Annotated in this window: 58 protein-coding genes and 1 pseudogene (2 of these 59 only partly in view); 26 read left to right on the top strand and 33 right to left on the bottom strand. The window is 46.1% G+C overall.

Features of this window, described 5'->3' with window-relative positions; genetic code table 11:
- Positions 1-96, bottom strand: the beginning of a protein-coding gene (locus GXP65_RS08100) for an alpha/beta fold hydrolase (protein WP_162092501.1). 1200 nt of this gene lie to the left of the window's left edge; 96 of the gene's 1296 nt are visible here — the first part of the coding sequence; the start codon lies at positions 94-96; its stop codon lies off the left edge, out of view.
- 256 nt (positions 97-352) lie between these two features.
- Between GXP65_RS08100 and GXP65_RS08095 the strand changes: the two genes are divergently transcribed.
- Complete coding sequence (locus tag GXP65_RS08095; RefSeq protein WP_045374230.1) at positions 353-1519, top strand: D-alanyl-D-alanine carboxypeptidase family protein; 1167 nt, start codon at positions 353-355, stop codon at positions 1517-1519.
- Positions 1520-1634: 115 nt separating this feature from the next.
- Entirely contained in the window at positions 1635-1925 is a 291-nt protein-coding gene (locus tag GXP65_RS08090; protein WP_162092500.1) for a putative quinol monooxygenase, read from the top strand.
- Here the strand turns inward: GXP65_RS08090 and GXP65_RS08085 are convergent.
- Positions 1922-2851 (bottom strand): LysR family transcriptional regulator, encoded by a 930-nt coding sequence (locus tag GXP65_RS08085; protein ID WP_010646831.1) that lies wholly within the window; start codon positions 2849-2851, stop codon positions 1922-1924. The two genes, GXP65_RS08090 and GXP65_RS08085, sit on opposite strands and share 4 nt — an antisense overlap.
- Before the next feature lie 133 nt (positions 2852-2984).
- Between GXP65_RS08085 and GXP65_RS08080 the strand changes: the two genes are divergently transcribed.
- Positions 2985-3203, top strand: a complete 219-nt coding sequence (locus tag GXP65_RS08080; RefSeq protein ID WP_162092499.1) for a VF530 family protein — start codon at positions 2985-2987, stop codon at positions 3201-3203.
- A 338-nt stretch (positions 3204-3541) separates the two neighbouring features.
- Here the strand turns inward: GXP65_RS08080 and GXP65_RS08075 are convergent, their stop codons facing one another.
- Positions 3542-3994: a thioesterase family protein gene (locus tag GXP65_RS08075; protein ID WP_162092498.1), complete on the bottom strand. Its 453-nt coding sequence runs from the start codon at positions 3992-3994 to the stop codon at positions 3542-3544.
- 209 nt (positions 3995-4203) lie between these two features.
- On the opposite strand from GXP65_RS08075, the gene GXP65_RS08070 reads away from it, so the two are divergent.
- From GXP65_RS08070 to GXP65_RS08060, 3 genes are all read left to right on the top strand, one after another.
- A complete protein-coding gene (locus GXP65_RS08070) occupies positions 4204-4968 on the top strand; it encodes a ferredoxin--NADP reductase (RefSeq protein ID WP_005429330.1) in 765 nt (254 codons plus the stop codon).
- 121 nt (positions 4969-5089) lie between these two features.
- Positions 5090-5533: an RDD family protein gene (locus GXP65_RS08065; RefSeq protein ID WP_162092497.1), complete on the top strand. Its 444-nt coding sequence runs from the start codon at positions 5090-5092 to the stop codon at positions 5531-5533.
- Between the two features lie 126 nt (positions 5534-5659).
- Complete coding sequence (locus tag GXP65_RS08060; RefSeq protein ID WP_050913932.1) at positions 5660-6496, top strand: DUF481 domain-containing protein; 837 nt, start codon at positions 5660-5662, stop codon at positions 6494-6496.
- Between the two features lie 64 nt (positions 6497-6560).
- Here the strand turns inward: GXP65_RS08060 and GXP65_RS08055 are convergent, their stop codons facing one another.
- The 8 genes from GXP65_RS08055 to GXP65_RS08020 all read right to left on the bottom strand — a co-directional run bounded on the left by GXP65_RS08055 (position 6561) and on the right by GXP65_RS08020 (position 15504).
- Positions 6561-7229: a DUF2057 domain-containing protein gene (locus tag GXP65_RS08055; RefSeq protein ID WP_005429336.1), complete on the bottom strand. Its 669-nt coding sequence runs from the start codon at positions 7227-7229 to the stop codon at positions 6561-6563.
- A gap of 202 nt (positions 7230-7431) precedes the next feature.
- Complete coding sequence (locus GXP65_RS08050) at positions 7432-8577, bottom strand: AI-2E family transporter (RefSeq protein ID WP_005429338.1); 1146 nt, start codon at positions 8575-8577, stop codon at positions 7432-7434.
- Positions 8570-9256: a potassium channel family protein gene (locus tag GXP65_RS08045; protein WP_005429340.1), complete on the bottom strand. Its 687-nt coding sequence runs from the start codon at positions 9254-9256 to the stop codon at positions 8570-8572. The genes GXP65_RS08050 and GXP65_RS08045 overlap by 8 nt, the downstream gene beginning before the upstream one ends.
- A 19-nt stretch (positions 9257-9275) precedes the next feature.
- Positions 9276-10163 carry an HlyD family secretion protein gene (locus GXP65_RS08040; protein WP_045383752.1) on the bottom strand — a complete coding sequence of 296 codons (888 nt, stop codon included), beginning with the start codon at positions 10161-10163 and terminating at the stop codon, positions 9276-9278.
- A 12-nt stretch (positions 10164-10175) separates the two neighbouring features.
- Positions 10176-10379, bottom strand: coding sequence for a DUF1656 domain-containing protein (locus tag GXP65_RS08035; RefSeq protein WP_005429344.1), 204 nt, complete (start codon positions 10377-10379; stop codon positions 10176-10178).
- Positions 10379-12049 (bottom strand): TolC family protein, encoded by a 1671-nt coding sequence (locus GXP65_RS08030; protein WP_162092496.1) that lies wholly within the window; start codon positions 12047-12049, stop codon positions 10379-10381. Before GXP65_RS08030 ends, GXP65_RS08035 begins: the two co-directional genes overlap by 1 nt.
- A gap of 10 nt (positions 12050-12059) precedes the next feature.
- Positions 12060-14243, bottom strand: coding sequence for an FUSC family protein (locus tag GXP65_RS08025; RefSeq protein ID WP_162092495.1), 2184 nt, complete (start codon positions 14241-14243; stop codon positions 12060-12062).
- Positions 14244-14652: 409 nt separating this feature from the next.
- Positions 14653-15504: a DMT family transporter gene (locus GXP65_RS08020; RefSeq protein WP_162092494.1), complete on the bottom strand. Its 852-nt coding sequence runs from the start codon at positions 15502-15504 to the stop codon at positions 14653-14655.
- A gap of 202 nt (positions 15505-15706) precedes the next feature.
- Between GXP65_RS08020 and GXP65_RS08015 the strand changes: the two genes are divergently transcribed.
- Both GXP65_RS08015 and GXP65_RS08010 read left to right on the top strand, forming a co-directional pair.
- Positions 15707-16585 (top strand): 6-carboxytetrahydropterin synthase, encoded by an 879-nt coding sequence (locus GXP65_RS08015; RefSeq protein WP_045374257.1) that lies wholly within the window; start codon positions 15707-15709, stop codon positions 16583-16585.
- 61 nt (positions 16586-16646) lie between these two features.
- Positions 16647-17534, top strand: coding sequence for an aspartoacylase (locus GXP65_RS08010; protein WP_162092493.1), 888 nt, complete (start codon positions 16647-16649; stop codon positions 17532-17534).
- A 77-nt stretch (positions 17535-17611) separates the two neighbouring features.
- Here the strand turns inward: GXP65_RS08010 and yidZ are convergent, their stop codons facing one another.
- A complete protein-coding gene (gene yidZ / locus GXP65_RS08005) occupies positions 17612-18571 on the bottom strand; it encodes an HTH-type transcriptional regulator YidZ (protein ID WP_162092492.1) in 960 nt (319 codons plus the stop codon).
- Positions 18546-19736, bottom strand: coding sequence for an MFS transporter (locus GXP65_RS08000; protein ID WP_162092491.1), 1191 nt, complete (start codon positions 19734-19736; stop codon positions 18546-18548). Before GXP65_RS08000 ends, yidZ begins: the two co-directional genes overlap by 26 nt.
- Positions 19737-19868: 132 nt before the next feature.
- Here GXP65_RS08000 and GXP65_RS07995 point away from each other — a divergent pair, with 132 nt between their 5' ends.
- Positions 19869-20339, top strand: coding sequence for a GNAT family N-acetyltransferase (locus tag GXP65_RS07995; protein WP_162092490.1), 471 nt, complete (start codon positions 19869-19871; stop codon positions 20337-20339).
- A 91-nt stretch (positions 20340-20430) separates the two neighbouring features.
- Positions 20431-20889 (top strand): GNAT family N-acetyltransferase, encoded by a 459-nt coding sequence (locus GXP65_RS07990; protein WP_162092489.1) that lies wholly within the window; start codon positions 20431-20433, stop codon positions 20887-20889.
- Positions 20890-20924: 35 nt separating this feature from the next.
- Here the strand turns inward: GXP65_RS07990 and GXP65_RS07985 are convergent, their stop codons facing one another.
- The gene (locus GXP65_RS07985; protein ID WP_005429368.1) at positions 20925-21437 is read right to left on the bottom strand and encodes a DUF2799 domain-containing protein; all 513 of its coding nucleotides are present in this window, start codon (positions 21435-21437) and stop codon (positions 20925-20927) included.
- Between the two features lie 253 nt (positions 21438-21690).
- Between GXP65_RS07985 and GXP65_RS07980 the strand changes: the two genes are divergently transcribed.
- The 4 genes from GXP65_RS07980 (at position 21691) to GXP65_RS07965 (ending at position 25674) form a co-directional block, all read left to right on the top strand.
- Positions 21691-22401, top strand: coding sequence for a response regulator (locus tag GXP65_RS07980; RefSeq protein WP_038891416.1), 711 nt, complete (start codon positions 21691-21693; stop codon positions 22399-22401).
- The gene (gene creC, locus GXP65_RS07975) at positions 22401-23843 is read left to right on the top strand and encodes a two-component system sensor histidine kinase CreC (protein ID WP_162092538.1); all 1443 of its coding nucleotides are present in this window, start codon (positions 22401-22403) and stop codon (positions 23841-23843) included. Before GXP65_RS07980 ends, creC begins: the two co-directional genes overlap by 1 nt.
- Before the next feature lie 75 nt (positions 23844-23918).
- Positions 23919-25259: a cell envelope integrity protein CreD gene (gene creD / locus GXP65_RS07970; protein WP_114092008.1), complete on the top strand. Its 1341-nt coding sequence runs from the start codon at positions 23919-23921 to the stop codon at positions 25257-25259.
- Positions 25246-25674 (top strand): DUF2809 domain-containing protein, encoded by a 429-nt coding sequence (locus GXP65_RS07965; RefSeq protein ID WP_162092488.1) that lies wholly within the window; start codon positions 25246-25248, stop codon positions 25672-25674. The genes creD and GXP65_RS07965 overlap by 14 nt, the downstream gene beginning before the upstream one ends.
- Before the next feature lie 245 nt (positions 25675-25919).
- Here GXP65_RS07965 and GXP65_RS07960 read toward each other — a convergent pair whose 3' ends face one another.
- The gene (locus GXP65_RS07960) at positions 25920-26594 is read right to left on the bottom strand and encodes a fructose-6-phosphate aldolase (protein ID WP_122021000.1); all 675 of its coding nucleotides are present in this window, start codon (positions 26592-26594) and stop codon (positions 25920-25922) included.
- A 254-nt stretch (positions 26595-26848) separates the two neighbouring features.
- On the opposite strand from GXP65_RS07960, the gene GXP65_RS07955 reads away from it, so the two are divergent.
- The 3 genes from GXP65_RS07955 (at position 26849) to GXP65_RS07945 (ending at position 31088) form a co-directional block, all read left to right on the top strand.
- Entirely contained in the window at positions 26849-27790 is a 942-nt protein-coding gene (locus GXP65_RS07955; RefSeq protein WP_162092487.1) for a glycyl-radical enzyme activating protein, read from the top strand.
- Between the two features lie 2 nt (positions 27791-27792).
- On the top strand, positions 27793-30231 hold the full coding sequence (locus GXP65_RS07950; protein ID WP_162092486.1) for a formate C-acetyltransferase/glycerol dehydratase family glycyl radical enzyme: 2439 nt from the start codon (positions 27793-27795) through the stop codon (positions 30229-30231).
- 278 nt (positions 30232-30509) lie between these two features.
- Positions 30510-31088 carry a hypothetical protein gene (locus GXP65_RS07945; RefSeq protein WP_223976372.1) on the top strand — a complete coding sequence of 193 codons (579 nt, stop codon included), beginning with the start codon at positions 30510-30512 and terminating at the stop codon, positions 31086-31088.
- 105 nt (positions 31089-31193) lie between these two features.
- Here the strand turns inward: GXP65_RS07945 and GXP65_RS07940 are convergent, their stop codons facing one another.
- From GXP65_RS07940 to GXP65_RS07930, 3 genes are all read right to left on the bottom strand, one after another.
- The gene (locus GXP65_RS07940) at positions 31194-32834 is read right to left on the bottom strand and encodes a BBE domain-containing protein (protein WP_162092485.1); all 1641 of its coding nucleotides are present in this window, start codon (positions 32832-32834) and stop codon (positions 31194-31196) included.
- A 192-nt stretch (positions 32835-33026) separates the two neighbouring features.
- The gene (locus GXP65_RS07935) at positions 33027-35630 is read right to left on the bottom strand and encodes an ATP-binding protein (protein WP_162092484.1); all 2604 of its coding nucleotides are present in this window, start codon (positions 35628-35630) and stop codon (positions 33027-33029) included.
- Positions 35631-35640: 10 nt separating this feature from the next.
- Positions 35641-36480 (bottom strand): phosphate/phosphite/phosphonate ABC transporter substrate-binding protein, encoded by an 840-nt coding sequence (locus GXP65_RS07930; protein ID WP_240334980.1) that lies wholly within the window; start codon positions 36478-36480, stop codon positions 35641-35643.
- 251 nt (positions 36481-36731) lie between these two features.
- On the opposite strand from GXP65_RS07930, the gene GXP65_RS07925 reads away from it, so the two are divergent.
- Complete coding sequence (locus GXP65_RS07925; protein ID WP_038891793.1) at positions 36732-37061, top strand: hypothetical protein; 330 nt, start codon at positions 36732-36734, stop codon at positions 37059-37061.
- 13 nt (positions 37062-37074) lie between these two features.
- On the top strand, positions 37075-37569 hold the full coding sequence (locus tag GXP65_RS07920; RefSeq protein ID WP_162092536.1) for a GNAT family N-acetyltransferase: 495 nt from the start codon (positions 37075-37077) through the stop codon (positions 37567-37569).
- 74 nt (positions 37570-37643) lie between these two features.
- Here GXP65_RS07920 and cydX read toward each other — a convergent pair whose 3' ends face one another.
- From cydX to GXP65_RS07875, 9 genes are all read right to left on the bottom strand, one after another.
- Positions 37644-37751, bottom strand: a complete 108-nt coding sequence (cydX, locus tag GXP65_RS07915) for a cytochrome bd-I oxidase subunit CydX (RefSeq protein WP_162092483.1) — start codon at positions 37749-37751, stop codon at positions 37644-37646.
- Positions 37752-37761: 10 nt separating this feature from the next.
- A complete protein-coding gene (gene cydB / locus GXP65_RS07910) occupies positions 37762-38769 on the bottom strand; it encodes a cytochrome d ubiquinol oxidase subunit II (RefSeq protein ID WP_162092482.1) in 1008 nt (335 codons plus the stop codon).
- Between the two features lie 9 nt (positions 38770-38778).
- Complete coding sequence (locus GXP65_RS07905) at positions 38779-40374, bottom strand: cytochrome ubiquinol oxidase subunit I (protein WP_162092481.1); 1596 nt, start codon at positions 40372-40374, stop codon at positions 38779-38781.
- Between the two features lie 88 nt (positions 40375-40462).
- Complete coding sequence (locus GXP65_RS07900; protein WP_162092480.1) at positions 40463-41062, bottom strand: DoxX family protein; 600 nt, start codon at positions 41060-41062, stop codon at positions 40463-40465.
- A gap of 11 nt (positions 41063-41073) precedes the next feature.
- Positions 41074-41790, bottom strand: coding sequence for a putative DNA-binding domain-containing protein (locus GXP65_RS07895; RefSeq protein ID WP_162092479.1), 717 nt, complete (start codon positions 41788-41790; stop codon positions 41074-41076).
- Entirely contained in the window at positions 41783-42649 is an 867-nt protein-coding gene (locus GXP65_RS07890) for a DUF692 domain-containing protein (RefSeq protein ID WP_162092478.1), read from the bottom strand. The genes GXP65_RS07895 and GXP65_RS07890 overlap by 8 nt, the downstream gene beginning before the upstream one ends.
- A complete protein-coding gene (locus GXP65_RS07885; protein WP_045416000.1) occupies positions 42637-42951 on the bottom strand; it encodes a hypothetical protein in 315 nt (104 codons plus the stop codon). The genes GXP65_RS07890 and GXP65_RS07885 overlap by 13 nt, the downstream gene beginning before the upstream one ends.
- Positions 42941-43897 carry an MBL fold metallo-hydrolase gene (locus tag GXP65_RS07880; RefSeq protein ID WP_005429413.1) on the bottom strand — a complete coding sequence of 319 codons (957 nt, stop codon included), beginning with the start codon at positions 43895-43897 and terminating at the stop codon, positions 42941-42943. Before GXP65_RS07880 ends, GXP65_RS07885 begins: the two co-directional genes overlap by 11 nt.
- A 265-nt stretch (positions 43898-44162) precedes the next feature.
- Positions 44163-44837 carry a hypothetical protein gene (locus GXP65_RS07875; RefSeq protein ID WP_162092477.1) on the bottom strand — a complete coding sequence of 225 codons (675 nt, stop codon included), beginning with the start codon at positions 44835-44837 and terminating at the stop codon, positions 44163-44165.
- A gap of 168 nt (positions 44838-45005) precedes the next feature.
- Here GXP65_RS07875 and GXP65_RS07870 point away from each other — a divergent pair, with 168 nt between their 5' ends.
- The 6 genes from GXP65_RS07870 (at position 45006) to GXP65_RS07845 (ending at position 51022) form a co-directional block, all read left to right on the top strand.
- Entirely contained in the window at positions 45006-45806 is an 801-nt protein-coding gene (locus GXP65_RS07870; protein ID WP_162092476.1) for a PhzF family phenazine biosynthesis isomerase, read from the top strand.
- Positions 45807-45810: 4 nt separating this feature from the next.
- Positions 45811-46230 carry a VOC family protein gene (locus GXP65_RS07865; RefSeq protein WP_162092475.1) on the top strand — a complete coding sequence of 140 codons (420 nt, stop codon included), beginning with the start codon at positions 45811-45813 and terminating at the stop codon, positions 46228-46230.
- Between the two features lie 233 nt (positions 46231-46463).
- Positions 46464-48137: an LruC domain-containing protein gene (locus GXP65_RS07860; protein ID WP_162092474.1), complete on the top strand. Its 1674-nt coding sequence runs from the start codon at positions 46464-46466 to the stop codon at positions 48135-48137.
- Between the two features lie 13 nt (positions 48138-48150).
- Positions 48151-48609: a hypothetical protein gene (locus GXP65_RS07855; RefSeq protein ID WP_045383836.1), complete on the top strand. Its 459-nt coding sequence runs from the start codon at positions 48151-48153 to the stop codon at positions 48607-48609.
- A 205-nt stretch (positions 48610-48814) separates the two neighbouring features.
- Positions 48815-50419, top strand: coding sequence for an ABC-F family ATPase (locus tag GXP65_RS07850; protein WP_077262760.1), 1605 nt, complete (start codon positions 48815-48817; stop codon positions 50417-50419).
- 171 nt (positions 50420-50590) lie between these two features.
- Complete coding sequence (locus tag GXP65_RS07845; protein WP_005436283.1) at positions 50591-51022, top strand: VF530 family DNA-binding protein; 432 nt, start codon at positions 50591-50593, stop codon at positions 51020-51022.
- 172 nt (positions 51023-51194) lie between these two features.
- Here the strand turns inward: GXP65_RS07845 and GXP65_RS07840 are convergent, their stop codons facing one another.
- The 4 genes and pseudogenes from GXP65_RS07840 to GXP65_RS07825 all read right to left on the bottom strand — a co-directional run bounded on the left by GXP65_RS07840 (position 51195) and on the right by GXP65_RS07825 (position 53052).
- A complete protein-coding gene (locus GXP65_RS07840) occupies positions 51195-51626 on the bottom strand; it encodes a DUF2000 domain-containing protein (RefSeq protein WP_162092473.1) in 432 nt (143 codons plus the stop codon).
- Positions 51627-51842: 216 nt separating this feature from the next.
- Positions 51843-51965 (bottom strand): annotated as a pseudogene (locus GXP65_RS07835) (enoyl-CoA hydratase/isomerase family protein); the annotation flags it as partial.
- Positions 51966-51981: 16 nt separating this feature from the next.
- Positions 51982-52332 (bottom strand): rhodanese-like domain-containing protein, encoded by a 351-nt coding sequence (locus tag GXP65_RS07830; protein ID WP_162092472.1) that lies wholly within the window; start codon positions 52330-52332, stop codon positions 51982-51984.
- Positions 52333-52440: 108 nt separating this feature from the next.
- Positions 52441-53052 (bottom strand): LysE family translocator, encoded by a 612-nt coding sequence (locus GXP65_RS07825; protein ID WP_162092471.1) that lies wholly within the window; start codon positions 53050-53052, stop codon positions 52441-52443.
- A gap of 103 nt (positions 53053-53155) precedes the next feature.
- Here GXP65_RS07825 and GXP65_RS07820 point away from each other — a divergent pair, with 103 nt between their 5' ends.
- Positions 53156-54022 carry a LysR family transcriptional regulator gene (locus tag GXP65_RS07820; protein WP_162092470.1) on the top strand — a complete coding sequence of 289 codons (867 nt, stop codon included), beginning with the start codon at positions 53156-53158 and terminating at the stop codon, positions 54020-54022.
- Between the two features lie 67 nt (positions 54023-54089).
- Here the strand turns inward: GXP65_RS07820 and GXP65_RS07815 are convergent, their stop codons facing one another.
- A complete protein-coding gene (locus GXP65_RS07815) occupies positions 54090-56570 on the bottom strand; it encodes a GH92 family glycosyl hydrolase (RefSeq protein ID WP_162092469.1) in 2481 nt (826 codons plus the stop codon).
- An 89-nt stretch (positions 56571-56659) separates the two neighbouring features.
- On the bottom strand, positions 56660-57025 hold the 3' end of the coding sequence (locus tag GXP65_RS07810; RefSeq protein WP_162092468.1) for a GH92 family glycosyl hydrolase. It continues 2091 nt past the right edge of the window; 366 of the gene's 2457 nt are visible here — the last part of the coding sequence; the start codon falls outside the window, past its right edge — the gene reads right to left on this strand; its stop codon occupies positions 56660-56662.

Genomic DNA, 57025 nt, shown 5'->3' with positions numbered 1-57025 from the left:
TATCGTGCCTTTGCTTAGATCTTGGTAATCCAGTGGCACGGTGAACGAGTGGGGCGTGTAATGCAATCCTGCGTCGATAAATGATTGAGCGTTCATTGTTATGGTCTGTCCTTGTTTATAGTCGCTTTACGATATCGAATTCCTTATTAGAAACAACCGATTTGTTGTAAGAACTCGATTTTTGACTCCTGAAAGGCAATCAAAACTGAAACTCTTCGATCTTTCCGTGTTGGTATGCACTGAGTGAACTATGATCTGTTAGGTGAAGTTTGGAAATCACTGTCTTATCACCATCTTGAACAGTTTTTATGAAACGAGACATTTGGCGGTCATTGACCATGGAGGATGCTTGATGAACACGTCACTAACCCGAATTACGCTTGCTTGTTTATTACTACAGACTTTTAGCGCACCCGCACTGGCGGTCGTAACGCCGAATCCGCCTCAGTTGCAGGCGAAAGGTTATGTGCTCATGGACTTTCAGTCCGGCGCCATCATTGCGGAGCAAAACGCGCGTGCTGGATTAGCCCCTGCCAGTTTAACTAAGCTGATGACAGCCTATGTGGTAGGTACAGAGATCAAAGCAGGGCGACTCAATTGGGATGACAAAGTGACGGTGAGTGAAAACGCGTGGTCGGCCAAATTCCCGGATTCCTCAAAAATGTTTATCCAACCCAAAGATGAAATCACCGTTGCTAACCTAATGCGTGGCGTGATCATTCAGTCCGGTAATGATGCCTGTGTGGCGCTCGCCGAGCATGTTGCCGGTAGCGAAGGAGCATTTGTCGCGCTCATGAACGGTTGGGCCGACAAGCTCAGTTTGAATGATACCTACTTCGTTAACTCACATGGACTGGATAGTGAGGGCATTCAGACTTCCCCCAATGATATGGCAACACTGATGCAAGCCATCATCAATGACGTGCCTGATGTTTACGCCCTCTACAGTGAGAAGGTGTTCAAGTGGAACAAGATCACCCAATACAACCGCAATAAGTTGCTATGGGATAAATCGATGGATGTCGATGGAGGTAAAACGGGCTACACCAGTAATGCGGGATACAGTTTGGTGAGCTCTGCTAAACAAGGAAAGATGCGATTGATCTCTGTCGTCATGGGGACGCCAAGTAAACAATCGCGAATCACCCAGTCTAAGAACTTACTCAGTTACGGCTTCCGTTTTTATGACACCAAACAAGTGGCAAAACAGGGAGAAGTGCAGGCGAGTGCAAAAGTGTGGAAAGGCGATGTCAGTGAGATTGATTTGGGCTTTGCTCAAGATGCGTACCTGACGCTGCCTCGTTCTCTAACCGCTGGTTTAGACAAGAGCGTGGTCGTGAATGAACCGTTGATTGCACCCATCGCGAAAGGCGATGTGGTTGGTAAAGTCGTGTGGAAGAGTGACGATCAAACAGTAGCAAGCTATCCGTTGGTAAGTAACCAAGCGGTGGAAGAGGGCTCATGGATTGGTAAGTTATGGGACAGTTTGGTGCTGTGGGTGAAATCGTTGTTTAATTAGCGTCAGATAAATTTTCAAATTTATTTTGAAAAAGTTATACGCTTAGGTCGATTTTTCTCTTGGGTGGAAAGGAGTAGATTGTTGGAATATAGAAACATACTCAAAGAGATAAAAAATGATCCATCTAGTCGCAGAAATTAAAGCTTTTCCTGACCATATTGAACAGGTGACTCAGTTACTGACTGAACTACTCGCTCCCACTCGTGAAGAAGAGGGATGTTGCCAATACGAGCTGTATTTGGATGAAAAAATCGAAGGCCTGTTTATGTTCCAAGAAATGTGGGCATCGCAAGAAGCTTTAGACAAGCACCTACAAAGCCCTCATATTGCGCAATGTTTTTCTACATTAGAAAAGAACGGCCTACTTGAGTACACCCATATCCGACCTATGATGTTTGTTGGTTAACGCTCTGAACAGAATGTTGTCAGTACAGACTTCCTTTGCTGGCAACATTTCTCTTGGATAAAATCTCGGAAAGTACGAATCGTTGGTGTTAGCAATCGACGATCAGCGCACACCATGTAGAGCGGTACGGGACCACAATCCCACTCAGGCAGTACGCGTACTAATCTTCCCTCAATCAAATCTTGGCTGATGTCCATCAGTGATTTATTGGCAATGCCTTTGCCTTTAATTGCTAAGCGATGGGATAAATCACTGTCGTTACTGAGTAGCTTGCCACTTACGACAACCTGTTCTGTTTCACCTTCGCGAGTCAGTGTCCATTTGTTGTAAACCGAGTCCGCTACCATGTAACACAAGCAGTTGTGCTGGTGGAGATCTTCTGGTTTGGTCAATTCTGGATTGCTCGCAACGTATTCTGGGGAGGCACATAAGATCCGCTCGTTCGCCCCGCATAATGCCAGCACAACTAAGTTAGAATCTGCGGGTTCACCGTATCGAATCGCAATATCGACGGGTTTGGTGTACATATCCGTCAAGCTGTCAGACAGCTCTAACTTGATAGAGACGTTAGGGTAGAGCTCGATAAACTCATCGACCCAATCAAGCAGCATGTTACGACCAAAGTCAGATGGTGCCGTGATGTGCAATTGACCTGATAACTCACCACGCGCGCTTGAGATCTGATCCAAACCTTCTTGCAATGTTGCTAATGCTTGGGTGGTTTTATCTAGGAACAGTTCGCCTTCGGAGGTTAGACGTAGGCTGCGAGTCGAGCGTACAAACAGCGGAAAGCCAATCTGCCCTTCAAGACGTTTGATCGATGCACTAATGGCTGCTGGTGTCATGTCCATGCTGTTAGCGGCTTTCGAAAAACTGCCTTGGCGTGCGGTTTCGACAAAGATATTCAGATCGTTGAGGGCTTTCATAATGAAAAGGGGCTTTTAAGAAGTTTGAGCTACTATAGGGGAGAGTTGCAGGGCAATTCAAGGCTAAAACATTAGGTTGCACGGCGAGTTTGAGTTAGATTAGCGCGCAACTTCACTTTACTGGATCCATAGCATGAGCCAACAGCAGCCGAATAACCCACTTCACGGGTTGAGTTTAGAAAAAATCCTTATCCGTTTAGTTGAGCATTTCGGGTGGAAGGGAATGCATGAGCGCGTTCGTGTTAATTGTTTTCAGAAAGACCCTTCGATTAAATCGTCGTTGAAGTTCTTACGTAAAACGCAATGGGCGAGAGATAAGGTGGAAGCGCTGTACATCGAGACGTTCTGTTAATTGGATTTGGTTAACGTCTCAAAGAGAGATTCCGGATGGCTCGCTTAGGCTCGTCCGGAATGACGTCTGAGCTCGTATTGTAGGGCAGATAACCGTTATTCTGAACAGCGAGGAACGAGCGTGATTCAGAATCTACTCTCAGAATATATTGAGTTTATTCATTGCTTTATGGTCTGCAGCAAGCGGTAAGTAGATTCTTAGTCTCGCCTTGGCTCGCTAGAATGACACAGCTTTTCTTATCGCGTAGGCTGGAAGAGTTCCTCTGCGTCATTCCCGATAGCGACGAAGGAGCGCAGTCGGGAATCTCGATTCTGCTCTCTCGCATCTTGCCTCTTTTATTACTCCAAATGATGCGTACTGCCCACGGTGCTTTCCAGTTCTAAAATCGACTGGCGAACATGATCTGGAATTGCGGCTTTCACGTTGTTCTTAAAATCAAACATCACACCAGTGGCGGTGGCGACAGTCACAATCTTGCCCCACTTCTTGCTAAGCACTTGGTATTCCATTGTCATGCGATCGTCTTGCATGTCGATAACGCGTGAGCCAATCAAAAGCGTATCTGGAAAAGTAACGGGCAGCTTGTAACGGCATTGGGTTTCACTTAAAACCGGACCGATGTGAGACGTCTGCAAATCTACTAATAGATTAATCTTGTTGAAGTAGTCCAAACGCGCAGTTTCGAAGTAACGAAAATACACCGCATTGTTGATGTGTTGCAGGGCGTCCATCTCTCCCCAAGCGACTTTGATTTCCGTAATCACCGGGAATTCTTTTAATAACGTATCCATTACTCATGTTCCTTTTTCATCGACGTTGCCGCAATTTGCTAAGCGACTTATCACTTTGAGTATTTATTCTAGATGGAACTGATTAAATTGTAATAAAATTGTATGTAAATTGTGAAATGGAATGGTTGCTTATTTTTGTAAACTAAAAACTTTACATAGTCAGTTGTGAGGCGTAGGTTTAAGTAAGTGCAACCAAAAGGAGATGTCCGATGACAGAGCTGAAAGGTTTCAATCTTGCCAGAGTAGAAAAACGAATCGACTGGACAGGTGAACTGTTCAGTTTAAGGGTGTCCGGTGCGCCTCTCTCCTTCAAAGCCGGACAGTTTACCAAACTCGCTCTGCTCGACGAACAGGGCAACTCAATCAGCCGTGCGTACTCGGTGGTAAATGCACCTAGTGAGCAGTTTGAATGGCTTGAATTCTTAATTGTCGCGAATCCAGAAGGGCAACTAACTCCAAGGCTGCAGCAGCTTCAAACAGGCGACAGCATCTATGTGGGTGAAACCGCTCATGGCGATCTGGTCCACGACACCATTCCAAAACACGCCAATGATCTCTGGCTACTTTCTACGGGGACGGGGATTGGTCCTTTCCTTTCTTTACTCGATGACATCAACTTGTTGCCGCACAGCGACCATATTGTGTTGGTACATGGCGTGCGTTATGAAAGGGACTTGGTGTACAAATACTTGATTGAACAGCTTCAGCAGCGTTATGACGGTCGCCTGCGTTACGTGCCGATTGTTAGCCGAGAAAATGCTCCGAATAAGTTACAAGGTCGTATCCCAGCCTTGATCGCTTCAGGGGAGCTGGCTAATCGTGCTGACCTACCTTTTTCTAAAGAAAACAGTTTTGTGATGATGTGCGGTAATCCTGAGATGATCAAAGATACCTCGCCTGTTTTGCAAGAGTTGGGGTTAGAAAAATATCGAGCTCGTACGGGCGGTAATATCATTTATGAGAGATATTGGTAAGCACTGAGTCATTTTTAGATCATCTCACTTCTGAGAGAGCGTCACAATTATAACGTCTCTTAATTGAGCATGGTCAATCTCGTCCCTAGAATGCATCAGCTTGCATTTGAGGGGATTAGGTATGAGTCGTTCTATTGCCAATAGAAAGCAAAGGATTATTGGCGGTTTCATCGATCTGATGATCGTAACGGGATTCGTGTTGCTGATCGCGTTGACCATCAATTCATTTGTGAATGGCTTCGAACTCTCCTTGAGTGAAAACCTTCAGTTAGTAAAAGATACCAAGGCTAGCTATGTGCTAACCATACCTATGTTGATGCTAGTGAACTGGAATTTGCTTAGGGAAGGGCAAACCATAGGTATGCGGCTCGTTGGTATTAAAGTCGTGATGAAGAACGGTCACGATACAACGAAAGTCACTGCTTCACTTCGATTGTGTCTAAGCTATTTGATAGAGATGCTTATACCATTTACTTCACTAGTGAACATCGTTTTGCTTTTTTGCCATCCAGAGCGACGTTTGTTGCACGACATCCTTTCGGGCACCAAAGTCGTCAATTGCTAAGCCACTCGCTTATCCTACATTACAATCTTTATTTCATTCAGAGTTGCGATCGAGTCAACTTTTCATATCTCCCTTCCTACAACTACACTTACTTCAGACATAAATTCAATCGCTTAGGATTCAAGGATGATGAAAAAAGCAGGTTGGGCAGTGTGCCTTGCGGCGCTCACTTCTTTTGCTACGATGGCTGGCGAATGGGAGGTGGAAGTGGGTGGCTTTTTCTCTCGCACTGATACAAAACTCAACGCTTACGACCCTTACCTCGACAAAATTCGCACCATTGATTTCGAATCTGATCTCGATTTGAAAGAGTTCACTGTGCTGCCTTATGTCGAAGTAGAGTATTACTTCAACAAAAAGCACAGCATGTACGTTGATTGGCGTAGTTTGCATCGTGAGGCAACTCGCACGGCGGTAACTAAGCCTTTTGAGGTCACGATAAATGGAACAACTTATGCGGTTCAGGCGGGTTCAAAACTGACCACAGAGCTGAATATCGATATCGCTCGCCTAGGCTATGGTTACCAGTTTTATACTAGCGATAAATGGGCCGTGGACGTGTTGGCAGGCTTGCACGTGATGTGGTTGTCGTTAGGCTTAGATGGCAAGCTTGGCGCAAAGGTGAGTGGTGTTGATGAGATCCCAGTGATGTTTGTCGATGACGCGGTATTGAGTGATGTTACGGCGCCTTTGCCTGATCTAGGAATCCGAGCCGAATACTCACTGAATGAAGATTGGATCTTGAAAAGTCATGCGCAGATTTTCTATCTCGCAGTAGATGATATCGAGGGCTATTTATTAGAGCTCGATGTCGGCGCGAAATACTTCTTTACCGATCAGTTCAGTATGACGGGGTCATTCAACTATTACGAAGTCGGCGTGGACTATGAAAGTGATAAGTCCGCGCTCGATGTTACCTACCGATTCTATGGTCCAATGCTGACCTTGGCGTATAAATTCTGAATTAAAAAAGCCACACTCGAGTGTGGCTTTTTGCATTGAATCTTTCGTTAACTACACAACGGGCTTATTGCTGGTTGATGTAGTCTTTAAAGCGCGCTTGTGTCTCAGCGTCCGCTTTTTGGTACCAGAAATGTAGCATTTCTTCAGCCGTTGAATCTGCTTTCATTGTCGCAGGCTTAGTTTGCTTCATGTCTGCTGGAATTTTTGCAGGAAGTGTTACAGGTTGAACCGCTGCTGTTGCAACACCGATTGCCGCTACGCCACCAGTCTTGTTGTAATCTTCCACTTCGCGCACGTAATCACGACCGATTTGCATGCCAGGCTTGATTAGCTTGTCTTGCTCTACCGCAATTGCATTGCCAGAAGCATCAATCAGTTTCCAATCTAGGTCTTTGATTTTGTCTTCCGCTTGGCGAAGGTCACGGTATTCAGGAACTTGTAGGCTTAGTTCTGCGTCTGCTGCGTCGAAACGAGTTACGATAACGTCACTTTCCACGCTTAGGCGATCATTGCCTTGGCTGAAGTATGGTGAGTAACGGAATACAACTTGGTTAACGCCATCTGGTAGAGTTAGTGAACGTTCAGAAGCAAAGAAGCCACCCGATAATTTCACTTTCTCGCCGTTAGCCGCCAAAATAGAAACGTCGTCAGGTACGGTTACTGTCACATCCGCGAAAGCCATGCCACTCATTGCCAGAGCAAGCGCGCAAGTTAAAGGCTTGATCAATTTCATTGTTTTTATCCTAAGCACTGTATTAGTGGTCATCGAGAGTGCATCGTTCATTGTCTGATTGCAACTCCCTAATGTAAGAAGATTGAAAATTTAACAAGAACGTCATTTTAATCGGATAGCAAACAATGAAACTGTGAACTTAGTTGCGCAAACCGCTGCAAAGGCAGCGGTTTGTTTCAATTGATGAGGTGATTAATAAAGATTAGATGCCCGCGCCGTGGCCTGATTCGGCTTGTGCTTCATCCTTCTCTTCTCGCAAGCTCTCTTCTTGCTGTTGTGCTTTCTCAATGCTTAACCACCAAACGAACAGTTCGTACCAAATTGCTAGGATAACGGCACCCAAGAACAGACCAACGATGCCGTAGAAGAGCATACCGCCGATTGCACCAAGCAGAATCACTGGCATTGGAACATCAACCCCGCGGCCCATCAACATTGGTTTAAACAAGTTCTCAGACAGCGCTGCGACCACAACCCAAACCGTAAACATGGTTGCTGTGCTCGTGTCGTTGGTCATGTACATGTAGCCAACCACTGGCAGTACAGCAAGCAGTGCAGGGAGCTGAGCGATACAAAGAATCATCAGAATCAGAGTCAGTAGGCCTGCTGCCGGAACGCCAAAGATAAAGAAGCCCGCACCAATCAGTAGCGCTTGGATTGCAGCGACACCCACTACGCCAAGCAATACACTCTTAATGGTTGCGGCAATAAGCGTTGTCCAACTCTTCGCGTTATCACCTGCCGTACGTACAGCAACGGTTCGCAAGCCAGAGGCAATTGACTCCGAGTAAGTCATAAAGCCAGCAGCAATCGCTAGTGAAATGATAGAAAGTAGCAAGCTACCTAGAGCACCACCGACCATGCCAAGCAGAGACGTTAGACCCGACTTGATTTGTGGCATGAAGGTTTGAATTGCTTTTTCTAAGTTAGTCGCAAACAGTGTCCATACTTCGTAAAGCTTGTCACCGACAAGAGGCCATTCAGCAACAGAAGGTTTTGGACCAGGGATTTTGATGTCACCGTTTTGCAGTACTTCAAGTGCGTGAGTTGCACCATCAACAATAGAGCCCGAAACCATGACAAGAGGTGCCACCAGAAGGGCGATACCCAACAATGCAATTGTCGTTGCGGCTAGACCACGTTTGCCACCGTACACCCTTTCCAGCTTTTTACAAATTGGCATCAATGCTACCGCGATGATGGCACCCCAAATCACAGGAAGAATGAAAGGTTTGATGATGTCGTACGTAAACATCAGCAAGATTAAAATCAAGCCGATTCGTATAGCAGATTCCACCATGTTACTGATGAAAATCTTACTCTCATTTTTTTCCGATTGTTTATCCATTTTTGTTTACCTGATGTTCAATGTTGGAACTGACGAGACTTGAAACAACAATCGCCATATAAAACACGCCTACAATGGCCTCTAAATACACAACGACTTGTGCCAATGGTGTTAGAGGGCTGATGTCGCCGTAACCTAGTGTGGTTAAGGTGACGAAACTGAAATACGCTGCATTTGAGAAGTTCTGCCCCCAAGAGATGGCTTCCATCCCTGTGAAGGAGTTTGGAGAGAACTCAAGAAGAATGAGGTAAGCAATTGCCCACATTAGACCCAACAGCAAAAACAGGGCAACTGAGCCAATCACTTTGTTGGTGTTCACATGCCCAGTGAAAAGAATTTGTCGCGCAATAGATTTGAACGTACCAAAGAAGAACGCGAAGGTGAGAGCAAGCATCACCACATCCATCTCTTTAATGCCCAGAACGGCCTTGATGACGATCACTACGACCCAGGTGCCAAGCAAGGTGTAGAGAAAGCGCGACCAGTTTTTGTCAAAGCGCAAGCTCGCCATGCAGACGATAAAGGTGATGATGGTGAAACCTTGCAATAGATGCTCCATTGCTCCTTCTCCAACAACCTGTACAAACGCACCGCCAATCAATAGTCCGATAAGCGCTAGGGTCAGATAGAAGAAGTTGTTTTCTTCATTGATATTTTTGAGTTTTTTTCCAATAACCATGGTTATGCCCTTTTAACTCCTACTCTTGTTCTTGTGATGAGTCTTTCATCACCATGATGGAAGCAGAAAGGCCAAAGCGAAGGTCAACGCCTTCTGGCAATTCATGTAGAGAAACGCGAACGGGAATACGTTGCGCTAAGCGAATCCATTGGAATACCGGATTCACGTTTGGTAGCAGGTTGTAACCCACCGTGCCGTCTTTAGGTGCGATACCCCAGCCAATCGAGTCCACCGTAGCGTCGATTGGTGTGTCTGGGTGAGACATCAAGGTCACACGAGCATCGCTACCCGGAGCGATTTGCGCCAATTGACTCTCACGGAAGAAACCAAATACCCAGAAGCTATGTTTGTCGATAAGTGCCACTAACGGCTGGTTTGCCACGGCTTGTGTGCCGTTACGGATATCAAGGTTAGAAACAAAGCCATCGACCGATGCGTACACTTTGGTGTAGCCAAGATTTAGGCGTGCAGATTTAAGCTGTTCTTCTGCTGATTTGATTTGCAGTAGGGACTCTTCATAAGTGATCTCACGACGGATGAGGTCTTTGTGAGAAACTGCGCCGCGGTCTTTGGCACGAATGTCTTTTAAACGATCGTACTCGATCTTTTTACCGCGAGAGCTGACGATCGCTTTTTCCAACGCCACTTCCGCTTGTGATAGGGCAACTTCGTAAGTGGTCGGGTCGATCTCAAATAGCAGGTCGCCTTGTTTTACTTCTTGGTTGTCCAGAACGGCAACATTAACGATAGGACCAGACACACGAGGTGCGACCTTGATAACGTTCGCGCGTACTTGACCATCACGGGTCCACGGGTTGTTAAAATACTCTTCGAATTTTTGATAGCCCAGCCATGCCGCGCCACCAAGAATGACAAGATTGAGTGCAATAACGAGTAGTTTTTTCATCTTGTTGGGCACCTAAAACTGTATATAAAAACTGTCGATGGCCACCACGTAAAACACCATGATGGCAATGAATGTCAAAGACGGAAACGCAATGAAACGAGACAAGCGCGTCTTGTTTAAAATGATCACCGTTATCCACGTGGCGGTGACGGCAAGAATCAACACCAGCAAAAACGGAGAAAAATAAACATCACCCCAAGAGAGTTCGTGTGGCATTACTGCACCTCCTCATCTTGCTCAGCACTATTTTTCTGGGCATCGTCCGCTTGCGCTTTGTCTGATGGTTGGTCAAGGCGAAGTGGTGGGAGAACACGTTCTTCCTCATCCAACAGACCATCCCAATCGCTGCGATCTTGCATCTGTTTAGCGGTGGTTTCGGATAGGAAAGGTTGGCCTGTTTGAGCCTCCCAGCCTCCTCCGAGTGATTTGTAGAGTGCGACGACTTGGTTGGCAACGTTGCCTTTGATGGTGGCGTAGCTGTCTTCTGCGCGGGTCATTTTCTCTACTGAGTTAAGCAGACGTTCAAAAGAGATCTGACCATTTTCGTACTGCGTCATCGAGATGTTGAAGGCGCGAATCGATGAGTTGACCGATTGCAGACGCAGTGATTTTTGCTCGAGATACAAGTCGTAGGCTTCCAGCGCGTTGGTCACTTCATTAACCGCTTGCAGCACCTTTTTGTTGTAGTTGGTGAGTGTTTCTTGGAAGCGTGCGTCTTCGAAGCGGATGTTGTTCTTCACTCGGCCGTATTGGAAGATGTTCCAACTGAATGTAGGGCCAACGACCATGGTCAGTGAGTCACTGAAACTGAAGCTGCTACCGTCTGGTACTGTGCTGTCGATACCGATTGAGCCGAACAGTGAAAAGCTCGGATAAAGTGCGGTTTCTGCGACCCCAATCTTGGCGCTTTGTGCGCGAGCCTGCATCTCTGATACTTGAAGATCAGGTCGACGCATCACTAAGCTCGCATCCACTTTGTCATCGAGTCGAGGTGGGCGAGGTACGATGGAGCGCTCGTCACTGCCTGATAAAGCAGGCTTTCTGCCGGATGATTTGAACTGGTTTTCATAATCCGCCATGCGCTGAGCGAAGCCTTCTGATTGCAGCAGCTTCTCCATCTCTTCCGGTAGCACGCCTAAAAGCAGTGCTAATGCCGTGCGGGATTGTTTCATCGCGATTTCAAGAGAAGGCTGTGCCGCTTTGGTGTTGAAGAGCTGGTTTTTTGCTTGCTGAACGTCGAGTTCAGTTACGTTACCCGAATCAAACTGCACCTGAGTAATATTCACCACACGCTCTTGGATCTCGATATTTCGACGAGAGAGCAAAATACGCTCTTGGAAAGTGCGGTAGTTGATGTAGTTACGCGCGACTTCGGCAGTGATAGTCACCATGATGTCGTGGTAAGACGCAATCGATGCATAGTATCCCGCTTCGGCAGATTCAATGCCGCGTGCGTATTTGCCCCAGATGTCCATTTCCCAGCCTGCGTCAAACGACAAGGCAGCGTTATTCACACCTTGGTCGTTCACATAAGCTCTGGCTAGGTTACCGGAGACGGTTTGCACTTGTGGATATTGCAATCCGGTTGAGATGCCCAATAGTGAGCGTGCTTGGACGACACGTAGTCCCGCCGCCTCAAGATCGAGGTTTTGTTGGCTCGCCATCTCAACCAGCTGGTTCAGCGTTGGATCGTTGAACTGCTGCCACCACTGCTGCAGTTTTTGCTCGGATTGCTGTGTGTCTTGCGCCGCTTTTTCTACCGACCAATCACCTGGCAAGGCGGTTTGCTCTGGGTGGACGTAATCCGGACCCAAAGTTGTACACGCACTCAATCCGAGAACAGAGAGTATGGCGAGGCTTGGTTTAGTTAGTTTTAGAAGCATCATATCCTCACCTTTAAAACCGCTTCTGACGTAAGTTCACCCAATCGATATCCTCGTAGGTTTGCTTGCATTGATTTATCGCTTCGAACACGTTCCGTTTTAAATTCAGCAAGATATAAAAACCAGCTATCTCTGAATAAGCGTAGTCAGATAAATCCAACTCACTAAAGAAATCTTCCAGTTTATTTTCAAAGGATTGGTAATCCTGGCTGTATTGTTCGAACACAGAATCGAGTTCGTCGGTCGTCTGGTGGCTTGCTAATGCACCGGCCATCAGAGGTAATATGGAATCGGTATGTTTGCTGCGTAACTGTTTGATAAGTGGGTTACTTAATAGCTTTTGTTCGGCGGCAATCAAGATGTTTACGTGGTTGCTTAAGGCGTCACAAGACTTGCTGAATGCACCAATTGCTTCTGGCGGTGTCTTGTCGAACAGCTTGTGGTTGATCTTCGCCCCCCACACTTTGAGCTTTTTAGAGGAAACGTTCAGCGTCACCAAGTGCAGTGAGCGTTTCATCTTATTAAATGTGGATTCAGGCTGTTCATGGTAGCTGGTAAATAGGTCGCCAACGTGCCTGAAATAGCGCTCTTTCAGTGTTAAGAACAAGTGTTCTGGACGAGAACTGAAAGGGAAGTAGTGCGCGAAGATGATCATGAACACCACCATGTAGAACAAAGTCATGATCGTCATCAGAATACCAAAGTGATAGGTCATGTTGTTGTCCAGACCGAGGACAAACAAGCCAATCATGTAGAAGATGGTCACTGGTCCTTTAAACAGGTAGAAACCGATAAAGGTGTAGATGAAGATGAACAAGCCGAGTTCGCCTCCGAGTTCCAATCCCGGCAGTATGAAGACGTATGAAGGCACCGCAAACAAGAAGCCAAACGTAAACAAGATCAGCAACATAAATGGGTGAACCGGAACAAACGACAGCAGTGACATGAAGATGGTGGAGAAGGTAACAAACGAGTAGCCACCCGGTGGATTGAAGTAAATCCAAATCAATCCTGCTACCCAATAGGTGGTGAAGGTTTTTACTGCGGTTTTGAAGTTCTCTGCATCCCACCAAAGGAATTTACTCTTCTGCTTCGGCAGATCTTGTTTGAACGAGACATTATTGGTGACCGAATCAATACAGCTGATGCTCTCCGCAAGGCGAGATAAGCTCTGATGCATTAGCTTGAGTAAGTGGCCCAGTGTCAGGGCGGAGCCTTTGACTAGATGGGGAGCGTCTGACAAAGCTTGTTGGTTGTAATCAACCTTAAATTCCTGAGCACGGTAAGCTGGCCCTTCGTTGTCCCACATTTCTTGGCAGGTTTTGAATAGCGCTTGAATTTCTTCGATGGCTTGATCGAAGTTATTGATGCAGCCTCGGTCTTGCTGGTGGCTAAAGTGGCTGTGTGCTGCCACGCTGAGTTCTTGGGTAATTTGCTTGTTGAAGTGAACAGCGAGTTGCCATTCTTTCATGTAGGCCGACACGTCACTACACTCGACACTTACGGCTGCGAAGCGTTGCTCTAACGCGTTTTGTGCGGCGAATACTTTGTCTAATAGGTCTTCTATGGTGGGTTGAGGCTCTTCATCCTCCTCTTCAGTATCTTGTTTACCTGAAGCTGGGACTAACCCTTGTTGCTGAGCTTGCCTCTCTTCGAAGTTCTGTAAGATTGCCGCGAACAGCGCTTGCTGAGCTTGGTTGAGCTGTTCAATTAGCTGACGAAGGTTTTGTTCTGTCTTCGTCGGCCATAAGAAAGTACCCACCAAAGTGTAAAGCACTACGCCAAAGATGGTCATGTAAGCGCGGTCAACCCCATACATGAAGGCACCTTCTGCATCGCCACCGTTTGACATCATCAAGGTCATCACACCGGTTAGCGCCAGCAAGGTTGGGTCTTTTTGATAGGCGTTACGGAAATAAAAGATAAAGGACACGACCACAGAAACGCTGAGCATGTACATAATGCGGTCTTGAGCGAACATGCCCACGAGCAATAAACCAATAACAGCCCCAACCAGGGTGCCAAGCACACGCAAAGTACCTTTAGCTAAAGATTCACGTCGGCTGCCTGTTGAAGCGATCAGCATAACAGTGGTCGCCGCCGTAGACGCTTGCGGCCAACCCATTGAAAACGGGATCAGATAAGCCAGAGTCAGGCTAAGCGCTACTTTTGTGGCGAATTTGCTTTTATCGTTCATAGTGTCACAGTTAGCTCAGGCTTATGGTTGTAAGTCGATGAATTTATTCAATCAATAATCAGAATTTCGTTCTGAATAAATCGCGGAGGCGGAATATAGCGATTGAAAAGAAGTGGTTTGTAAATCCTTTGTCAAAACCAAATGAGGTAAAAGTGCCCAAATCATCGTTCACTCCCCACCGCTTATGGCATGAGGGAAAAATGAGCAAGAAAACGTTTAACTAGAAAATCTCAGTACTGATACATATTTGCAGGAATTACCACACCAAATTTCAAATCAATATAAGTCGCCAGCGTCTTAGGTATTGAACACTTCCAACATTTTGTGAAAACAAATACCTAACAAAAGCATAGATGATGTTCTTGAAGTTTAGAGGAAAGTTTCGATTTTTTATTGGCTTGTCTGAGTGTTAAGCACTTTTTTGAGAGCGAGATAAAAATACCAAACTGATACCGCCAAGAATGACTGAGCTGGTAGTGATGGAATGTACAGTCAGCACTTCACCCAACAGAAAGCTTCCTAGCACTAAAGCAATAACTGGCACGGAAAGTTGGCTTACCGCCGCTTGCAATAATGTTAGTTTCTTCATCACTTGATACCAAAGCACGTAACCGCAACCAGAAGCGATGGCTCCTGATGCCACTGCTAACAGTATGCCTTTCGGCGTAAATTGCATCGTTCCAAGTAAGAAAGGTGAGAGCAAAAGCCCTAAGATAGAAGCAGTAATGAATCCCCAAGTAATGCCGCTGGTTGGTGTTGGCGCTTGCTTACCTAAGGCGGTAAACCCTGCCCAACAGATACCAGAAACCACCATTAATAGGGCAGACCAAACATCTGGGCGTGTTGCAGATGGCAACATTAGCCACGCAAACCCAATCAAAGAAACGGCAATACCAATCACTTCGAGGGGTTTAAAGCGCTCTCCTTGCCACCAGTAAATCACGAGTAGAGTCAGTTGTACGGCACCAAAAAGTAGCAGTGCGCCCGTTCCGGCTGCTAGTTTTACATAAGCAAAAGAGAACAGTGCAGCATAGCCAAATAAGGTCATCCCAGCGAATAAACTGAATCGACGAGAAGGGATCTGGCTGCGCCAGTTTCCGCGCAGCAGTATGATGACCATTAAAGTGACTGCGCCAGAGAACAAACGGATAAGAGTGAAACTGCCCGCGTCAATCAAATCGGCTGCCAGTGCCAAACGGCACAGCAACGAGTTAGCAGCAAACGCCAACATAGCAATTGCGGTCAGTAAAAATGTCGACATTTCTTATCCTCACGTTCGGTCAGAGCTGAAGTGTAGCGTTAAACAGAAAGTGTTAATTAGTTGATAAAGCGATTAGTTATAGCTGAAAACATAGTGCAGCATTGAGTCAAAAAGTCATCATTTTGCGAAATTGAGTAACAACGGCAAGTGTTATAGTATAACAATTTGATTTTAATGCTCGATATAGAATGAGGAATTCAGATTGAATCTATTTGTTAACGATCTCACGGTTATTGATGCTTCATACCTGTGTCAAACACGAGGCATGGTGGGTGAGAGTTGGATTCTGGACGTAGTAATGCATGGTGATCTCAATGAGATGAGCATGGTGCTGGATTTCTCTAAAGTGAAAAAACAAATCAAGCAATTGGTGGATCAATATGTTGATCACCGTTTGCTTATACCCGTAAAGAACGAGGCGGTGGAAATTACCAATGCCAAAGCGGGCTATTCTCAAGTGGATCTTATGCGTGGAGAAAAGAGTATTCACCTGAATTGCCCCGATGAAGCATTTTGTTTTGTGAACGCGGAAGACATCTCAATAGAGAGCGTAACGCAACACATCCACGACGTCCTGCAAGGTCATCTGCCAAGTAATGTCGCATCGATTGATCTGACCTTGCGTCATGAAAAACTTGATGGTGCGTATTATCACTACACCCACGGTTTGAAAAAACACGACGGTAACTGCCAGCGCATTGCGCACGGGCATCGTTCACCGATCCAAATTCTGGTTGATGGTCAGCGAGATACCGCTCGTGAGCACGCTTTTGCACAGCGTTGGCAAGATATCTACCTCGCATCCATCGAAGACCTAGTCGAGATTGGTCACCTGGAGCTAAGTGAACATGCAAGCCTCATCAACTGTGACACGCATTTTGGTTTCCGATACACCACTTCACAAGGTGACTTCCAACTTGCTATCGCACACAGCGAAACCGAGGTATTGAACACCGATACGACGGTAGAGTTGTTGGCTGTGTTTATCGCCAATGAAATCGCTCCTTCATTGGATGAAGGACAGTCGTTACAAATCATTGCTTATGAAGGCGTAGGGAAAGGAGCAATGGCGTTTCGCTAAGAAGGCGCCGCCGAATCTCAATCTAGACTCACTTTTACTCAATATTTGGAATATCACTTTTATGGACAAACTTAATCGTGTTCTGCTCGTAGCAGGTACGCATGGTAATGAGCTTTCTGGCATTTATCTTCAAAAGCTCATCAAAGATCGTCTTTACGATGCTGAACGCTCAACGTTCAGCACTCACTGTGTGCTTGGCAACCCGGAAGCGGTAAAGCAAAACGTTCGTTATGTTGAGACGGATTTAAACCGCGAGTTTGCGCTTGCGAATTCATCAGCCTCTTCTCATGGTGAAGGCGGGAGCCTGCAAGAGACAGAATTGGCAAAGCAATTTACCCAAACTCATGCCGCTGAAGAAAAGCAACTTATCGTCGATCTACATAACACCACCAGTAACATGGGCGCGACCTTGATTTTGGTTTCTAACGACGTGTTCTATCGCAAGATGGGGGCCTATGTGAAGCAACGTATGCCAGAAGCCAACATCTTGTTTGAAGACAGAAAAGCGTGGGATGACCAACCTTACTTGTGCACCACAGGGCAGCATGGTGTGATGATCGAAGTTGGGGCTCAAGCGCATGGTTCGCTAAAGTACGAGACTCTAAAACTGATGAAAAAGATGCTGACTATGGTGCTCGATTACCTTGAACAGCATAACCTTGGTCAAGTCGGTGAGTTGAACGACTACGACGCGTATTTTTACACCGAAGAAGTGATGATCCCTGTCGACCACGATGGTATGCGTGCCGCGATAGTGCACCCTATGATCTGTGGACGAGATTTCGAAGTGGTGAAACCCGGAGAACCCTTACTCGCAACTTTCTTTGGCTACGACATTTTTTGGGAAGGTAAACAGGAGATCTATCCGCACTTCATCAATGAGAGTGCGTACAGCAAAGCCAATATCGCTATGGCTCTTGCTGAGAAAAGGCAGGTTAATGTGGAATAAGCAGCGGCTGATTTGAAGAGCAATTTGAAACTCTAAGTGGGATGACATTTTCACCCCACTTAGCTGCTAGTTGCTCGTCACGATTGGCTGGAAAAAAGCGACTTAATGGTATTTCGTAACCACACCAGTTTTGGGTTGTACGCATTACGTTTGTGCCAAATCATGGTGAACGGGATCAGCAGTTTTTCTTGTTGTGGTTGCTCTAAAGGAATGGGTAAGCACACCAAGTCTGGATGCAACTTCTTGGTGTAACTCTCACAGTATTGCGGCGCTGTGGTCAACATATTGTGGTGTGGTTGCGCGGCCATAAACAGAGACTGTTCGAAGCTCGACATAGTTAAGCCAATGGAGCGCTGTAAACCAAGTTCACTCAACACTTCGTCCAGTGCCCACGTCTCACTCTTTTCCCAAACAATATTGATGTGTTGGTAACTCAAAAAGGTCTCAAGGTTCCATTCCTGCTCCAAAGCAGGGTGATCTTTGTGCAGGTACACCATAGGTAAATCTGAGAACAGCACTTCAAAATCGAGGAAGTAGGGAAGCAGGTCGAGTGATTCCTTCGAGCGAGGATGACTTTCTCTGCCGGTAAAGCCGATGTCTGCCTCGCCCCGCACAATCGCATCAAGTGAATCGTAATCCCAGTTACTGGTTTTGACTTTCGCATCTGGGTAGCGCTGGTGGATGGCAACAAGAAGATCATCAAGAATCGTCAGCACTAAAGGGGATTCAATGGTCAGATCAAAGCGTACGCCTTTTGGTGCTATATCGCTGCGTTTCTCCGCAATTTGGCTGCCAATTTGTAGCCATTCCGCCAGATCTTGCTCCATGCTCTGCGCTAACGGAGTCGGCGCTAATCCTTTCGGTGTTTTGACAAACAGAGGATCATCAAACCAGTCACGAAGCTTATTGAGCGATTTACTTACCGTTGACGGCGTGACGTTTAATTTCTTTGACGCTTTGGAAACACTCTGCTCTTGCAGCAGCAATTGCAGAGTGAACAACAAGTTGAGATCAAGACGGGCTAGAGATTTCTTCATAGTGGCTTTCATGAGCAGGCTTAGGAATAAATAGTATTAGAGCCAAGTTGATTACGCCACCTATTGCTAACACAAACACCAACATATTCAGCGCATTAACGCCGATGAACCCCATAAACCAGATGTAGAGGGCAGAGCAACATACTTGAGCGATGCCCAATAGTGAGCTTGCTACACCTGCACGTTGAGAGAAAGGGCTGAGCGCTTGACTCATGGCCACGCCAAAGCCAATCGAGAAGCCAGCGCAAATCAGCCCAAATCCGAATAAGTAAAATGGGATTCCCCATTGGTTTAGATGCGCAAAACCAATCACCATCGCAGCGCTGAGAAGCAAGGTTTGCGAAATCAGCATCAGAGTACGTTGCTTAAAGTAAGACAAAGCCAATGGCGCAGAGAAAGAAGTGATCATACTGACTAATGCCGTGCCTGCCATGACCGAAGAGTAGCCACCACGATCAAAACCAAGTTCGCCCATCACCAGCATTGGGGAGACATTCACGTAGGTAAGAATGGTGGTCACGCCAATGGCAGTAATGATGAGTCGGCTGATAAAAAAGCGTTCACAGAAGGCTTCTTGGTTAGAAGCTGAAGCGGTGTTTTGTTGTGGTATTACGCTAGGCTTTGATTCTTTGAGCACCAAGGTTGAAAGCAAACAAACCACCACACCCATGCCTGCCATAGTGGTAAACAGACTTTGCCAAGGGAATTTAAGCATGATCAAGTGCCCAACCACTGGCGCGATGACCGGAATGATGCAGGTAATGCCATTGAGCATAGATAGCACCTTAGCGCGGCGTTTGTCATCCAACGTGTCTCGTAGAATGGCAAAAGCAACTACATAGCAAGAGCCTGCTCCAATACCCTGGGCAAAACGTGCGATTAAAAATGCAGTGGATTGCTCAGCCATGCTGCCAAGTAGTGATGCCGCAATGAAGATCGCTGCGCCAACCATAGCAACGGGTTTTCGGCCAATGGAATCGGCAATCTTGCCTGCAAATAGCATAGTGGCTGCCATTCCCGCGAGATAGATAGAGAACGCAATATGTAATTGTGACTCGTTGGCGTGTAAATCGGCTGCAATTTGTGGCAAACCTACAAGGTAAAGATCAATCGCGGTAGGATAGAGTAATACAAGGGAAAAACTACAAAGCAGAAAACGGAACATAATAACCTCACTGACAACTGGCGAGGATAATAGAATGTGAAACGTTTGCCTGCGAGTGGGAATTACGACCGTAGGTATTTCCATTTACGACATACCCTGTATGAATCGAATGTAAATTAAACAAGGGTGACCATGATTACTATTGAAAAGTATACGCCATGTCGACACGCTCAAACCATTGAGCTGCAAGTCTTGGAAGATCAAGCTCAGTTTACGGTTGAGAATATTGGTAAGCGATTGGAAAGTCTTAAACCGACAGAGCTGCCTCATTTGATCCTTGAAGATGATCGTGTGGTCGGGTTCTTTTTATTTGATGCTGCGTACAGTGAAGATTATGACTTTTGCCCTCAAAGAAGTTTAGGTGTTCGCTCATTACTGGTGGATCATCGCCATCAAGGCAAAGGTATTGCGAAGCAAGCAATCGGACTGTTTGGGGATTTTGTTAAGTTGTATTATCCAACGTTTGAATTTCTCTACCTAACGGTTAATTGTCGAAACGTCCCCGCCTACCAGTGTTACCTAAAGGCGGGCTTTGAAGATACTAACGAGCTGTATCATGGTGGCCCGGTTGGGCCTCAGCATATCATGCGACAGGAATTGTAAAGAAGAACAAAGCAATAGATTGTACCTACTAAAATTTTGCAATAAATTTGATGCAACTGAATGAATAACCACGAACTCTCAAGGACGATATGTGAACATTGAAGTCGATAATTTAGAAAGAGCAGAGGTCATTGCGCTGCTAGAAGAGCATTTGCAAGATATGTATTCCACGTCGCCACCAGAGAGCGTACATGCGCTAGATTTGGATAAACTGAAAGCGTCAGAAGTGACATTTTGGACTGGATGGAAAGAGAAACAGCTACTTGGTTGTGCTGCAATTAAGGAATTGGACGAGCAACACGCAGAGCTGAAGTCAATGCGCACTGCGCCATCGGCAAGAGGTCAAGGCGTAGCGTCTCAATTATTGATTCATGTGATTGAGCAAGCAAAGCAAAAAGGGCTACGACGATTAAGCCTAGAAACGGGTTCGATGGAATTTTTTGAGCCTGCCCGTCTGCTGTATGAAAAACATGGCTTTGTCTACTGTGAGCCGTTCGGGGATTACGAACTCGATCCGAACAGCCAATTTATGACCCTAGAGCTGAGCTAGGGCCATGGATTTTTAGCAAACGAAATGCAGCGGTTTTAGAAGTTCAAATTGAAATTAATGGTTGGTGTGAGCAGTTGTGAACGCTCATCTGCTAGCCTTTTTCTCTTTTCTTTTAATCGCTTAGCATTTTCTTTATCAGGATTGTTGTCTAGCTGATTGTCGATAACCGAGATTTCGGTATCAATTTGTTGGATACGCTGTTGGCGTTGATATTCCTGACGACCTAATTGGTAATTTTCAAGAAATTGCTTGTTGCTGCATACACCATAGTATTCTCTGCCCTCACTTCCCACGGTGTAACCGTTGTCTGGAGAGCAATAGATGATAGTGCCTTTATCGAAGCCTTCTTTCCACTGCGCGCGATTTGGAGTCACCCCGGCCTCGTTACAATCTTCGGTATAACTATTAATAATGCTTGGCGCGTTGCCGTTTAAGCCATTTTGGTAGCCGACGTTGTACCAGTCCGCGGTTTTACATTCTTCGGGAGACATGCTGGCGCAGCCAGAGAGCAAAGTGATTAACGTTAAGGGGAGTAGTGCTCTTTTCATCCGTTATTGTCCTTTAAACTGATTCCAGCCAAAGAGTGTAAAATGAACACTGTTCATATCAATGGGTGAAATCATTGTATTCGCAAATGTAGTGAGTCATCAGTGCGGGTGATAAGTTCCATTGTTTGAATGAATTTTGTTTTATTAATATCTCTCGCGGATTTTGCCATTGCTGTATCAATCCGATAGCCTTTGCATCAAAGTAAGGGATAACCCCAACACAAAAATAAATATCGTCAACGAGGTTAAGACAATGAGCGACCAATCAACCGTCGTTATTATTGAGGATGAATCTGCCATTGCAGAAAACCTCATTCATGTATTAGAGATGGATGGCTATCATGCGGCGTGGTTTGCAACGGCAGGCGAGGGCTTAGCCTTTTTGCAGCAAAACCCAGCAGCGTTACTTGTGTTGGATGTTGGTTTACCTGACGGTAACGGCTTTGAGCTTTGCAAAACCATTCGCGAGTTTTCTGATATTCCCATTATCTTTCTCACCGCAAGAAGCGATGAAATTGACCGCGTAGTCGGCTTAGAGATTGGTGCGGATGATTACGTGACTAAGCCTTTTAGTCCGCGTGAAATGTTGGCTCGCATTAAACTTCGAATCAAAGCTAAAGCGCCGATGATGGAGCACAAACCGGAGTCTGTGGCTGTTCCAGAACAACCTCATTTGAACCATGATTTGGTTGCGCAAAACTTCGACTATGGTATTGGCGGGCAAATGCTTGGGTTAACTGCGGTGGAGTTCAAGATCCTCAATAAACTGATTTCTGTCTCTTCCAATGTATTGAGTCGAGAGCAGCTTATGATCGCTGCTGATATGGCGCCAGAAGCCGCGTACGAGCGCAATATCGATACCCACATCAAAGCTATTCGCCATAAGTTGAAGCCGTTTGAGATGTCTGAACGCATCTGTACCAAGCGCGGCTTTGGTTACTTTTACTGCATTAAGGGTGAATGATGAATCGCTGGCCGAAGATCCCACTTGGACTCAGACTGTTTTTTCTCTACTTCCTCTTAGTCGGAATGACGGCTTACATGGTGAGCAAAACTGTCGTCCAAGAACTCAAGCCAACCGTGCGTCAAACCACCGAAGAGACGCTGGTGGATATGGCGAACTTACTCGCGGTATTGGCTGGAGAAGACGTCGCGAACGACAAGTTGTCTGAGAGTCGCTTCTCCAAACTGCTAGCGGCTTATGGGCAGCGAGAACCCCAAGCGCGCATTTGGGAAATCGGCAAAAAAGCGATTAACCATCGAATTTACATCACCGATAAACAAGGCATTGTGATTGCGGATTCTTGGCAGCAAGACGTAGGCAAAGACTACTCGCAATGGAATGATGTGTATCTCACGTTGCGTGGTCAATACGGCGCGCGCAGTACCATCGAAGACCCGAAAGATCCGCTATCAACCGTTATGTACGTTGCTGCGCCCATTTACCACAAAGGCGAAATCATTGGCAGCGTGACGGTGGCAAAATCCAATCGCTCTGTACAACCCTTCATCGATCTTTCTAAACGCAATGTGTTGTTTTGGATGGTGTGGATGAGTGGTTTAGTGCTGTTGGCAGGGGCATTGTTTGCTTGGCGAATTCACTCGGCACTGAACAAGCTAGAAGACTACGCGACCAAAATGGGTGAGGGCGAAAAGGTCTCTAAGCCGACATTTCGTATCTTCTATGAGTACGGCACGCTAAGCGACGCATTGGAGAAAATGCGCAACCAACTCGACGGCAAACAATATGTGGAAGAGTACGTACAGACGCTGACTCATGAGCTGAAAAGCCCGTTGTCAGCGATTAAAGGCGCGAGTGAAATATTGCAAATGCCGTTGCCTGAAGAAAAGGTCACGCGCTTTGCTGGCAACATTGAGCGAGAAAGCGACCGCATGCAGTCATTGATTGATAAGTTGCTCGAACTTGCTCGTCTTGAAAAGCGCCCCGAGCTAGAACAAGTCGAAGCTATCTCGCTAAAACAAATGGTCAATGAAGTGGTTCAATCGGCAGATGCGCGTTTGAGTGCTAAGTCGGTCACTGCCAACATCCAAATTGATGACCATCTCTCCGTGCTTGGTGATGCCTTCTTACTGAAACAGGCCGCTTTTAACTTGATGGACAATGCGCTGGATTTTGTTGATTCAGAGGGATGCATTGAATGGAAAGCTGAGGTCACGAAAGAGAAAGTGTGCCTGTCGATTTTCAATTCAGGTCCTCATATTCCCGACTACGCGATGCCTCGTTTGACGGAACGCTTCTACTCCCTCGCTCGGGAAAATGGTGTTAAAAGCACTGGGCTTGGACTTAATTTTGTTGAGCAAGTGATCAAGCTGCACAAAGGTAAGTTGCAAGTAGAAAACGTCGATTCTGGTGTGAAAGTGACCTTGATTTTACCAACTCCATAGAAACTCCACATTAGCTCCATTCGTTCTCCAAATTGCTGATTTAGATTACTCCCATCAGCAAATGGAGAATGAAATATGAAAAAGATCCTCAATAACCAACTCGGCACGAAGTTCGCCTTCGTGCTGTTTTTGTTTGTTTTACTGCAAATCCCACTTTCAATGGTCACAGGGCTGATCTCAGAACGCTCATATCGCCAAGATGAAGTCAGAAACGACATCGCACGCAGCAGCAGCGGCGAACAGCGCATTATTGGTCCATTCATTATGGTTAACTATACCGAAACCAGTTACCGAGATGACAAAGTACAGATTAAAGAGCGTCGTAAATTCCTCCTACCTAGCACTTTTGATATGAGCGCGAATCTGGACAGTTTTGAAAAGTACCGAGGCATTTACCGTGCGCGTTTATACAAAGCACAAGTGGCACTGAAAGGCACTTTTGATGCAGACGATCTCGCGGCGTTGCAGGGACTTGATATTGAAAACATGAGCCTTGTCGTTGGCATTGAAGACAGCCGCGGATTGATTCGTTTGGATGACATGACCATGGCGAGTGCTGATATCGAAGTCGCACCGGGAACAGGGCTAGACCAGTTACCACAAGGCTTCCACAGTGCTCTGACACTTGCAGAACTAAATGCAGAGCAACCTTTGGCGTTCGATCTTAACTTCTTACTGCAAGGGATGGGGCAGCTTCAAGTCACACCAATCGGCAGTCAAACAACGGTTGAACTCTCTTCAACTTGGGCACATCCAAGCTTTATCGGTGATTACTTACCAGTGTCGTCAGAGGTATCTGAAGATGGATTTAAAGCACAATGGGCGAGCAACAATTTCTCAACCAATATCGCGCAGCTGTTCCAAAGCTGTTTGTCATCGAATCACGCTTGTCACGAGCTTGAACAGCGACAAATGGGCGTAGATTTGATTGATCCCGTGGACCACTATTTGAAATCTCACCGAGCCGTTAACTATTCACTGTTGGTTATCACATTAGTATTTGCGAGTTTCTTCTTACTGGAGCTGTTCCAAGCGCGTCCGGTGCACCCTGTGCAATACGGCTTTATTGGTCTGGCTTTAGCACTTTTCTATCTGTTGCTGATTTCGATGAGTGAACACCTCGGCTTTAACTGGGCGTATGTGGTGTCGGCAGTCGCATCGACGGGGCTTTTAAGTGTGTACGTGAGCGGTATGTTGAGCAACACCAAGCACGGCGCGATATTCGGAGCGTGTTTGCTCACTCTCTACGGATTACTGTTTGGCTTGCTACAAGCAGAAAGCTACGCATTGGTTATGGGAACATTGCTGTGTTTCGCGATTTTGAGCTTCACTATGGTTATTACACGCAACATCGACTGGTACGCACGAAATAAGAAAGCAGAAGAAAGTGCAAAGGCGAATCATGAAGATGTTTAAACGAGTCACTCTTACTGGTCAGCCGAGCAATATGGTGGAAGAAACGTGCGATATCCACCTGCGATTTTCGGTAAAAAATGGACTGAAAAGCTTGGTGTGTTTTATCGCATTGGTCGTTATCGCGCTCTATGTTCGAGACAGCTTTATTCGTCCGACAGTTGGTGATGTTCTCGTTGTGGTTTGGCTCTACTACTTTCTCGCAAGCTTGTTCTCCATGCCCGTTAACTGGCTGGTTTCACTGGTGGTGTTGATTGCGTTTGCTGTCGAGTTGGGGCAATTGTTACAGCTTGCTGCTTGGCTTGGTATCGAACCTTCATCGCCTCTGGCTGTAATTTTGGGCGCCACATTTGATTGGAAAGATCTGCTGGCTTACTGCATCGGAGGTTTACTGTGTTGGTGGATGGAAAAGAAATGAAAACCGAGCTGAAAGCCATTACTTTGCCAAGCCGACTCCGCTATTCCAAACGAGGTATTCGTAAGAGGTTCAAAATCAGTTTACTCAAGCGCGTGTACCTTTGGTCACTGACCAATAGAGAGCTGCTGTAGCGCTACTTCTTTATCTGAAACACAAAAGGGAATCTTAAACTCACCGGCGCACAGGGTGAGTTAAGATTCCCTTATTAATAGACCCTAACTAAGACGTCTAGCTGCTACTTCTAATTAGCTTTCAAATGAAAGTTTCTCGCCAAACGTCTCTTTCCAGTCTTTATCGAACTGTTCAACTGCAGGTTTGACTGCTGGATGGGCGAACATTTGTGCCGCCACATCGGTTGGTAATGTAATGGCTTCGATACCAAGTTTCATCACTTCCATCGCTTGTTGAGTGTTCTTGAAGCTGGCTGCCAAAATCTTCGCTGGTAGTTGGTTTTGATCGAGCAACAATTGAAGATCCGCGACCACTTCAACACCGTTGCCGTTCATCGCATCAATGCGGTTTACGTAAGGTGCTAGGTAGTCTGCACCGCACAGTGCTGCAAGGAAACCTTGTTGAGCTGAATAGATAGCGGTAGCAAGAACCTGAATTCCCTCTTCTTTCATTAGCTTAATTGCGGCTAAGCCAGTTTCTGTTGCTGGCACTTTTACCACCATATCGTAAGGCAATTCATTCAGTTGGCGCGCTTCTGCCACCATACCTTCGACAGTTGAACTCACGACTTGAGCGTGAAAGCGAGGTTTACCGCCAAGTGCTTCTTGCATGCCCGCTAGGGTTTCATTCAGTCCCTGTTTTGACTTCGCCAAAATGCTTGGGTTTGTCGTCACGCCTTTTAGCGGTAGGCATTGGTTAAAGCGTTTTACTTCTGCCACATCAGCAGTATCTAAATAAAGTTCAATCATGGTTTCTACCTTAAACAAAATCTTCGTTTTGATGATGGGATCACTATAGATCTGACAATCGAACGAGATCTTGACTCTGATCAATTGAAATTTCATTTGAAACTATAATAATTTCATTAAGTGAAAGTTAGGTGAAACTTGTAAACGCTCAAATGAAGCTTTCAGTTCGAACAAAGAAAAGCCGTTCATAAGGCTTAACCAGCAAGAAACAGATTAAGTACACAGCGGTAGCACAGACCAAGAGGCAAGCAGAGATGTATTTCAATATCCAACGATTCTCTACCCATGATGGCGATGGCATTCGTTCCATTCTTTTTCTTAAAGGATGCAGCTTGTCTTGCCCTTGGTGTCAAAACCCAGAAAGTCGCAGCGAAAAGCATTCACTGTTGTTTGATCAGCGAAGCTGTATGCAAGGTTGCCAACTATGCGTTTCTGCTTATCAAGCCACAACTCAATCCACAGCGGGTATTGAAACGGTGGGTGATGGTATTCAACGCATCGACAACCAGATCATCATCAATCGCAAAGCCATCAAAGAAGACCAACTGATCGCGCTGCGCAATGTCTGTCCTACGCAAGCACTGACTGTCTGCGGTGAAGAGGCAAAATCAGACATGCTGTTCGACACCTTGATGAAAGACAAACCTTTCTACGACCAAAGCCAAGGTGGCGTGACCTTCTCCGGTGGTGAGCCACTCATGCAAGCGGATTTGGTAGCAGAACTCGCACAGCGTCTGCATGACAACCAAGTCTCTACCGCCATTGAATCGTGCATGCATGTGCCTTGGAAGAATGTCGAAAGAGCCGCGCCGCATATTGATTGCTGGTTGGCGGATTTAAAACACACCGACGAAGAAAAGTTTCTTAGTTGGGTGAAAGGTTCACTGAAACGCATCAAAGACAATTTCCGAAAACTGGCACCTATCGCGAAACGCATTGTGATTCGCGTTCCCGTCGTGCCGGGGTTCAATGACACCATCGAAGAGTTGAAAGACATCATCGATTTTGCGGCTTCACTAGAAAGCTGCCAAGAACTTCACTTGCTGCCGTACCACACGCTCGGCATCAATAAATACCGTTTGCTCGATATGCCTTACGAGTGTTCTGACAAGCCACTAAACAAACCAGAACTGCTAGAAAGCGCCATGCAATACGCAAGCGAAAACACCCAACTTAACGTGATTGTAAGAGGTTAACTATGGACCTGAACACCCTTCCTGAGCGTATCAAAGCGCACAAATCGGCACTGGTAAACATCGTAACGCCACCTGTCTGCACCGAGCGTGCAGAGGCATACACTCGTGCTTATCAAGCAAACGAAGACAAACCTGTGATTGTGCAACGTGCGCTAGCACTGCAAGAGCACTTACGCACTCGTACGATTTGGATTAAACACGATGAGTTGATCGTCGGTAACCAAGCGAGCAAAGTGCGCGCTGCGCCTATTTTCCCAGAATATACAGTGCGTTGGATTGAAGCGGAAATTGATGAGCTAGCCGACCGTCCTGGTGCAGGCTTTGCTGTTACTGAAGAAGATAAGCAAAGCATCCACAGCATCACACCGTATTGGCGTGGTAAAACCGTTCAAGACCGTTGTTATGGCTTGTTCACTGATGAGCAGCAAGAAATCTTAGCCAGCACCATCATTAAAGCTGAAGGCAACATGACTTCGGGTGACGCGCACCTTGCGGTGGATAACGAGAAAATCTTGAAGCTAGGCATGAACGGTTTGTTAGAGGATGTTCGTCAGCACCGTGCTAACAATGATGTTTCGACCTTTGAAGGCTTGAAGAAAGAGCAGTTCTACAAATCGGTCGAAATTGTACTGCTTGCCATTCAAGACCACATGGTGAGCTACGCTGAATTGGCGGCAAAAATGGCGCTAGAAGAGACGCGTCCGCTGCGCAAAGCTGAGTTAGAAAGCATTGCGGCAAACTGTCGTCATGTAGCAAGCCACGCACCAGAAAACTTCTGGCAAGCACTGCAATTGAGCTACTTCGTTCAGTTGATGTTACAAATCGAATCGAACGGTCACTCGGTTTCTTTCGGTCGTATGGACCAATTCCTCAACGAGTTTTATGTTCGTGATATCGAAAACGGCACGCTTGAAAAAGGCTTTGCACTTGAGCTTTTACAAAGCTGCTGGTTGAAGCTGCTTGAAGTAAACAAGATTCGCTCTGGTGCGCACTCGAAAGCATCGGCTGGTTCTCCGCTGTATCAAAACGTGTGTATCGGCGGTCAGAAGTTGAATGAAAAGGGTGAGCCTGAAGACGCAGTGAATCCCCTTTCTTGGGCGATTCTGGAATCTTGTGGTCAGTTGCGTTCGACGCAACCTAACCTGAGCGTGCGTTACCACGAAGGTTTGAACCAAGAGTTCTTAATGGGCTGTATCGAAGTGATTAAATGCGGCTTCGGTATGCCAGCGTTCAACAACGATGAGATTGTTATTCCTGAATTCATCAAGCTTGGTGTAGAGAAAGAAGACGCTTACAACTACGCATCTATCGGCTGTATCGAGACGGCGGTTCCCGGCAAATGGGGTTACCGTTGTACGGGCATGAGCTTCATTAACTTCGCTCGTATCCTGCTCGCTTCATTGAACGAAGGTGTGGATGCAACAACGGGTAAAGCTTTCTTGCCTCATGATAAGTCATTAGCAAAAGGTAACTTTGAGAACTTTGAGCAAGTGACGGCCTCTTGGGCAGAGCAAATCCGCTACTACACCCGTAAATCGATTGAGATTGATACAGTAGTCGACAGCGTGCTTGAACAACAGGCACAAGACATCTTCTGTTCAACGCTGGTGGATGACTGTTTGGCTCGCGGTAAAACCGTGAAAGAAGGCGGCGCGAAATACGACTGGGTGTCTGGCTTGCAAGTCGGTATCGCAAACTTGGGTAACAGCCTAGCAGCAATCAAACATCTTGTTTTCGATGATGCGCAAATCACTCAGCCTCTTATCTCACAACAACAGCTAGCAAAAGCATTGGCAGAAGATTTCGACGGCATGGAGAACGAGCAGCTTCGCCAACGTCTTATCAACTTTGCACCAAAATACGGTAATGATGATGACGCAGTAGATCAACTACTGGCAGACGCTTACCAAGTGTACATTGATGAGCTAGAGCAGTTCGTTAATACGCGTCATGGGCGTGGTCCAATTGGTGGCGGTTACTACGCAGGTACATCAAGTATCTCGGCAAACGTCCCATTTGGCGCCTCAACTATGGCAACGCCGGACGGTCGTAAAGCGAAAACGCCATTGGCAGAAGGTGCAAGCCCATCGTCTGGTTCAGACCGTTTAGGTCCAACGGCAGTGTACAACTCGGTCGGTAAGATCCAAGCGAATAAGATCCTTGGTGGCGTGCTGCTTAACCAGAAGTTGAGCCCAGCAGCGGTTGAGTCTGAAGGGGATAAGCTCAAGCTTTCTATGTTGATTCGTACCTTCTTCAACCACCACAAGGGTTGGCATGTGCAATACAACATCGTCTCTCGTGAGACCTTGTTAGCCGCGAAGAAGAACCCAGAGCAATATCGTGATCTTGTTGTGCGAGTCGCAGGCTACTCAGCTTTCTTCACCGCGCTATCACCAGATGCGCAAGACGACATCATTGCTCGTACCGAGCACGAGCTGTAAGTACACTCACTAACTAAAACAAAAGGCACCGATTGGTGCCTTTTTTCATCGTTAAATTAGTCATTTAGTATGAATTTGACTCAAGTGGAATCTAAACAACAGTTTGTGTTTATAAAATATGGTGACGGTCGCATCGTGAGTGATTAATTTCATATAAATTAGCGTGATATCACCAGTCAGATAAATATTGTGATCGCGATAACTTGTTGATAGGTCTCCAATAACTAAAAGGGCACCTTGATGTGAGAAGCGAACGGAAAAAATACCAACAGAGAATCATGATGGAACTTGTACAAAAGAAAGGCTCGAACAAACATACGTTTACTTTCCATGACGATTATTTTAACTATGCCGTTAAAGATAAAAACGGTTCTTTAGACGAAAACTTTCGATATATCGACTTTCCTAACAAATCATCGGTCGTTATTGAACGTAATGAATGGCTCAGGAATGTCGGTGCGCTGTGGATTGTTATTGGCCTTTTTCAGCTTGGTAGCGCTATGTATGCTGGCGACCCTTTAAGCGGTAAAGGTTTTTGGATGGTGATCGGTATTCTGTGTATTGGTTGGTCGTATTTCTCCACGATAAAATACAGCGTGTTTACAATGGACCCAGTTAAAGTTTACGTCATTCAAGAAAGATATCACGACGTTATCGTTGAGGAGATTAAGGGCAGACGCATTCAACAACTGCGCAAGTATTATGGTGACGTAGACCCGGAAAATGACCCAGAAAATGAGATCGAAAAATTCCGTTGGTTACAAAAGGAAGGCGTAATCAGCGAAGAAGAACTGAAGCAAAAAATAGCGGAAATTGAGTTTCTTAAGCATGATGTGCAAGCCCAGTATGTCAATTAATATCACATGCATTTGAGTATAAATGGCGAATAAGCTCAAATCTAAATCGAAACAAAAGGCACCAGGTGGTGCCTTTGTTACTTGTTACGTATGAAACTACAGTACCTACAATGGGCGAGGAGTTCCGACGATAGATTGTGCGTGATTGAATAGGTTTTGTGGATCCCAATCGTTTTTGATGTATTGCAAACGTGTGTAGTTTTCTCCGTAGTATAAAGTTGGCCAGTCAACGAGATCTTTGTCGCAATAGCCGACGTAGCAACCATCTACCACAACGGTCTGTGTCTCTGGGTCGAGGAAATCTGGAGCAGGTTCATTGTTTGGGTAACCAGTATAAGTTGTAGAGTACAACTCATTCATCCAAGTCAAACATGCGTCATCCCAACCATCACTGCCGTTAAGCATGTGCTTCCAATTGATGATGTATTGCATTTTGATAAATGAATCTCTTGCGGCATCCGGTGTTGCATCTGGTGCGATATCATTGATAGCACCGCCATACGTATGCATTTGCACGTTGGCATAAAAGTCTACCGGGTTACTATTGGCGTCGACAATTGGTGTTCTCAGATATGTGTAGAATGTGTTGAGATGATGCTCAGGGAAATCTTCACGCATATGGCAGGACTTAAACTTGTTCCTTGTTCCACCGACTATTGCCCCTCGCACTTCGACGGCATCGAGGTAGCCTAATCGTTGAACCCCATCGTCAGGCCCATTAGTGGAAAATGGACTAACGCCTAGATTGGTTAAGTCATCAAAGAATTTTCTAATGTATGTTGTGTACAGAGAATCTCCTGTGGCCACATCATCAAAGGAACTGACGATGTCAAAATCAATATTGCCGTTGTACTCGTGGTTAAAGTTGGCAGCACAATAAAGTTCGTTTGGCCAAGTTTGGATGCTGGATGTGTATAACCGAACAATATTTATAAAGGTGGCAGGGTCTGGGATGTTCTCCCAGCTAACAGCAAGGCGGGTAATGTCTGAGTAATTGGGCGCGTCTGGCAATGTACTTTTGAATATGTACTTTGTGATAATTCCGAAGTTACCGCCGCCGCCGCCGCAATGCGCCCAGAAGAGATCTTGTTTAAGGGGGTCTGCATCATTGTGATGACACTCGTTGAGTGTAACCACGTCGAAAGCGTCCACTGTTGCAACCTCTACAGCTTCTAGTTGGTCTACAGTTAATCCATAAAGGCGAGAGAGCACTCCAAAACCACCGCCAACAATATGCCCGCCGATCCCTACTGAATAGCAAGTGCCGCCTGGTATACATTTACCAAGCTGCTTGTAGAACATTTTACCCGCTTCCCAGTTCGTTAACCCCGCTTCCCCGTAGAAAGTACCATCCTCTAAAGCACCACCTCCTTTTAGGTAGGAGGTATCAATGATGGCAGTAATACTGTCATTAAAAACAAAATCTTCGTAGCAGTGGCCACCGCTCTTTACGGAGAATGACGTCTTATGTGTGCCTTCTGTGATGAGATTTTGCAACGCATTTTTTACGCCATCTGGGCTGACACAAAAGTAGATGACTTGGCAGTTTGAGGCTGTCCAACGTTGGTTGAACGCAACTGTCAGACCTTCGAACTGATTGGCGCTTGCTCTATCAACGGCAACATAACCATTGGTGACTAGGGAGTTTTTTTGTTCGGCAGACAAACTACTGAAGCTGATAGGCAACGCGGCGATGGCGGCAGCGCCACCCAGCATTTTGAAGCTTTCACGACGGGTGATATCCATATGTATTCCTCTAGTTGTTAGTGGTAAAACCGTAATTAACATAGAGGGTTATTTATGTGCTTTTTATGATGTATGTATCACAGTGTGTTGTTGTGTATATTTTTGTTTGGAAAGTGGCATTCTTATTCTCACCAACAGAATAATCGTGTTCTTTGTTTCAATTATTATGAGAGTCTCTGTCCGGTCCCTTTGTTAACTGACCCATTTTGAAATCATGTTGAGTAAATCGGTCTTTTGAACAGGTTTGGTTAAATAATCATTCATTCCTACTTCAGTGCTTCTGCCTTGTTCTTCCTCTAGTGCATGAGCTGAGAACGCGATGATGGGGCACCAAGGGTAGTCCTGACTTTGTTGCAGATTGCGAATGTCTTCCGTCACGCTGAAGCCATCTTTATTCGGCATCGATATATCGGTAATCACCATGTCAGGTTTGATCTTTTGGTAGTGTTCTACGGCGATGACTCCATCTTCGGCAATGGTCAGATCGATTCCAGTCTTTGACAGCATTTTAGAGATAAGAATTCGATTGACGGAACTGTCTTCAGCGACAAGTAATTTCACGCCACGTAAATCTTTTTGTGGCTTAGACTGGTTGGCGTTGCTACTCAAAGGATCTGAATACAAAAGATTAAATAGCTTCCGGTGTGTAATGGGTTGATGGAGTACCTCGCTTTTTTCATCTCGGTTGCTCTCAGTACTATCGAGTAGATATGGAGCCATAAAGAGAATATGCATTTCACTGCTCGTAAGGCTAGGCTTGAGTTTGAAAATGAGTGCTCTGTCTTCTTCTGTTTGAATATTTGCAATAATGCGCTCGAAGTTGGTTTCCTGAAAGTTCGCCTCTCCCAGTGCTTTCACATTTGGAACATGTGTGACATTGAAATGCATGGCTTGTGCGATGGATTTGAAAAGCGTAACGCGTGGCAAATAGCTATCAATGAGTAAGACGTTGATGCTGGCCAGATCGTAATTGGTGCCATGATCTGGTGTTTGTTGACAGAGTTTCAAAGAGAAACTGAAACATGAACCACTGCCTAAAGTAGAGGTGACGCTAAGGTCGCCACCATACATTTGAACTAAGCGTTTAGATATTGCTAATCCAAGTCCGGTGCCTTCGTACTTACGCGTGATCGAATTATCGACCTGTTCGAACTTGTCCATTATGTGCGGTAAGCGCTCTTCGGGAATACCAATGCCTGTATCGATAACGTCAAAACAGTATACATTGCCTTGTGGGGTTCGTTTTTCTGTTATCTTGATTAAAATGTGCCCTTCTTCGGTGAATTTGACGGCATTTCCTATCAAGTTCAGCAAAATTTGATTTATTCGTCCACGATCTCCAATGACTTGAGCAGGAATATCCAAAGGCATATCCACCAATAACTTTAGGTCTTTTTTGTTTGCTTGATAGGCACACAAAGCGGTACTACTTTCCACAAGCTCCCTTAAGTCGAAAGGCTCTTCAATCAAAGTCAGCTTGCCTGCTTCTACTTTGCTGTAATCAAGAATGTCGTTGATGAGCGTGATGAGGTTACCGGCCGACTTGTGCAGTAAATGAAGTAAGCTTCTTTGTTCATTCCTCTTCTCACTTTCCAGAAGGATTTCACTAAATCCCATAATGGCATTCATCGGCGTCCTGATTTCATGACTCATATTGGCCAAAAATTCGGATTTTGCTTTGGTTGCTCTGGCTGATTTTTTGACCTCATCTGATAATTTCTTTTCAATCTCGATGCGTTCTGAAATATCTCGTTCAACCACAATAAAGCGCTGGACTTCGCCATGCTCGTTCATTACCGGGGAGAGGTCTCTTTCCCCCCAATAAGGCTGATTAGATTTGGTATAGTTAAGGACCTCGGTGCGCACAGGCTGGTGGTTTTGAATACTGTCAGAAAATTTTTGCAGTTGAACGTTTTGAGTATTGGGTCCCTGTAATAATTCACTTAGTGTTTTATCTCTTGCTTCAGCAAGGCTGTATTCTGTCAGTGTTTCAAAGGCGGGGTTAACCCATGTAATTTTACCCACAGGGTTGGTGATGATAATGGCATCTCTCGCATGTTCCGCAACTTGAGCAAGCTGAGATACTTTCTCTGATAGTGCTTTTTGTGATTGGTATTGTTCTTTAATACTGTTCTGCGCTTTAGCGAGCGAAGAGGACATTCGATTAAAGGCTTCTCCTACACGAGTCACCTCATCATTGCCGGATATTTCGATTTGCGATCCGGGACCTTGCTGAGTAACTTTAACGACGCCTTGCCTCAGTAAGTCGAGGCGCTTCATCAAATAGCTACCTAACGCAAATGAGAACAATGCCACGAGCGTCATCTCCAATATGGCAATCATGATGCTTGCCTGTGTGGCTAAGTCTAAAATTTGATGAATACTATCGACTCTGACGCCCATTTCGACAAAGCCAAAAGATTGAGAGTTAAGCGTGATCGGGCTTATGACGTCATAAACCCCGTCTGGTGAGTCAAAGGGTTTTAACGAGGCATCCACATTCGTGTATTCGCCTTGTTTGGTAAGTTCAGTGCCATCGCGGTCCACAATGCGTATATAAGCGAGGTTGTGTTCACTGACAACAGATTGCGCAAAACTATCTAAATAGGCCAAATCGGTGGCGATAACCGCATCTCTTGAGGCTTTGGCAAACACACTCACCAGCTGCTTGCTGCCCACCTCTAGGCTCTTTTCATTGGAGCTTTTTAACCAATTCAGGCCACTGACAATCAATATGCCAAGAGCAAGTGCTTCAATGAGGGCAATACCGATTATCGTTTTCGTTCTAAGAGTCATAGCGCTTCTCTCATAACGAAATGCCTAATTGAACAACGTCATTCCAATCTTTGTCTTCGGCATGCTGAAAACCTTTGATGTTCAATAGATGAAAACTAACTTGTGCCTTTGCATCTCGATTAAGAGTCTCAATGCTATTTTGCAATGCTTCGCGAGTTTCTGTCACGACGGAGTGTGAAACCGCGATAGCGTGGGGTGTATAGGGGGCTGTCTTGTAAAGTATCTTAAGCTGATTTCTTACGCTTTCATTTAAACTATGAAATGTTCTCGAAACCCCTCCTCCAGCTTGATATAAACCTTTGGCTACACCTAGATAGACGGAGTCATGCGAACCGACGTATTTGGTATCAAAGACAATGCCTTTTTGGGTCAATTCAGACTGGTTAATGATAGAGGCAGCGAAGGCACGCGGTGCGGGGAAGGCTATGGTTTGTTGCTGCAGATCTTGTAAGTCACCTTTCCAGTCGGCTTTGGTGACCAAAATACCGGTGATCTTTTTGTCTTTGGCATGCGCAATCGCGGCGTATCCCGGCGTTTGATTCACCAAAGTAAAATGATAAGGATTCATGTAAGCTACATCATACTCACCCGCGGCTAAACGTTTTTCAAAAGTAGGGATATCGCGTGCGGTAGCAAATTTGAGTTCAACACCCGCCAATTCCCCCCATCGGTCAAGCAAGGGTTGCCATTGCTCGGCGAGTTTGGCCGCTGATTGTTGTGGCACGACACCAAATATTAGCTGCGGTTTAGCCATCAGCTTAGGTGGCAATATGAGCACAAGTAGACAGATAACAATTGGAAAAACGCTCAAAACTCTACACATTTTGTGGCGATAGATATTTGATACCATCAAGCCCCCTAAAAATAATGCCAGTCATTAAGCCTGTACTTTTTGTTATTTAATAAGGATAGGCAACAATGCGGTTAGTGACTCATTTTCTTGTTAGAGAAAGGCCGGTGGGGCGGCAAATTACCCTTTATCTTCTATTTGAACTCTCTGTTTATATGTGTGATTTATATCGAGTTTAGATTTATAACTAATTGAATAAGTTGGTTATTTTAATAGTCTTGCAAGACTTAAATTGCATAGTAGAAGAACGGATGTTTTTACTTATCTCAATATTGGCTGGGTTAGCAGCACTCGTTTGGTTTTACCGAGAAGGGCAGGTTATCGGTTTAAACCGAATTCTCGGTATGCTTTATTTCATTGCGTACACTGTTGTGTATTTGTACGTCCCACCATTCCTTGAGGTTGGTCATCAATATATAGGTAAAACCTACGAGCTTGTCCCAATCGTTTGTTTTTACTTTATTTTGCAACCGGATCCTGAAGAGGCATCGGTAGAGCAAAAGGCCATGACATTCTTCGCATGGTGTGGATTGCTATTCATCACTTGCTTCTTGTTGTATTTCAAAATGAATGTTTGGTGAGAAAAATATGCCGATGCAAATAGTTAAAGCCAACCTCAGCCATTTAGAAGCGTTTGAGCAGTATGTAGAAAAGTGTGCTCAGGCGGGAATGGAAATGTACGTCGCCGCCCAAAGCGATAGTGAAGCGCTTTTGAAAAAACGAATTAGATACTCAAAGGGCGAAGGTTTACCGGAAGGTTGGACGCCGTCCTCGACATACTTCTGTATCGAAGAAGGGGTGATACTTGGTTCGATTCGAGTTCGTGAAGGGAACAACGATTACCTTGAAAATGTGATAGGGCATATTGGTTACGAAACTGCGCCAGATGCTCAAGGTAAAGGCATCGCCACATTGATGTTGAATTGGGTGAAAACCGAGGTCGTTGAGGAATCTGCAATCGTAACTTGTGATGTGGGCAATATCGCATCAAGACGCGTGATCGAAAAAGCGGGTGGCGAGTTCCTCAATACGTTTTATTCAGAACAAGATAAATACGAAGTGCGCCGCTATCGATTGTCGGCAGAGTAAATCATTGAGATGAACAAACGCCCTCGTGATTGAGGACGTTTGTTATTGAGAATGTTCCATTCTGAAGTGAGAACCTAGAACTCTTCCTCTTCAAAGCGTCCTTTGTTCTCTAGCCATAAACCATTGATGACGCCAAAGGCGCAGGCGAGTAACACGCCAAGTACCCAACACATGTACCACATACTTGCCTCCTTAATAGAGCGATGAGCTGTTGCTGCGGATGTAGTTGTTATCCAAACGTCCGAACATTTTGTAGTAACACCATGCGGTGTAGCCCAGAATCACAGGTACAACGATGATGGCAACGATAGAGATAATGCCGAGCGTTTTCTCACTCGATGTCGCATCCCATAACGTTAGGCTGTGTGATGGGTTGATGCTTGATGGCATGATCATCGGGAACAAGGTGACGCCTGCAGTTAAGATGATGCAAGCAATCGCGATGCTCGACATAGTGAACGCCACCCCAGCACGGCGAGAGACTGTTGCCCAAAAGCACACCAGTAAACTCGTTACCGCAGTGAATGGAATCAACCAAAGTTGCGGCATTTCGCTGAAGTTATGCAATAAATCACCCGCGCCCCACAACGTGATGTTTTGTGCTCGAGTGCGTAGCTCATGTTTGGTTTTCATTTGAAGGAAAGCAGCACCTTGTGTCACCACCATGGTAAAGCTCACCAAGCCACACAGAATTGGGAATGGAGTAAGCAAGTCAAAGAACCCACCTTGATAATCGAGCATCAGCAAGTTGTTTAACTCGAACGGTACGCCGACTAACAAGTTACCGAAGCCAACCCCAAAGATAATCGGTGGAATCACACCGCTGATGAACAAGGCGATATCACATGCGTTGCGCCATTGCGGATTATCGATTTTAGCTCGGTAATCCATACCGATAGGACGCAACCAAAGGGATGCGAGCACTAACAGCATGGCAATGTAGAAGCCGGAGAACGCTGCGGCGTATACCAAGGGCCATATCGCGAAGATGGCACCGCCAGCGGTGATCAGCCAAACTTGGTTGCCGTCCCAGTGTGGCGCGATAGCATTAAGCATTACGCGGCGTTCTAGGTTCTTTTTCCCCATAACAGGGAGCAGCGCGGCTACCCCCATATCGAATCCGTCGCTGATGGTAAAGCCAATCAACAGCACACCAACGATCGCCCAAGTAAATAGGCGTAGGTTTTCGTAATCAAACATAGTGCCTCCTTAGTGCTGATCAATCAGTTTGAATGTGTCGGATTGTTTGTCTTTTTCGTTGTTTTCTTCATGGTAATAGCGACCCGTTTTAAGCACGCTTGGTCCACGTTTGGCAAACTTCACCATCAAGAACATTTCTACAATTAAGAACGCAGTGTAGAGCACATAAACAAAGCCGAGCGAAATCCAAATGTCACTTGGTGCGAGGTTAGATACTGCCATATTGACCGGAAGCACCTCACCAATTGCCCATGGCTGACGTCCGTATTCGGCAACGAACCAACCTGCTTCACAGGCTATGAAAGGCAATGGAATCGCCCATAGTGCCGCTCTCAATAACCAAGGGCTCGAACCCAATTTTCTGCGGCAGACTTGGACGAAAGACAAACCGATAATGGCGAACATCAATACCCCACAAGCCACCATGATTCGGAAGCTCCAGAATAGCGGTGCCACTTGAGGAATCGTGTCTTGCGCCGCTTGCTTGATTTGGCTTTCGGTCGCGTCGGTGACGTTATCGGTGTATTTCTTCAAGAGTAGGCTGTAGCCGAGGTCTTTCTTCATCTCATCGAATTGAGCGATGTTTTCAGGACTGTCGTTACCTGCGCGAAGTTCCTCTAGCATGTCGTAAGCTTGGATACCATCGCGGATACGATCTTCGTTCTGTGCCATCAGATCGCGTAAGCCCATCACTGGTTCATCCAGCGAGCGAGTTGCGATGATCCCCATTAGATATGGAATCTTAATGGCGTAGTCGGTTTCCATAGTTTCTTGGTTTGGTAAGCCAAATAGCGTGAACGAGGCGGGTGCTTCTTCGGTGTGCCACTCGGACTCAATCGCCGCGAGTTTTACCTGTTGCACGTCACCAAGCTCGTAACCCGATTCATCTCCCAGCATTAATGTCGACACAATCGCAGCCATGCCAAATGCGGACGCCACCGCAAACGAACGGCGAGCGAACGAGATATCTCGACCTTTGAGTAAGTAGTAAGCACTGATGCCCATCACAAACAAAGCACCTGTGGTGTAACCGGCAGCCACGGTATGAACAAACTTCACTTGCGTGACGGGGTTAAACACCACATCAGCAAAGTTGATCATCTCCATTCGCATGGTTTGGTAATTGAATTCTGCGCCGACTGGGTTTTGCATCCAGCCATTCGCCATCAAAATCCACAACCCAGAGAAGTTAGAACCTAGCGCTGTCAGCCAAGTGACCGACAAGTGTTGGCGTTTTGACAATCGATCCCAACCGAAGAAGAACATGCCGACTAAGGTGGATTCGAGGAAGAAGGCAATCAAGGCTTCGATGGCAAGTGGCGCCCCGAAAATATCGCCCACATAGTGAGAGTAATACGCCCAGTTGGTACCAAATTGAAACTCCATGGTAAGACCGGTCGCGACGCCCACGGCGAAGTTAATCCCGAATAATTTACCCCAGAACTTGGTCATGTCCTTGTAGATGGTTTTTCCCGTCATGACGTACAAAGACTCCATAACGGCCAGCAAGAAAGACAAACCTATGGTCAGTGGGACGAATATAAAGTGATAGAGTGCGGTACTAGCGAACTGAAACCGCGACAGATCAACGACATCTGCAAACATAAGGACTCCTTCCCGCTACCAGAGTAGCGGGTTAGATAAGGTTATTATTAGTCTGTTTAATTAAGCGTTAAGAGTTGGGACGCTTGAGTTACGCTTTTGCTGGTGTGCGAGAGAAAGGTTTTCTCAACCAGTAATCCAAGCTTACGTAGCGACCACCGCCGTAGAAGAACAGCACCAGCAACATCACAAAGTAGGTGGCTGCGAACTCCATACCGTTGTTGAGCATTACTGGGTCACCCAATTCGGTGATGTAGTTGTATCGACCTGGGAAGTTGGTTGCTAACCATTCAATAAAGCCGTTCAAACGCACTGTTGCTTCCATGCTGCCAGTGGCGATGGCATCCCAACCGTGTTTCCAGTGCACCATTGCGCTCGCAACGCTCATCAAGAAAATCATTGGAATCGACATCACTCGGGTAAACAAACCCAATGCGATACAAATACAGCCAAGCACTTCCGTACCTGCGGCAAGAAACGCTAACAACTCGGGAAATGGTAAGTTCAAACCGCCATCTGCGGTGGACGCGCCAAACCACGCGACGGTGCCAGAGAAACCCAGCACCTTAGAGCGAGCGCCAACAAAAATGACCGGAATGAGGTAGAGACGAATCGCAAGCAACGCTAAGTAATCGTATCTTTTGCATTTCTCGACGAGACCGTCGAACCAATTGAGGGCTGACTTAATCATAATTTTTCTCCTTAAGGGCGGACGTTGACGAGTCCTAGTTCACTGAAGTGTTGAGCCCACTCCATGAAACTGAATCTGGCGAGTTGCTGAGCAATCATTTGTTGTAGTTGCGCCAGAGTCAGATTTGGTTGCTGTTGTAATAGCTGAATCAATGCGACATCCACTTCTCTGAGCTTTTGCGATATCACATGATGCTGTGAGTTCCTAAACACGCCATAAAACACAGGGTGACGCCTGTCAGTTAGGAAAGTCACGGAGTCTTGATGCAGCAAGAAAGGCACTTCGAGCAGCTTTAATGTTGGGTTGAGTTGCAGCACTTGGTTCTCTTCGAATATCGGATTCGGTGAAGAAGTGAATGCCGCGACTAAGGTGTCAATTTCTACATTGAACGCCACCCATTCATATTCCAACAACGCCATCTGGTCGGCAGAAATAGAGCTGGAGTCTTGATGCGCTTTCTGCTGCAAAAATTGAACAAACTCGGTGGCAATATGATGAAACTCAGGCTCAGATGCGCCATGCATCACCACAAAGTCATCCACCATGCGTTCAAGTTGTTCATCAGCGAACTGCGAAGAAAATAGAGGGAACGTATTCGCAACGACACCCAAGATGTTGTCGCGGATAAATTCGCTATATCGACACAGCGCATGCTGATTCATAGGCGTGCGAATCAGAGCCGTTAGAGACTCGGTTTGCGCGCGCATTTTGCTCGGAGGATTAAGCATTGAGCACCTCCTTACACAACACTTCGAGTGTTTGGCTGAAATCCAAGATCTCGCCATGAATGCTGCGAAGCTCTTCAGCCAGAACAAGCAGCGACGGCACATTGTGGTCGCGTTCAAGCAGCAAAGGCTTGCTGCCATGCACCGAGTAGGTGTAACGAGCCAGATCAATCACTTCATCAGGTACGGGCTTACCATGGGTATCGAGCAAGAAGTCATCACGCTCTTTCAAGTGACCCGCAATGTGGTAATAACGAATCGCCTCGCTTGGTAAAGTGCTCAGCATGTCGTAAGGGCAGAAATGATGATTTCGGCTGTTGACGAACACATTGTTGATGTCGATAAGCAGCTCACATCCACTTCGGTCACTCACTTCAGCGATAAACTCGCCCTCTGGCATTTCATGTCCGTAATCGTGGTAGTAAGAGATATTCTCTAACGCCAATGGACGCTGAATAATGTCTTGCACGCGTTGAATGCGTTCGACCAAATACGGAATGTTCTCTTTATGTCGAGGGATCGGAAGCAGTTCATACAAATAGCCCTGATTGTCTCTAGAGAAACTCAGATGTTCGCTATAGATGTCGATATTAAATTCATCGAGAAAGCGTGCGACGTCTCGTACAAAAGACTCGTTTAACGGTTGGCAATCACCAATCGATAAGCTCAAGCCATGAGCGACAAGCGGATAATATTGAGCAATGTCTTGCAGTTGTTCACGTTTCAAGCCGCCAATATTCATCCAGTTTTCCGGTGCCAATTCGAGGAAATCGATATCTGGGTGCTCGGGCAACTGACACAGCAAATCAACGTGTTCGCTGCGCAGCCCAATCCCTTTTGATGTGTCGGTTATTGTCCGCATACCCCACCTGTGATTTTGCTTTTGGTTAATTTGATGGTTTCAGCCGAAGGGTTAATACCTTCACCTGTTACACCACATTTGCCGTCACGAGCGCGTACCAAGCGACCTTGTGGATCGTTCTTTAGTTCTTGTTTCTCAAAGCGTTTCTCTGTACCACATTTACCAGCCGCACACTTACCGCCATGTTGAGAGCTGGATTGAGCCTCTACGGGAGCTTCTGTGGGTGCATCGGCAAACGCCATGCCTGAGTTCAAAGTAATGACAGACGTCATCGCGATAGATAGAGCGAGTTTATTGTTCATGAGACATCTCCTTCGCTGCGCTCATTGGGTAGCTAGATAAGTCGTGTCCAGCGATAACTTGACCGTGGTAGTACTCTTTGACGATCTTGATGGAAGCGGGTTTGAGTTTTAGACCTAAGCCCATCCAGTGGTTAAGCACCAAGAGTTTTGGATTCACTTCTGCGGCGATCTTGCCGACAACCGATGGCTTAGCGTGCATAAATGACGAGACTTCGTCGGCTTCTTCATGAATAGCTAATGGCATCAATAAAATGTCTGCACCTTTAGCGAAGTCGATGAAGTCAGGGTTACTGCCGTTTTGGTCGGCGGAAATTACCATCACGCCTTCGGCACTTTCGATTCGGAAAGCGAGACAAGGTACGTCACCGTGCGGGATGCCGAGAGCGTAAATGGTCAACCCATCTTGCTCGTACACCTTGGTGCCTTGGGAAGTTTTGTATGGCACATCAGTAATGGTGACTGGGAACAAGCCATCGCTGCCATCAAATAAACCGTTCAGATATGCGTAAGCGCCTTCATCACCGTCGAAAAGCGCTTTCATGTAACCGGTTAAGCTAGGAAATGCAGAGCCTGCTTCTGGACCCGCGATATCAAGGGGATCTTGACGGTCAAAGAAGTAGCCACCTTTTAATAAGGCAGGAACGTCGGCGACGTGGTCGGTGTGAAAGTGGCTTAAACCAAGGAAGTCTAAGTCTTCCAGTTTGCCGCCCGCCTGACCAAAACGCAGATAGACACCGCCACCGGCATCGATCATCACGCGTGATTTTCCTTTCCACCAAATCAGTTCACCAGACGATGCACGAAGGTCATCAGAGATAGGTCCACCGGATCCGAGTAGCTGCAAAGTAAAATCTTTTTCGAGCGGTTCGACAGTTAATGCGTAACAGTTGGCTGCGCCTAAGGATAACCCTAGAGCCAGCACTAACGCTTTTAAAGGCTGTTTCATATTGAACACCTATGAGTTTGATTTTTCTTATTTATTTTCTTTGGGTGAGCATCCAAAGAAGTGTTGAAGAGGCAGGAAAAACGATTTGTTTTTGATGTCCGTCAAAGCACGGGAATAAGATATCCAATATGAATGGTTAATTATATCTAGTAATTTTAAAGTTTCGTTCAGGTAAATTGAACGTTATTGGTTTGAGCTGAACAAGCTTCAGAATGTAAAAAGGCACCGCAAAGGGTGCCTTTTGTTTGTCTTCCAACTCAAGCTGCTAAAGGCTTAGAGGAGTAAAGTGTTTTCTTACGATGTATTTGAGATGACGGTTGGTCGCTTCAATGATCTCGAATTCAGCTCCTTTGTAAGAGATGACTTTTCCTTCTGTCAGGTCATATTCGACAGGAACAGTAAATGCTCCTCTGATCATGTTATTAGTGAACTCACGGTACATGAAGTTCACTTTTGAGCCATGTTTACCCGTGTAAATCATTTCTTTAAATTGGGAGTCAGCGCCTTCCACTGTTCTTGGTTTGATTGAAACGGGTGCATTTTCGTCGGTACAGAAATACAAAACGTCATAATTGCAGAGAGTGTTGTTGGTTTTGTCTAGGTAGATATTAGTTTTATGCAGAGTAAAGCCTGAATCCATCCCTGCCGTAGGTGAGAGCGCCATGTACTCGTCATATCGGCTTGCATCCGCCACTTTTACGTAGGTACCGATTTCCATCGTAAGCAAGCCACCCTTCAGATCAAGTGGGGTGTGCACGCTAAATGAATCTTTAGTTTGTGCGTAGCTGTATTCGACAATTGGTTCGCCCAATGATTTTGTTGTTACAAGGCCTACATCTGGCGCATCAATTGATTGAATTTGACCGTAGTAGGGTTTGCTCGCACAACCTGAAAGAGCCAATGCTGCAAATGAAATAATGATTAACAAGATTTTCTTCATGGTATTCTCTTCGCCTTTTAATTTATATGGTGCATTGTACTGTTAATTATTTTTATGTAAATAGTATGGTGTACTTTATTTATTAGAGTTAATGAAGCAATTCACTAATTGGGATTTGCTCAACAAGTGAGAGTTGATACATTAGTGCTTTCAAAAAATGGAGGCATCATGGATCTCGATATCTACCAAGTGGACTCTTTCACCACCGAACCTTTCAAAGGAAACCCTGCTGGAGTTTGCCTCTCACAAGAACCGTTACCAGAGGCATTGATGTTCTCTATCGCTGAAGAAATGGCGGTATCAGAAACCGCTTTTCTCTGTTTGAAAGACATGCGGCTGCGTTGGTTCACACCTAAAGTAGAAGTGGCGCTGTGCGGTCATGGCACATTAGCCACAGCGCAAATCTTAAAAGAACAAGGATTAGCGAAGGTTGGCGATACCATTGCCTTTCAAACTCTCTCTGGTGAGCTTCATGCAAAAGTAAACGAGTTGACAATTGAGCTCGATTTTCCTTCGACTCATCTTGAAATGGATGTTGAGCAAGACGCTGCGTTGCTAGCGGCACTTGGATTGAAAGCAGAGCAGGTGGTTTCTTACGCTCAGTTTGACAGCAAAGGCTTTATTGAAGTCGACAGTGAACAAACCGTGTTGGAACTCGAGCCTAACTTTGACGCACTAAAGAACATTCAAGGGCGTGGTGTGGTGGTAACTGCTCAATCGAAATCCCCGGATCTCGACTTTATCTCGCGTTACTTCGCTCCTTGGGTGGGCGTGAACGAAGATCCTGTTACAGGCTCAGCCCACTGCGCACTGACTCAGTTTTGGTCGCAAAAACTCGGTCAAAATCAGTTCCGTGCCTATCAAGCCTCAGCCCGCGGTGGTCATTTACAAACCGAACTGCTTGAAAACGGACGAATTAAACTGATTGGCTCTGCAAAGACGGTAATCAGCGGAAAACTAAAGGTATAACGCGATGAAACAATCCATTATCCATATTGCTTTGGTCGTAAAAGATTACGATGAAGCGATTGATTTCTATGTGAATAAGCTGAAGTTTGAGCTGGTGGAAGATACTTACCAACCAGAGCAAGATAAGCGCTGGGTTGTGGTTTCTCCACCGGGTTCTAATGGTGTGACACTATTGCTAGCCAAAGCGTCTAAGCCAGAGCAGCATGACTTTATCGGTAACCAAACCGGTGGACGTGTATTCCTATTTTTGAATACCGATGACTTCTGGCGTGATTACAACCGAATGGTAGAGCAGGGTATTAAGTTTGTTCGCCCGCCAGCGGAGCAAGACTACGGCACAGTTGCGGTATTTGAAGATCTCTATGGCAACCTGTGGGACTTGTTAGAGATGAGCCCAAGCCACCCAATGGCGTCGCGTCCATAGATTCATATAAATTGATATTAACAGCGTCTCTCCGGGCGCTTTTTTGTTTCAGGTATCCGCTTGTTTTAGCTCTTTCCTTACTTCTCATTATGCTTCACTTTGCCTATCAGCTTAATTCTCAAAATGATAATAATATAATAGATAATGTAAGATATTGATTTAAATGGTAGTTAACCCGGCATCATATTTGCGTTAACCCTCTACGACCAATGATTCAGTTATGAGGGGATAACATGAAAGTAGGGAAACTGATTGCGCTGACAAGTTGCTGCGTGTCGATGTCTGGATACGCGCTCACTACCAGTGATTTATCGTTCGAATCAGGCAGCGACAACTCAAACTACACCATTAAAGGCAAGCCTTTAGAGACAACATCCATTGCGGACTCTTTACCTCAGGATACGCTCTCGAATGTGTATTCGATGCTTCCAGAAGCCACGTACGTTAACAGTGCGTTTATCGCACCGGAGCGTTATTCAAATATCGATATCGATGACGAACTTGATGGTGCTGAATACGCAACTGCGTCTGTAACTTTCCTAAACGAAGGGGCCGGATATCGAAATACCCTCGGATATTTTGTTTATGACACAGATAACCCGCCAGCGACCAAAGATGATATTGCCGCTCACATAGTGATTTTCCCTAATACGTCTAAAGCTCCTGACGGTGATATGCAAGAAGGGGACACGATCAACCTAGATGTACAACTCACTGCAGGCCAAACGCTAGCGTTCTTCTTGATTCCAAATGGTTGGTATGTGAGTACTTATAACAACATTCCGCACCTTGGCCCTTGGAATACCCCTTTTTACAGTTTATCCAGTCTAAACCCAGAAGCGACTGCAGATTATCGTAGGCACAATGTAGCGTTCCTAGATACTGAGAATGAATTCCTCGTTTTGGGGTTTGAGGATATTCAACGCCCCAGTGGAGACAACGATTTTAATGACCTAATTTTTACTGTTGATGTGACACCTTTCTCGGCAGTTGATGGTGTGAATCCGGATGGCACCACTGACTCGAAATACGAAGTTCTTGTTCAAGAAAATGACCCTGAAGTGACTGTGACCTCGGTTTATCCAAGTTCCGACACTTACGCGACGATGGCATTCGAAGATCGTTGGCCTTTGATGGGTGACTACGACTTTAACGATGTAGTGTGGCGTTATCGTGTGACGGAACTATTGAACGGTCAACGTGAACTGAAAACCATTACGGTCGATTACACGCTTCAAGCAATGGGGGCTGGGTTCTCGAATGGTTTCGCAGTCAAGCTCCCTAATGTCGATCCAAGCAATCTTGCTTCTGTCACTCTGACTCGAAATGATGTCGCGGTGGAACATACCGTTCTTCAGTCGGGCAGCGAAGCAGTATTAATCGTTTCCGATAACTTGCGTGATGATTTGAATGATGTTGGCGTTCTTTCGCAGAGCTGTACTTATTATCGAACCCAGACAAGTTGTTTAGCTCAACAAAATGCTGGCGTTTTACAGTACCAATTAACGGTTGAAATGACCACTCCAGTCTCTCGAGACAGCATAGGCTATCCCCCATACGACTCGTTTATTTTCGCGGCTGACGACACCTATCATGGTGACTTTACTGCAACCCCACCGGGTATGACTTGGCAAACGCACTTTAAGCAATTTGGAGGCACAAACGCGATGAACAGTAGTTTCTTCAGGATGCATGATGATGACACATGGGGTGCAGAGTATTTCTTAACAAATAACAACATGCCTTGGGCGATAAACATTCGCGACGAATGGGATCACCCTGTTGAGCAGACCGATATCAGCAACGCCTACGCCAGTTTTTCTACATGGGTGACCAATAACGGAGAAACTGATACAGATTGGTATAGCGTGCCAGCAAGTGGCAAAGCCATCTCAGCAACGGAATAGAAAGGAGCATCGCATGAATATCTTCACAAGGCTGCTAACCATTATCTTTGTCTCATTGCTTGCCGTTGCCTGTGGAGGTGGTGACGGAGGCGGTGGAGGTTCTTCAACTCCTGCTCCTGAGGCATCGGATGATCCTATTAAAGGAACCCAAGATATTGTCGCACAGAGAGATTTTTCCTTTGATGTTGGTGAGACGATTACTCTCTCAATGAACTACCTAGGCTCTGTTGATGGAGCACTGCATCTGTATACCAAAGCAGCATTTACCGCAGAGAACGGCGATCAGATTGGTGACCCTTTGTCGCGCATCACAACTGTTTACCCGACCCGAACCAATCAGGTTAAGTTAGAGGTGAATGGTAATTGGACCAAGTTGTACGCGCAATGGGTGCCAATGAGCGCCAGTGAATCTGAGAAGAATTGGGTGATTTCGTTGAATCAATCCAACAACCATTACCATCTCGATTTTTAATCCAAGATGTCGTTAATAAGCAAAGCGTGGTTCAAGCCGCGCTTTATTTTTGATAAAAATCCTTCGCAACATTAGCGTGATCTATATCACCTATTGAGCGAATCAGATAGAATGGCGGCCACTTTCAATATGCCCTTGTCTCACCGTATCTCGAAAGTGAATTAACAAACTGTTATTTAAAGAAATTTCCTTCGAGGACGCCGCTATCATTAGTACAAACAATATCACCATGCAATTTGGTGCCGAGCCACTGTTCGAAAATATCTCTGCTAAATTTGGCAACGGTAACCGTTATGGTCTGATTGGCGCAAACGGCTGTGGTAAATCGACATTTATGAAAATCCTGAGCGGAGCACTAACGCCAAGCTCGGGCAACGTTTCTATTACTCCGGGGCTGAAACTGGGCGTATTGAGCCAAGATCAGTTTGCGTTCGAGCAATACAGCGTGATTGACGCTGTGATCATGGGCGACCGCAAGCTTTGGGAAGTGAAGCAGGAACGTGACCGCATCTACTCATTGCCTGAAATGAGTGAAGAAGATGGTATGAAAGTCGCTGAGCTTGAAAGTGAGTTCGCAGAAATGGACGGCTACACAGCAGAAAGCCGTGCTGGCGATATTTTGCTTCAAGCGGGTATTGAAGAAGAACTGCATTTTGGTTTGATGCAACAAGTTGCTCCGGGCTGGAAACTGCGTGTGCTTTTGGCGCAAGCCCTGTTTGCAAACCCTGATATCTTGTTGCTCGACGAACCAACCAACAACTTGGACATCCACACCATCAACTGGTTGGCAGAAGAGTTGAACCAACGTAAATGTACGATGATCATCATCTCGCACGACCGTCACTTCTTAAACTCTGTGTGTACTCACATGGCAGATATCGATTACGGCGAACTGCGCATTTACCCTGGCAACTATGAATACTTCCTTGAGGCATCTGGTCTTCGTCGGGAGCAGTTACTGGCTTCTAACGCGAAGAAAACCGCTGAAATCAATGAACTTCAAGAATTCGTAAACCGTTTTGGTGCGAATGCATCGAAAGCAAAACAAGCCAGTTCTCGCGCGAAGAAGATGGAAAAAATCCAACTCGATGAAGTGAAAGCAAGTAGCCGTGTTAGCCCATCGATTGATTTCGGTGAGGGTAAAAAACTGCATCGCTTAGCGTTGGAACTGCAAGACCTTGGTCACTCGTTTGGTGATGAATTGTTGTTTGAAAAAGGCAATTTGTTACTTGAAGCGGGCACTCGCCTTGCGATCATTGGTGAAAACGGTGTGGGTAAAACGACCTTGCTGCGTTGTCTAGTGAACGAACTCGAGCAAACTCAAGGCGTAGTAAAATGGTCTGAAAACGCTTCGATTGGTTACTGCCCACAGGACAGCAGTGCAGATTTTGATAATGATCTGACCATCTTTGAGTGGATCTCGCAGTGGCGTACCGTGAAGCACAATGACCTAATGGTGCGTGGCATTCTAGGTCGTTTGTTATTTACTGCTGACGACGCCAATAAAAAAGCGAAAAACTGCTCGGGTGGTGAGAAGAACCGCCTGCTGTTTGGTAAGCTAATGATGCAAGACATCAACGTGCTGATCATGGATGAGCCAACCAACCACATGGATATGGAAGCCATCGAAGCACTGAACAGCGCATTAAAAGACTTCACTGGTACTTTGATCTTCGTTAGTCATGACCGTGAGTTCGTATCATCTTTGGCGACGTCGATCATTGATGTGAAAGACAAACAGCTAGTGAGTTTCCAAGGTACGTTTGAAGAGTACATGGCACATCAGCAAAAAGTGTTGAGTGCCGCGTAACCAACGTAGCTAAGCCATATAATTTTGAACAAGCCAAGAAGATATACCTGTTAAACAGAGACTTTGATGGCTTGTTCACTATGATGAATTAATCTAAACCTAATAAAGGTAAGGTGGTGAGTACCATGTTCACTATCCATAATTAAGGAGCCGTTCATGAGCCATGAATTTATGACCGACGAAGAACGTATTGAACTGCAGAAGAACAACCCACTGCACGGTCTAAAATTGGAAGACATGTTGCAACAGCTTGTTGACCATTACGGTTGGGAAATCCTCGACACAGCAATGCGTATGAACTGTTTTAACACTAAGCCAAGCATTGCGAGCAGTGTTAAATACCTGAAGAAAACAGAATGGGCTCGCGAGCGTGTAGAAAACTTCTACCTATACCGTTACAAGCGCATGCCAAAGGCGTCTGAATACGAGTACAACCTTCCACCACGTGCACGTACGTTCCGTCATGGATTGGAGCCGCGTGAGCCAATGGAACTGACGGTTGAATCGATCCTGGCTTCACAAGCGAAGGCAGCATCTGCCCACAAAGAGCGTTCAGCAAAGCAACGCTCAGATCGTGCTCGTTTTAACAACCGCCGTCGATAAGCTTTCAGCTCTCTTGTGCTTGTAGGCTTGATGCCTAGGTACAAGAATAATTTTGATGAAAAGCCAAACTATCCAGTTTGGCTTTTTTGTTGTGTCTCTGAGGCGACATTGCTAGCTCGACTTCCTATTAAGAACCATTTGGTTAGGGAACAAGGAAGCTGAGCTCTATGTGTTAGCGATACAAGCTGAACTTCTTGGTCAATTCTCGAAGAGTTTCAGTCTCGCCGAACAAACAAATACCCAAGTATTCTAATTCTGCTTCCAGCGTGTTTTTGGTGGTTTGCTGTTGAACCTCAGAGCCGCCTTCTACCATTGTGTGAGTAAAATCGGAGAAGGGGATACTTTTGTCGAGTGCTTCTTGGCGAAGTTTTCTGATTTTGTTGGAGTTATCCGATCTCAAGACGATAAACGGATAGTGCGAGATATTTGGATGAACATTGCCGTCGAGGTCGTGGTAGTCGGTGTAGACTGCGTCGCCATCAGAAAGTTGATTCGCAAGGCTTACACTCAAGTGTCCTACTACGTTAACGGCGCGTCCCACTTCGACTTTTTTACTGATTACGGCAACAAATCGTTTTTGGTTTTCGTTGGGAAGTTGATTCATGGAGGACCTCGTTTCTCTAATGATCTGGCTATTGTTTAACTGTCTCCATTGTATTTCTTCGCGCGCGCAATTTTGTTTCTAACATTGCTGTCGAAAAGCCAAGTTTGCAATAAACGAATGATTTAATCGTTTTTCATGCAATAAGATTTCCCGAGTTTGCAAATAGACAAGGCACCAACGGAGTGTCGGTGCCTTAGGTCGAGGATGAACCAAGTTCTATTGTTTGTTTAGCTCTGCCGCGGTATCCACAAAGATGCCTTGGATGTCTTTCGCTTCACGTTCTGTTTGACCACCATGTTTTAGGAACGCGTCGATGATCGCCGCGGTTTTTTGCTCTTTTACGGCGACTTAGTCGTTACTTCGATTTTTGCATCTCAACTAAGCCACCCGCGTTATGAAGGTTGGTAAACCCTTGTGATTGCAGGTACTGATACGCTTGCCCTGAGCGATTACCACTGCGGCAGTAGAGCACGATTTGCGTGTCTTTATCGACATTAGCAAAGTGTTTATCTAACTCTGAAAGCGGGAAGTTAACTGCATTGTCCAAGTGACCATCGGCAAACTCTTGTGGCGTGCGTACATCGACAATCATTGCGCCTTGCTCGATCCATTGCCAACCCTGCTCTGCACGTTCAGAAGCTAATACCGGTGGTGCGGTGAAAGCTAAGCTCAAACAAGTGAATACAATCGGAAGTAATTTTTTCATTTAGTTCCTTTCCTCAAGGTCAATTGCCCTTAATCGTTCTGATGAAGATTATACGTGCGATTATCAAACTTCGATGTGGCATCAGTCGAAATGTCGTAACTCAGCGTGTTATGACTTTAATCCTAACATGGCGCCAAACACCAATAACCCAGCGCCACAAGCTTGATTCAACCTATGTTTCACGCGCAGTAATAAGCTCTGTAATCGCGGTGAGGTAAACAAGATGGCAACCATAGAAAACCACATCCCGTGTAGCGCAATCATGTAGACACCGTAACCTAAAGCTAGGTGCTTTGATGCTGCATTCGGGTCGATGACTTGGCTAAAGATACTCAAGAAGAACAACATGGTTTTTGGGTTAAGCACATTGCACAAAAAGCCTTGGAAAAAGAACTGCCAAATGGAGATGCTTTGTTGTGTTTCCCCCTCTATCTTCTGCTGAGAGTCAGCCCCAAAAATCCCTTTTAATCCTAGATAGATCAGATAAGCCGCACCGAGGTAGCGAATCAAACTGAACAACCATTCGTTCTGTGAGATTAAGTAACTGATACCAAGCAATGAATAGGTAATGTGCACCGAAATCGCAAGACTAATGCCCACGGCACTCCAAATCCCCGCTCGTCTACCATTGTTGAGGCTATTCCTAAGAACCAATACAAAATCGGCTCCGGGACTGATGACAATGAGTATGCCTAATAAGGCAAGGCTGAAAAGCTCCATGATGTTTCCTGTTTCTTCGTTGTTATGAATGGGGCAATTGTAGGTCGAGAGTCCGGAGACTATAATCGAAACAAATTCTGCTAAGTGTGAGAAAAAATCACAGATGAGGCATCTTAAATCCTTCCATGTTTTCCATGTCGCGGCATCTTCTGCGAGTTTTAGTGAAGCAGCAAACAAGCTCAATATTACGCATGGCGCAGTGAGTAAACAGATCAAAGTGTTGGAAACCTATCTGGCTCAACCTCTGTTCTACAAACAGGGGCGCAATATGTTGCTCACTAAAGAGGGGGAGATGCTGAAAAGCTACACCGAGCAAGCATTTCAAGCGCTGGAAACTGGCGTGAGCAAGCTGGCGCAGGAGAAGCACCAATACCTTGAAGTCTCTTGTGAGCCAACGTTAACTATGCGTTGGTTGATGCCAAGGCTTTCCGCGTTTAATGATGGTTGTGACGCAGATGTTCGTCTTTCGACTGCTGGAGGCCCGGTAACGCTCGGCTCGACAGGGCTTGCTATGGCGATTCGTCGAGATGACTTTGAGCCTTTGTATCACTACCCAAAAACCAAGTTAGTGGAAGAGTGGGTGGGTCCCGTGTTTTCTCCGGACTACTGGCAGCAAGTGAAAAGTGATTTGAACTCTGTGAAGCTATTACACAGCCAAACCAGACCTGAAGCATGGCAAGAATGGATGCCGCGCTCTGGTGAAGCGTCGATGAATGGCAAAGCAGAACAGTCTTTCGCACATTTCTATTTCTGCATTCAAGCTGCAGTCGACGGCTTAGGCGCGGCGATGGGCTCTTATCCTCTAGTGATGGACGACCTCGAACGCGGCAACCTTGTTGCGCCATTTGGTTTTGTGTCGTCAGGGCATGACTATGTCTTATTGACTCAAGACAAAGCACGTTCTGAACTGGAACAAAAATTTGTCCATTGGCTGCAAAACCAAATGGTGGAGTGTGTGCCCAATAACTAAGAATTTTTTGAAAACAAAAGGCCAGCTCTCGCGAACTGACCTTTGAAGAGGGAAGAGTGATAGAGGCTTATTGAGGCGCTTTCATCGCTTCAGATTGCTCGCCCGTCATCACGAAGTGCAACTCACCACCCGGTTTGAACTCGGAATGGTCGAAGAAGAAACCGTTATCCAAAGCTTTGCCATTGATGGTGACAGACTTGATGTACATGTTGCCATCGGCGTTGTTCTCTGTGGTGATGGTGAACGTGCCGCCTTTCACCGGAATCACTGCTTTGTCGAATAGCGGGCGACCCACAGTGTAGATAGGTTCTGCTGCGTTCACTTGGTAGAAGCCTAATGCAGACATCACATACCAAGCGGACATGGCGCCCACGTCTTCGTTACCAATGACGCCTTCTGGCGCTGCAAAGTACATGTCATCCAGAATGTGGTCGACGACTTGTTGCGTCTTCCATGGTTCTGCGGTCCAGTTGAATAGGTAAGGAATGTGGTGCGAAGGCTCGTTACCAAACGCAACTTGACCAATCAAACCAGACATATCCGGTGTTTCTGTGCCTTGGCTTTCTGCGGTGAAGGTTGCTTCTAGGTTTTTCTGGAACTCAGCATCGCCACCCATGATGGTTTTTAAGCCCGCGATGTCATGCGGTACAAACCAAGTCCACTGCCACGCGTTACCTTCGGTGTAGTTGCCTGTCTCGTGTTCTGTGCCGTATGGGTCGAATGGCGTCATGAAGGTTTCATCAATCATCACTGGGCGCATAAAGCCCGTTACGCCATGCTCTGCGTATTCCGTCGGGTTGTAATCGAAGTACTTTTTGTAGCCTTTTGAGCGTTCAAGGTATTGCTCTTCCGCTTGAGTATCACCGGCTGCTTTGGCAATTTGTGCGATAGCCCAATCGTAGAACGCATTTTCCAGACCGTAAGAAACAGACTCAACCGTGTAGTCTTCGAATACTGGCTCACCATCGATACGTTGGATGGCAGGCGTGAAGCCGTTTTTCTCAATGTAATCGATGTGCTTGGTTAAAGTGCGATCCAATACGCCCTGATCCCAATCGGCTTGCAGTGCCGGGTAGTTGTCGTAAGTCGAAGAGTCGATTGCGGCTTTCAGTGCCAATTCTTTCTCTTGTTGAGTAAACTCTTCTGGGAATTTGGTCATCGCATCCGCAATCACTGCTACCGCTGGGTAGCCAACCATGGTGCCAGTTTCGTCACCTAAGTGTTCCCACTTCGGTAGCAAGCCGCTTTCAGTGTACTTCTGAACTAGGTTCTTCGCGTACTGCACCGCGCGGGTTGGTTCAGTGATGGTTTTTAGTGGGTGCAACGCACGTTGGGTATCCCATAGAGAGTAAACCGAGAAGTTTGGCTGTTCTTCTGTTGCTTGACCATAAGCGATGGAGTATTCCCCTTCGCCTTCACGAATTGAGCCTTTGCCCATGCCTCGGAATCGACCATCTACGTCTTGATGCACCATCGGCGCAATCTTGGTGTGGTAAAGCGCAGTGTAGAAGATCTCTTTCTGATCTTCGGTGCCCCCTTCGATAGAGAAGTTGAGCGCTTTTGCCCATTTCTCACGTGCGTTGCTGCGCGCTGTATCGAAAGAGACATTGGCTTCGGCATCGTAGTTGTTTTCTGCACCTTGTGGGTCAACCGCAGATAACGCCACTTGAGCATTCAACTCTTGTGAACCTTCATCTTCAAATTCGATGTAGGCCGTGACGTCCGCTTTGACACGTTTGATGGCATTACCTTCATCATCGTAAATCAATTCAGAAACGTGCTCTGCCGTTAGGCCGTCAACAGGTTCGCCATTGGCAAGGATGTAGACGTCTTTGATCTTCTTATCGAAAGTCGCATAGAAGAAGACTTTTTGGTTTTTCGCCCAACCAGAGAAGTGCGCTGCATCACGCTCACCCGTGATGGTATGACCGTCTTCGCTCACCGTCAGTTTGTTGCGCAGAGAGGTTGAACCCCAGTCGCTGTTTAGGATGGAGTTGAGGTCAATCTTCAAACGTTGTGGTTGACCTTGCGGGTAGGTGTAACGATGGAAGCCGACACGTTCAGAAGCAGTAAGCTCAGCTTTGATGCCGTTTTCTGCAATCTTCACAGAGTAGTAACCTGCTTCTGCCACTTCAGAGGTTTTGTCCATCTTGACCGAAATCGCTTCTCGGTAGTCGTCGCTGTCTTCGATGTATTTAGCTTTATCTTCGGTAAACGGTAGGAACAGAATGTCACCTAAGCCGCCCATACCCGTGCCGGATAGGTGAGTGTGGGAGAAGCCAAACAGGGTCTTTTTATCGAAGTGGTAACCTGATGAAGAGTGCCAGCCGATCAACTCGGTATCTGGAGAAAGTTGCACCATGCCTTCTGGCACAACAGGACCCGGGAAGGTGTGTCCGTTAAAGCCTGTTCCAATGAATGGATCGACGTATTTGAGGTTGGAAGTATCGACGCTTGGTGAGGTGTTATCGTCGTCATTGTTGCAGCCAGCCAAACCAATAGCACTTGCAATCACAGCGGTGGCGATAGCGGTTTTCGTAAAGTTCATAATCTTGATTCCTTAGGCAGGAAGCGCGTCACTTCCTGCCACTGAGTTAATCTATCTGCTTATTCTTTAAACACGAATTACATAAAACGTTACTGAGCTTGAAGCGCTTCTTGCTTGTCACCCGTCATGACGAAGTGAAGCTCACCGCCTGCTTTGATTTCGCTGTGTTTGAAGGTGAAGTTGGCATCCAGCGGTTTGCCGTTGATGGTTACAGACTTCACGTACTTGTTGTGTGGGCTGTTATTGTCTGCGATGACTGTGAACTCGCCACCTTCCACTGGAATGGTGATTTCATCAAACATAGGACGACCGATGGTGTAGACCGGATCCGCAGGCGTCACTTGGTAGAAGCCCATTGCCGACATCAAGTACCAAGAGCTCATCTGACCCACGTCTTCGTTACCAATCAAACCAGTTGGCTCGCTGGTGTACATCTTTGACATGATGCGGTCTAG

It is taken from the genome of Vibrio sp. LB10LO1 (assembly GCF_010092875.1).
Classification (GTDB): domain Bacteria; phylum Pseudomonadota; class Gammaproteobacteria; order Enterobacterales; family Vibrionaceae; genus Vibrio; species Vibrio campbellii.
Note: the sequence above shows the minus strand (reverse complement) of the source record. Positions and strands in the feature narration are given on the sequence as shown.

Bases quoted from the DNA above. Each gene is read 5' to 3' on its own strand.
- GXP65_RS07860 (WP_162092474.1), top strand. From the start codon at position 46,464: ATGAAAGTAGGGAAACTGATTGCGCTGACAAGTTGCTGCGTGTCGATG.
- GXP65_RS08085 (WP_010646831.1), bottom strand. From the start codon at position 2,851: ATGAAAGCCCTCAACGATCTGAATATCTTTGTCGAAACCGCACGCCAA.
- GXP65_RS08055 (WP_005429336.1), bottom strand. From the start codon at position 7,229: ATGAAATTGATCAAGCCTTTAACTTGCGCGCTTGCTCTGGCAATGAGT.
- GXP65_RS07955 (WP_162092487.1), top strand. From the start codon at position 26,849: ATGTATTTCAATATCCAACGATTCTCTACCCATGATGGCGATGGCATT.
- GXP65_RS07880 (WP_005429413.1), bottom strand. From the start codon at position 43,897: ATGAAACAGCCTTTAAAAGCGTTAGTGCTGGCTCTAGGGTTATCCTTA.
- GXP65_RS08010 (WP_162092493.1), top strand. From the start codon at position 16,647: ATGGACAAACTTAATCGTGTTCTGCTCGTAGCAGGTACGCATGGTAAT.
- GXP65_RS07960 (WP_122021000.1), bottom strand. From the start codon at position 26,594: ATGATTGAACTTTATTTAGATACTGCTGATGTGGCAGAAGTAAAACGC.
- GXP65_RS07945 (WP_223976372.1), top strand. From the start codon at position 30,510: ATGATGGAACTTGTACAAAAGAAAGGCTCGAACAAACATACGTTTACT.
- GXP65_RS07935 (WP_162092484.1), bottom strand. From the start codon at position 35,630: ATGACTCTTAGAACGAAAACGATAATCGGTATTGCCCTCATTGAAGCA.
- GXP65_RS08095 (WP_045374230.1), top strand. From the start codon at position 353: ATGAACACGTCACTAACCCGAATTACGCTTGCTTGTTTATTACTACAG.
- GXP65_RS07905 (WP_162092481.1), bottom strand. From the start codon at position 40,374: ATGTTTGCAGATGTCGTTGATCTGTCGCGGTTTCAGTTCGCTAGTACC.
- GXP65_RS07950 (WP_162092486.1), top strand. From the start codon at position 27,793: ATGGACCTGAACACCCTTCCTGAGCGTATCAAAGCGCACAAATCGGCA.
- GXP65_RS07930 (WP_240334980.1), bottom strand. From the start codon at position 36,480: ATGGTATCAAATATCTATCGCCACAAAATGTGTAGAGTTTTGAGCGTT.
- GXP65_RS08050 (WP_005429338.1), bottom strand. From the start codon at position 8,577: ATGGATAAACAATCGGAAAAAAATGAGAGTAAGATTTTCATCAGTAAC.
- GXP65_RS08075 (WP_162092498.1), bottom strand. From the start codon at position 3,994: ATGGATACGTTATTAAAAGAATTCCCGGTGATTACGGAAATCAAAGTC.
- GXP65_RS08025 (WP_162092495.1), bottom strand. From the start codon at position 14,243: ATGAACGATAAAAGCAAATTCGCCACAAAAGTAGCGCTTAGCCTGACT.
- yidZ (WP_162092492.1), bottom strand. From the start codon at position 18,571: ATGAAGAAATCTCTAGCCCGTCTTGATCTCAACTTGTTGTTCACTCTG.
- GXP65_RS08065 (WP_162092497.1), top strand. From the start codon at position 5,090: ATGAGTCGTTCTATTGCCAATAGAAAGCAAAGGATTATTGGCGGTTTC.
- GXP65_RS07840 (WP_162092473.1), bottom strand. From the start codon at position 51,626: ATGAATCAACTTCCCAACGAAAACCAAAAACGATTTGTTGCCGTAATC.
- GXP65_RS07890 (WP_162092478.1), bottom strand. From the start codon at position 42,649: ATGCGGACAATAACCGACACATCAAAAGGGATTGGGCTGCGCAGCGAA.
- GXP65_RS07830 (WP_162092472.1), bottom strand. From the start codon at position 52,332: ATGAAAAAATTACTTCCGATTGTATTCACTTGTTTGAGCTTAGCTTTC.
- GXP65_RS07985 (WP_005429368.1), bottom strand. From the start codon at position 21,437: ATGAAAAGAGCACTACTCCCCTTAACGTTAATCACTTTGCTCTCTGGC.
- creC (WP_162092538.1), top strand. From the start codon at position 22,401: ATGAATCGCTGGCCGAAGATCCCACTTGGACTCAGACTGTTTTTTCTC.
- GXP65_RS08030 (WP_162092496.1), bottom strand. From the start codon at position 12,049: ATGATGCTTCTAAAACTAACTAAACCAAGCCTCGCCATACTCTCTGTT.
- GXP65_RS07855 (WP_045383836.1), top strand. From the start codon at position 48,151: ATGAATATCTTCACAAGGCTGCTAACCATTATCTTTGTCTCATTGCTT.
- GXP65_RS07825 (WP_162092471.1), bottom strand. From the start codon at position 53,052: ATGGAGCTTTTCAGCCTTGCCTTATTAGGCATACTCATTGTCATCAGT.
- GXP65_RS07885 (WP_045416000.1), bottom strand. From the start codon at position 42,951: ATGAACAATAAACTCGCTCTATCTATCGCGATGACGTCTGTCATTACT.
- GXP65_RS08020 (WP_162092494.1), bottom strand. From the start codon at position 15,504: ATGTCGACATTTTTACTGACCGCAATTGCTATGTTGGCGTTTGCTGCT.
- GXP65_RS07895 (WP_162092479.1), bottom strand. From the start codon at position 41,790: ATGCTTAATCCTCCGAGCAAAATGCGCGCGCAAACCGAGTCTCTAACG.
- GXP65_RS07980 (WP_038891416.1), top strand. From the start codon at position 21,691: ATGAGCGACCAATCAACCGTCGTTATTATTGAGGATGAATCTGCCATT.
- GXP65_RS07875 (WP_162092477.1), bottom strand. From the start codon at position 44,837: ATGAAGAAAATCTTGTTAATCATTATTTCATTTGCAGCATTGGCTCTT.
- GXP65_RS08040 (WP_045383752.1), bottom strand. From the start codon at position 10,163: ATGAAAAAACTACTCGTTATTGCACTCAATCTTGTCATTCTTGGTGGC.
- GXP65_RS07995 (WP_162092490.1), top strand. From the start codon at position 19,869: ATGATTACTATTGAAAAGTATACGCCATGTCGACACGCTCAAACCATT.
- GXP65_RS07965 (WP_162092488.1), top strand. From the start codon at position 25,246: ATGAAGATGTTTAAACGAGTCACTCTTACTGGTCAGCCGAGCAATATG.
- GXP65_RS07940 (WP_162092485.1), bottom strand. From the start codon at position 32,834: ATGGATATCACCCGTCGTGAAAGCTTCAAAATGCTGGGTGGCGCTGCC.
- GXP65_RS07900 (WP_162092480.1), bottom strand. From the start codon at position 41,062: ATGATTAAGTCAGCCCTCAATTGGTTCGACGGTCTCGTCGAGAAATGC.
- GXP65_RS08060 (WP_050913932.1), top strand. From the start codon at position 5,660: ATGATGAAAAAAGCAGGTTGGGCAGTGTGCCTTGCGGCGCTCACTTCT.
- GXP65_RS08090 (WP_162092500.1), top strand. From the start codon at position 1,635: ATGATCCATCTAGTCGCAGAAATTAAAGCTTTTCCTGACCATATTGAA.
- GXP65_RS08080 (WP_162092499.1), top strand. From the start codon at position 2,985: ATGAGCCAACAGCAGCCGAATAACCCACTTCACGGGTTGAGTTTAGAA.
- GXP65_RS07925 (WP_038891793.1), top strand. From the start codon at position 36,732: ATGTTTTTACTTATCTCAATATTGGCTGGGTTAGCAGCACTCGTTTGG.
- GXP65_RS08070 (WP_005429330.1), top strand. From the start codon at position 4,204: ATGACAGAGCTGAAAGGTTTCAATCTTGCCAGAGTAGAAAAACGAATC.
- GXP65_RS08045 (WP_005429340.1), bottom strand. From the start codon at position 9,256: ATGGTTATTGGAAAAAAACTCAAAAATATCAATGAAGAAAACAACTTC.
- cydB (WP_162092482.1), bottom strand. From the start codon at position 38,769: ATGTTTGATTACGAAAACCTACGCCTATTTACTTGGGCGATCGTTGGT.
- GXP65_RS08000 (WP_162092491.1), bottom strand. From the start codon at position 19,736: ATGTTCCGTTTTCTGCTTTGTAGTTTTTCCCTTGTATTACTCTATCCT.
- cydX (WP_162092483.1), bottom strand. From the start codon at position 37,751: ATGTGGTACATGTGTTGGGTACTTGGCGTGTTACTCGCCTGCGCCTTT.
- GXP65_RS07845 (WP_005436283.1), top strand. From the start codon at position 50,591: ATGACCGACGAAGAACGTATTGAACTGCAGAAGAACAACCCACTGCAC.
- creD (WP_114092008.1), top strand. From the start codon at position 23,919: ATGAAAAAGATCCTCAATAACCAACTCGGCACGAAGTTCGCCTTCGTG.
- GXP65_RS07870 (WP_162092476.1), top strand. From the start codon at position 45,006: ATGGATCTCGATATCTACCAAGTGGACTCTTTCACCACCGAACCTTTC.
- GXP65_RS07865 (WP_162092475.1), top strand. From the start codon at position 45,811: ATGAAACAATCCATTATCCATATTGCTTTGGTCGTAAAAGATTACGAT.
- GXP65_RS07815 (WP_162092469.1), bottom strand. From the start codon at position 56,570: ATGAACTTTACGAAAACCGCTATCGCCACCGCTGTGATTGCAAGTGCT.
- GXP65_RS07920 (WP_162092536.1), top strand. From the start codon at position 37,075: ATGCAAATAGTTAAAGCCAACCTCAGCCATTTAGAAGCGTTTGAGCAG.
- GXP65_RS07820 (WP_162092470.1), top strand. From the start codon at position 53,156: ATGAGGCATCTTAAATCCTTCCATGTTTTCCATGTCGCGGCATCTTCT.
- GXP65_RS08035 (WP_005429344.1), bottom strand. From the start codon at position 10,379: ATGCCACACGAACTCTCTTGGGGTGATGTTTATTTTTCTCCGTTTTTG.